The organism is Parageobacillus sp. NEAU-HV-2, assembly GCF_059115485.1.
In genome coordinates this window covers 56,439-113,218 of the sequence record NZ_JBXUJJ010000008.1, presented here as the reverse complement: position 1 = coordinate 113,218, position 56,780 = coordinate 56,439, and the positions used below count along the sequence as shown (strand labels likewise).

At 45.9% G+C, this 56,780-nt stretch carries 64 protein-coding genes and 1 riboswitch (1 of these 65 only partly in view); of the genes, 8 read left to right on the top strand and 56 right to left on the bottom strand.

The genetic code is table 11. The features are described from left to right. Window positions 1–81: 81 nt before the first annotated feature. The 7 genes from AC1WMD_RS13685 to prsW all read right to left on the bottom strand — a co-directional run bounded on the left by AC1WMD_RS13685 (window position 82) and on the right by prsW (window position 5,356). Window positions 82–669 (bottom strand): lysophospholipid acyltransferase family protein, encoded by a 588-nt coding sequence (locus AC1WMD_RS13685; RefSeq protein WP_043905284.1) that lies wholly within the window; start codon window positions 667–669, stop codon window positions 82–84. Further along, the gene (gene cmk, locus AC1WMD_RS13680; RefSeq protein WP_043905285.1) at window positions 666–1,340 is read right to left on the bottom strand and encodes a (d)CMP kinase; all 675 of its coding nucleotides are present in this window, start codon (window positions 1,338–1,340) and stop codon (window positions 666–668) included. The genes AC1WMD_RS13685 and cmk overlap by 4 nt, the downstream gene beginning before the upstream one ends. 86 nt (window positions 1,341–1,426) lie before the next feature. Further along, a complete protein-coding gene (locus AC1WMD_RS13675) occupies window positions 1,427–1,606 on the bottom strand; it encodes a YpfB family protein (RefSeq protein ID WP_043906601.1) in 180 nt (59 codons plus the stop codon). Window positions 1,607–1,643: 37 nt separating this feature from the next. Next, entirely contained in the window at window positions 1,644–2,330 is a 687-nt protein-coding gene (locus tag AC1WMD_RS13670; protein WP_043905286.1) for a flagellar brake protein, read from the bottom strand. 83 nt (window positions 2,331–2,413) lie between these two features. Then, on the bottom strand, window positions 2,414–3,757 hold the full coding sequence (ypeB, locus tag AC1WMD_RS13665; RefSeq protein ID WP_043905287.1) for a germination protein YpeB: 1,344 nt from the start codon (window positions 3,755–3,757) through the stop codon (window positions 2,414–2,416). Window positions 3,758–3,774: 17 nt separating this feature from the next. Next, window positions 3,775–4,590 carry a spore cortex-lytic enzyme gene (sleB, locus tag AC1WMD_RS13660; protein WP_043905288.1) on the bottom strand — a complete coding sequence of 272 codons (816 nt, stop codon included), beginning with the start codon at window positions 4,588–4,590 and terminating at the stop codon, window positions 3,775–3,777. A gap of 91 nt (window positions 4,591–4,681) precedes the next feature. Further along, window positions 4,682–5,356, bottom strand: coding sequence for a glutamic-type intramembrane protease PrsW (gene prsW / locus AC1WMD_RS13655; RefSeq protein ID WP_043905289.1), 675 nt, complete (start codon window positions 5,354–5,356; stop codon window positions 4,682–4,684). Window positions 5,357–5,465: 109 nt separating this feature from the next. Between prsW and AC1WMD_RS13650 the strand changes: the two genes are divergently transcribed. After that, entirely contained in the window at window positions 5,466–6,437 is a 972-nt protein-coding gene (locus AC1WMD_RS13650; protein ID WP_043905290.1) for an asparaginase, read from the top strand. Between the two features lie 33 nt (window positions 6,438–6,470). Here AC1WMD_RS13650 and AC1WMD_RS13645 read toward each other — a convergent pair whose 3' ends face one another. The 5 genes from AC1WMD_RS13645 to AC1WMD_RS13625 form a co-directional block, all read right to left on the bottom strand. Next, the gene (locus tag AC1WMD_RS13645; RefSeq protein WP_043905291.1) at window positions 6,471–7,454 is read right to left on the bottom strand and encodes a YpdA family putative bacillithiol disulfide reductase; all 984 of its coding nucleotides are present in this window, start codon (window positions 7,452–7,454) and stop codon (window positions 6,471–6,473) included. Between the two features lie 80 nt (window positions 7,455–7,534). Then, window positions 7,535–8,812, bottom strand: coding sequence for a Glu/Leu/Phe/Val family dehydrogenase (locus tag AC1WMD_RS13640; protein ID WP_043905292.1), 1,278 nt, complete (start codon window positions 8,810–8,812; stop codon window positions 7,535–7,537). Between the two features lie 243 nt (window positions 8,813–9,055). Next, window positions 9,056–9,646 carry a genetic competence negative regulator gene (locus AC1WMD_RS13635; RefSeq protein WP_043905294.1) on the bottom strand — a complete coding sequence of 197 codons (591 nt, stop codon included), beginning with the start codon at window positions 9,644–9,646 and terminating at the stop codon, window positions 9,056–9,058. Window positions 9,647–9,751: 105 nt separating this feature from the next. After that, a complete protein-coding gene (locus tag AC1WMD_RS13630) occupies window positions 9,752–10,534 on the bottom strand; it encodes a metallophosphoesterase (RefSeq protein WP_186003866.1) in 783 nt (260 codons plus the stop codon). A gap of 13 nt (window positions 10,535–10,547) precedes the next feature. Next, complete coding sequence (locus AC1WMD_RS13625) at window positions 10,548–10,943, bottom strand: hypothetical protein (RefSeq protein ID WP_043905295.1); 396 nt, start codon at window positions 10,941–10,943, stop codon at window positions 10,548–10,550. Between the two features lie 107 nt (window positions 10,944–11,050). On the opposite strand from AC1WMD_RS13625, the gene AC1WMD_RS13620 reads away from it, so the two are divergent. The 3 genes from AC1WMD_RS13620 to AC1WMD_RS13610 are packed head-to-tail and all read left to right on the top strand — an operon-like array spanning window position 11,051 to window position 12,141. Then, window positions 11,051–11,281, top strand: a complete 231-nt coding sequence (locus tag AC1WMD_RS13620) for a spore coat associated protein CotJA (protein WP_043905296.1) — start codon at window positions 11,051–11,053, stop codon at window positions 11,279–11,281. Next, window positions 11,278–11,538, top strand: coding sequence for a spore coat protein CotJB (locus AC1WMD_RS13615; protein ID WP_043905297.1), 261 nt, complete (start codon window positions 11,278–11,280; stop codon window positions 11,536–11,538). Before AC1WMD_RS13620 ends, AC1WMD_RS13615 begins: the two co-directional genes overlap by 4 nt. A gap of 33 nt (window positions 11,539–11,571) precedes the next feature. After that, window positions 11,572–12,141 (top strand): manganese catalase family protein, encoded by a 570-nt coding sequence (locus AC1WMD_RS13610; protein WP_043905298.1) that lies wholly within the window; start codon window positions 11,572–11,574, stop codon window positions 12,139–12,141. A gap of 28 nt (window positions 12,142–12,169) precedes the next feature. On the opposite strand, the gene AC1WMD_RS13605 is transcribed toward AC1WMD_RS13610, so the two are convergent. The 5 genes from AC1WMD_RS13605 to AC1WMD_RS13585 form a co-directional block, all read right to left on the bottom strand. Next, entirely contained in the window at window positions 12,170–12,619 is a 450-nt protein-coding gene (locus tag AC1WMD_RS13605) for a YpbF family protein (protein WP_043905299.1), read from the bottom strand. Between the two features lie 86 nt (window positions 12,620–12,705). Next, window positions 12,706–13,284 carry a LysM peptidoglycan-binding domain-containing protein gene (locus tag AC1WMD_RS13600; protein ID WP_088124184.1) on the bottom strand — a complete coding sequence of 193 codons (579 nt, stop codon included), beginning with the start codon at window positions 13,282–13,284 and terminating at the stop codon, window positions 12,706–12,708. After that, window positions 13,281–13,883, bottom strand: a complete 603-nt coding sequence (locus tag AC1WMD_RS13595; protein WP_494257609.1) for a CPBP family intramembrane glutamic endopeptidase — start codon at window positions 13,881–13,883, stop codon at window positions 13,281–13,283. The genes AC1WMD_RS13600 and AC1WMD_RS13595 overlap by 4 nt, the downstream gene beginning before the upstream one ends. A 15-nt stretch (window positions 13,884–13,898) precedes the next feature. Beyond that, a complete protein-coding gene (locus tag AC1WMD_RS13590; RefSeq protein ID WP_494257608.1) occupies window positions 13,899–15,395 on the bottom strand; it encodes a RecQ family ATP-dependent DNA helicase in 1,497 nt (498 codons plus the stop codon). Beyond that, on the bottom strand, window positions 15,389–16,441 hold the full coding sequence (locus AC1WMD_RS13585) for a YpbB family protein (protein ID WP_494257607.1): 1,053 nt from the start codon (window positions 16,439–16,441) through the stop codon (window positions 15,389–15,391). Before AC1WMD_RS13585 ends, AC1WMD_RS13590 begins: the two co-directional genes overlap by 7 nt. Before the next feature lie 251 nt (window positions 16,442–16,692). Between AC1WMD_RS13585 and AC1WMD_RS13580 the strand changes: the two genes are divergently transcribed. The 3 genes from AC1WMD_RS13580 (at window position 16,693) to serA (ending at window position 19,393) form a co-directional block, all read left to right on the top strand. Next, the gene (locus tag AC1WMD_RS13580; protein WP_011231729.1) at window positions 16,693–16,941 is read left to right on the top strand and encodes a ferredoxin; all 249 of its coding nucleotides are present in this window, start codon (window positions 16,693–16,695) and stop codon (window positions 16,939–16,941) included. Window positions 16,942–17,132: 191 nt separating this feature from the next. After that, the gene (locus AC1WMD_RS13575) at window positions 17,133–17,636 is read left to right on the top strand and encodes an inorganic diphosphatase (RefSeq protein ID WP_043905303.1); all 504 of its coding nucleotides are present in this window, start codon (window positions 17,133–17,135) and stop codon (window positions 17,634–17,636) included. 179 nt (window positions 17,637–17,815) lie between these two features. Then, window positions 17,816–19,393: a phosphoglycerate dehydrogenase gene (gene serA / locus AC1WMD_RS13570; RefSeq protein ID WP_043905304.1), complete on the top strand. Its 1,578-nt coding sequence runs from the start codon at window positions 17,816–17,818 to the stop codon at window positions 19,391–19,393. Window positions 19,394–19,442: 49 nt separating this feature from the next. Here serA and AC1WMD_RS13565 read toward each other — a convergent pair whose 3' ends face one another. The 36 genes from AC1WMD_RS13565 to AC1WMD_RS13390 all read right to left on the bottom strand — a co-directional run bounded on the left by AC1WMD_RS13565 (window position 19,443) and on the right by AC1WMD_RS13390 (window position 54,586). After that, window positions 19,443–20,255: a histidinol-phosphatase gene (locus AC1WMD_RS13565; protein WP_043905305.1), complete on the bottom strand. Its 813-nt coding sequence runs from the start codon at window positions 20,253–20,255 to the stop codon at window positions 19,443–19,445. Between the two features lie 272 nt (window positions 20,256–20,527). Further along, window positions 20,528–21,676, bottom strand: a complete 1,149-nt coding sequence (locus AC1WMD_RS13560; RefSeq protein ID WP_043905306.1) for a GerMN domain-containing protein — start codon at window positions 21,674–21,676, stop codon at window positions 20,528–20,530. Further along, window positions 21,654–22,202: an RNA polymerase sigma factor SigX gene (gene sigX, locus AC1WMD_RS13555; RefSeq protein WP_043905307.1), complete on the bottom strand. Its 549-nt coding sequence runs from the start codon at window positions 22,200–22,202 to the stop codon at window positions 21,654–21,656. The genes AC1WMD_RS13560 and sigX overlap by 23 nt, the downstream gene beginning before the upstream one ends. A 111-nt stretch (window positions 22,203–22,313) precedes the next feature. Continuing rightward, window positions 22,314–23,030, bottom strand: coding sequence for an AIR synthase related protein (locus AC1WMD_RS13550; protein WP_494257606.1), 717 nt, complete (start codon window positions 23,028–23,030; stop codon window positions 22,314–22,316). Then, window positions 23,023–23,520, bottom strand: coding sequence for an ECF transporter S component (locus tag AC1WMD_RS13545; protein ID WP_494257605.1), 498 nt, complete (start codon window positions 23,518–23,520; stop codon window positions 23,023–23,025). The genes AC1WMD_RS13550 and AC1WMD_RS13545 overlap by 8 nt, the downstream gene beginning before the upstream one ends. Next, entirely contained in the window at window positions 23,517–24,095 is a 579-nt protein-coding gene (locus AC1WMD_RS13540; RefSeq protein ID WP_043905310.1) for a cob(I)yrinic acid a,c-diamide adenosyltransferase, read from the bottom strand. The genes AC1WMD_RS13545 and AC1WMD_RS13540 overlap by 4 nt, the downstream gene beginning before the upstream one ends. A 15-nt stretch (window positions 24,096–24,110) precedes the next feature. Further along, window positions 24,111–24,527 carry a bifunctional adenosylcobinamide kinase/adenosylcobinamide-phosphate guanylyltransferase gene (locus AC1WMD_RS13535; RefSeq protein WP_043905311.1) on the bottom strand — a complete coding sequence of 139 codons (417 nt, stop codon included), beginning with the start codon at window positions 24,525–24,527 and terminating at the stop codon, window positions 24,111–24,113. Continuing rightward, entirely contained in the window at window positions 24,461–25,114 is a 654-nt protein-coding gene (locus AC1WMD_RS13530) for a histidine phosphatase family protein (protein ID WP_494257686.1), read from the bottom strand. The genes AC1WMD_RS13535 and AC1WMD_RS13530 overlap by 67 nt, the downstream gene beginning before the upstream one ends. Continuing rightward, on the bottom strand, window positions 25,072–25,860 hold the full coding sequence (cobS, locus tag AC1WMD_RS13525) for an adenosylcobinamide-GDP ribazoletransferase (protein WP_494257603.1): 789 nt from the start codon (window positions 25,858–25,860) through the stop codon (window positions 25,072–25,074). The genes AC1WMD_RS13530 and cobS overlap by 43 nt, the downstream gene beginning before the upstream one ends. Beyond that, complete coding sequence (locus tag AC1WMD_RS13520) at window positions 25,857–26,417, bottom strand: bifunctional adenosylcobinamide kinase/adenosylcobinamide-phosphate guanylyltransferase (protein ID WP_494257602.1); 561 nt, start codon at window positions 26,415–26,417, stop codon at window positions 25,857–25,859. The genes cobS and AC1WMD_RS13520 overlap by 4 nt, the downstream gene beginning before the upstream one ends. Beyond that, window positions 26,414–27,484, bottom strand: coding sequence for a threonine-phosphate decarboxylase CobD (gene cobD / locus AC1WMD_RS13515; RefSeq protein WP_494257600.1), 1,071 nt, complete (start codon window positions 27,482–27,484; stop codon window positions 26,414–26,416). Before cobD ends, AC1WMD_RS13520 begins: the two co-directional genes overlap by 4 nt. After that, the gene (cbiB, locus tag AC1WMD_RS13510; RefSeq protein ID WP_043905316.1) at window positions 27,441–28,412 is read right to left on the bottom strand and encodes an adenosylcobinamide-phosphate synthase CbiB; all 972 of its coding nucleotides are present in this window, start codon (window positions 28,410–28,412) and stop codon (window positions 27,441–27,443) included. The genes cobD and cbiB overlap by 44 nt, the downstream gene beginning before the upstream one ends. Further along, on the bottom strand, window positions 28,409–29,893 hold the full coding sequence (locus AC1WMD_RS13505; protein ID WP_494257684.1) for an adenosylcobinamide amidohydrolase: 1,485 nt from the start codon (window positions 29,891–29,893) through the stop codon (window positions 28,409–28,411). Before AC1WMD_RS13505 ends, cbiB begins: the two co-directional genes overlap by 4 nt. Then, a complete protein-coding gene (locus tag AC1WMD_RS13500) occupies window positions 29,893–30,945 on the bottom strand; it encodes a FecCD family ABC transporter permease (RefSeq protein WP_043905317.1) in 1,053 nt (350 codons plus the stop codon). Before AC1WMD_RS13500 ends, AC1WMD_RS13505 begins: the two co-directional genes overlap by 1 nt. Then, window positions 30,911–31,867, bottom strand: a complete 957-nt coding sequence (locus AC1WMD_RS13495) for an ABC transporter substrate-binding protein (RefSeq protein ID WP_043905318.1) — start codon at window positions 31,865–31,867, stop codon at window positions 30,911–30,913. Before AC1WMD_RS13495 ends, AC1WMD_RS13500 begins: the two co-directional genes overlap by 35 nt. Window positions 31,868–31,997: 130 nt before the next feature. Continuing rightward, window positions 31,998–32,212: riboswitch (cobalamin riboswitch) on the bottom strand. A gap of 324 nt (window positions 32,213–32,536) precedes the next feature. Beyond that, a complete protein-coding gene (locus AC1WMD_RS13490) occupies window positions 32,537–33,151 on the bottom strand; it encodes a PH domain-containing protein (RefSeq protein ID WP_043906605.1) in 615 nt (204 codons plus the stop codon). 123 nt (window positions 33,152–33,274) lie between these two features. Beyond that, complete coding sequence (locus AC1WMD_RS13485) at window positions 33,275–34,654, bottom strand: APC family permease (protein ID WP_043905319.1); 1,380 nt, start codon at window positions 34,652–34,654, stop codon at window positions 33,275–33,277. Window positions 34,655–34,668: 14 nt separating this feature from the next. Then, window positions 34,669–35,574, bottom strand: a complete 906-nt coding sequence (locus AC1WMD_RS13480) for an acetamidase/formamidase family protein (protein ID WP_043905320.1) — start codon at window positions 35,572–35,574, stop codon at window positions 34,669–34,671. Window positions 35,575–35,654: 80 nt separating this feature from the next. After that, window positions 35,655–36,998 carry a hypothetical protein gene (locus tag AC1WMD_RS13475; RefSeq protein WP_483644603.1) on the bottom strand — a complete coding sequence of 448 codons (1,344 nt, stop codon included), beginning with the start codon at window positions 36,996–36,998 and terminating at the stop codon, window positions 35,655–35,657. After that, the gene (locus tag AC1WMD_RS13470; protein ID WP_494257598.1) at window positions 36,995–37,696 is read right to left on the bottom strand and encodes a response regulator transcription factor; all 702 of its coding nucleotides are present in this window, start codon (window positions 37,694–37,696) and stop codon (window positions 36,995–36,997) included. The genes AC1WMD_RS13475 and AC1WMD_RS13470 overlap by 4 nt, the downstream gene beginning before the upstream one ends. Further along, window positions 37,693–38,442: a sensor histidine kinase gene (locus AC1WMD_RS13465; protein WP_043905323.1), complete on the bottom strand. Its 750-nt coding sequence runs from the start codon at window positions 38,440–38,442 to the stop codon at window positions 37,693–37,695. Before AC1WMD_RS13465 ends, AC1WMD_RS13470 begins: the two co-directional genes overlap by 4 nt. 609 nt (window positions 38,443–39,051) lie before the next feature. Beyond that, the gene (locus AC1WMD_RS13460; protein ID WP_494257597.1) at window positions 39,052–39,969 is read right to left on the bottom strand and encodes a DUF7916 family protein; all 918 of its coding nucleotides are present in this window, start codon (window positions 39,967–39,969) and stop codon (window positions 39,052–39,054) included. A 90-nt stretch (window positions 39,970–40,059) separates the two neighbouring features. Beyond that, window positions 40,060–41,427 carry an N-acetylglucosamine-specific PTS transporter subunit IIBC gene (nagE, locus tag AC1WMD_RS13455; protein WP_043905325.1) on the bottom strand — a complete coding sequence of 456 codons (1,368 nt, stop codon included), beginning with the start codon at window positions 41,425–41,427 and terminating at the stop codon, window positions 40,060–40,062. Window positions 41,428–41,449: 22 nt separating this feature from the next. After that, window positions 41,450–42,178 carry a GntR family transcriptional regulator gene (locus AC1WMD_RS13450; RefSeq protein WP_043905326.1) on the bottom strand — a complete coding sequence of 243 codons (729 nt, stop codon included), beginning with the start codon at window positions 42,176–42,178 and terminating at the stop codon, window positions 41,450–41,452. Further along, on the bottom strand, window positions 42,175–42,930 hold the full coding sequence (gene nagB / locus AC1WMD_RS13445) for a glucosamine-6-phosphate deaminase (RefSeq protein ID WP_043905327.1): 756 nt from the start codon (window positions 42,928–42,930) through the stop codon (window positions 42,175–42,177). The genes AC1WMD_RS13450 and nagB overlap by 4 nt, the downstream gene beginning before the upstream one ends. After that, window positions 42,902–44,116, bottom strand: a complete 1,215-nt coding sequence (gene nagA / locus AC1WMD_RS13440; protein WP_043905328.1) for an N-acetylglucosamine-6-phosphate deacetylase — start codon at window positions 44,114–44,116, stop codon at window positions 42,902–42,904. Before nagA ends, nagB begins: the two co-directional genes overlap by 29 nt. Before the next feature lie 124 nt (window positions 44,117–44,240). Beyond that, on the bottom strand, window positions 44,241–46,031 hold the full coding sequence (locus AC1WMD_RS13435) for an ATP-binding protein (RefSeq protein ID WP_043905329.1): 1,791 nt from the start codon (window positions 46,029–46,031) through the stop codon (window positions 44,241–44,243). After that, entirely contained in the window at window positions 46,031–46,747 is a 717-nt protein-coding gene (locus AC1WMD_RS13430) for a response regulator (protein WP_043905330.1), read from the bottom strand. Before AC1WMD_RS13430 ends, AC1WMD_RS13435 begins: the two co-directional genes overlap by 1 nt. 118 nt (window positions 46,748–46,865) lie before the next feature. Beyond that, window positions 46,866–48,053: a c-type cytochrome biogenesis protein CcsB gene (gene ccsB / locus AC1WMD_RS13425; protein ID WP_494257595.1), complete on the bottom strand. Its 1,188-nt coding sequence runs from the start codon at window positions 48,051–48,053 to the stop codon at window positions 46,866–46,868. Beyond that, the gene (resB, locus tag AC1WMD_RS13420) at window positions 48,037–49,698 is read right to left on the bottom strand and encodes a cytochrome c biogenesis protein ResB (protein WP_494257593.1); all 1,662 of its coding nucleotides are present in this window, start codon (window positions 49,696–49,698) and stop codon (window positions 48,037–48,039) included. Before resB ends, ccsB begins: the two co-directional genes overlap by 17 nt. Before the next feature lie 13 nt (window positions 49,699–49,711). Continuing rightward, the gene (gene resA / locus AC1WMD_RS13415; protein ID WP_494257592.1) at window positions 49,712–50,236 is read right to left on the bottom strand and encodes a thiol-disulfide oxidoreductase ResA; all 525 of its coding nucleotides are present in this window, start codon (window positions 50,234–50,236) and stop codon (window positions 49,712–49,714) included. 103 nt (window positions 50,237–50,339) lie between these two features. Next, the gene (gene rluB / locus AC1WMD_RS13410; protein ID WP_043905334.1) at window positions 50,340–51,071 is read right to left on the bottom strand and encodes a 23S rRNA pseudouridine(2605) synthase RluB; all 732 of its coding nucleotides are present in this window, start codon (window positions 51,069–51,071) and stop codon (window positions 50,340–50,342) included. A gap of 148 nt (window positions 51,072–51,219) precedes the next feature. Further along, entirely contained in the window at window positions 51,220–51,753 is a 534-nt protein-coding gene (locus tag AC1WMD_RS13405) for a spore maturation protein (protein ID WP_043905335.1), read from the bottom strand. Next, complete coding sequence (locus tag AC1WMD_RS13400) at window positions 51,753–52,349, bottom strand: nucleoside recognition domain-containing protein (RefSeq protein ID WP_494257589.1); 597 nt, start codon at window positions 52,347–52,349, stop codon at window positions 51,753–51,755. Before AC1WMD_RS13400 ends, AC1WMD_RS13405 begins: the two co-directional genes overlap by 1 nt. Next, a complete protein-coding gene (locus AC1WMD_RS13395) occupies window positions 52,342–53,505 on the bottom strand; it encodes a D-alanyl-D-alanine carboxypeptidase family protein (RefSeq protein WP_043905337.1) in 1,164 nt (387 codons plus the stop codon). The genes AC1WMD_RS13400 and AC1WMD_RS13395 overlap by 8 nt, the downstream gene beginning before the upstream one ends. Window positions 53,506–53,632: 127 nt before the next feature. Further along, window positions 53,633–54,586 carry a superoxide dismutase gene (locus AC1WMD_RS13390; RefSeq protein WP_494257587.1) on the bottom strand — a complete coding sequence of 318 codons (954 nt, stop codon included), beginning with the start codon at window positions 54,584–54,586 and terminating at the stop codon, window positions 53,633–53,635. A gap of 118 nt (window positions 54,587–54,704) precedes the next feature. On the opposite strand from AC1WMD_RS13390, the gene AC1WMD_RS13385 reads away from it, so the two are divergent. After that, a complete protein-coding gene (locus AC1WMD_RS13385) occupies window positions 54,705–55,511 on the top strand; it encodes a DUF2935 domain-containing protein (protein ID WP_494257586.1) in 807 nt (268 codons plus the stop codon). A gap of 40 nt (window positions 55,512–55,551) precedes the next feature. Here the strand turns inward: AC1WMD_RS13385 and AC1WMD_RS13380 are convergent, their stop codons facing one another. The 3 genes in view from AC1WMD_RS13380 to scpB are tightly spaced (at most 60 nt apart) and all read right to left on the bottom strand, a layout consistent with a single transcriptional unit that may run on beyond the window. Beyond that, window positions 55,552–56,043 (bottom strand): YpuI family protein, encoded by a 492-nt coding sequence (locus tag AC1WMD_RS13380; protein WP_494257585.1) that lies wholly within the window; start codon window positions 56,041–56,043, stop codon window positions 55,552–55,554. A gap of 24 nt (window positions 56,044–56,067) precedes the next feature. Then, on the bottom strand, window positions 56,068–56,487 hold the full coding sequence (locus AC1WMD_RS13375) for a hypothetical protein (protein ID WP_043905340.1): 420 nt from the start codon (window positions 56,485–56,487) through the stop codon (window positions 56,068–56,070). Window positions 56,488–56,547: 60 nt separating this feature from the next. Next, window positions 56,548–56,780, bottom strand: partial view of an SMC-Scp complex subunit ScpB gene (gene scpB, locus AC1WMD_RS13370; RefSeq protein WP_043905341.1) — the 3' end only. 358 nt of this gene lie beyond the right edge of the window; 233 of the gene's 591 nt are visible here — the last part of the coding sequence; its start codon lies beyond the right edge, outside the window; it ends in the stop codon at window positions 56,548–56,550.

Genomic DNA, 56,780 nt, shown 5'->3' with positions numbered 1-56,780 from the left:
AACTAACGTTGGATAACGGACAATAGGAACGCTTTTCTATTTAGTATACCATATTTTCTCAATATACATGTAATCGAATGCTTAACGATATTGATCTAGCAGTGCCTGAATATGCTGCATAATATAATCGGTCGCTTCTTCCGGAGATGCTTTTCGTTCGCGCAGCGGTTCCATATCAATCGGCGGCCCGTAAATCACCTTCAGCGGCACAAATGCTCGATACGGGCCAATAATCGCGCAAGGAACAACGACGGCGCTTGTCCGGAGCGCAAAAAAACCGACACCAGGCAACCCTTTCTTTAACTTTCCATCTTTGCTTCTCGTTCCCTCAGGAAAAATGCCTAACACATGCCCTTGTTTTAACACTTCCAATCCGGTCCGCAACGCTTGGCGGTCGCTCATTCCGCGTTTAACTGGAAACGCGTGCAAATGGTTAACCAAGTTTTTTAAAATTGGTACGCGAAACAATTCTTCTTTTGCCATAAAATGAATTGGTCTTGGCGCGGTAATGCCAAGGATCGGCGGGTCGAGATTGCTAATGTGGTTTGCGCAAAGAAGTACTCCCCCTTCTTGCGGGAACTGCTCTACCCCTATTACTTTAATGCGATACAGAGGCGTTAAAATGCTTTTGACAACTCCCTTGGCAAACGAATAAAAATCCAACGTCACCCAATCCTTTCGTTTACGATTTCCATAATGCGTCCAACAACTTCTTCGATGGATAATGATGTAGTATCGATTTCGATCGCATCTTCCGCCTTCTTAAGCGGTGCTACTTCACGTTCGGAATCGAGTTGGTCGCGGCGCGCGATTTCTTTTTTCAATGTTTCTAAATCGGATGGAAACCCCCGCGCAATATTCTCTTTATGTCGGCGTCTTGCTCTCTCTTCTACGGAGGCTTTTAAAAACACTTTTACTTCCGCATTCGGAAGGACGTGTGTGCCAATATCACGTCCATCCATGACGACGCCGCCATTTTGGGCTAGCGCACGTTGACGCGCTACCATTTCTTCCCGAACTAGCCGATGTTTGGCGACTAATGAAACCGCATTGGTTACTTCTTTGCTGCGAATCACGTTTGTAACGTCCTCTCCATTGACCAGCACAAGCTGTCCTTCGTGTGACGGCCTTAATTCAATATATGTATCTTTTAATAACGAAATTAACGCTTGTTCGTCGCCAAGATCGATTCCTTGCTGCAGCGCTCGATATGTGAGCGCCCGGTACATCGCACCCGTGTCAATATAAATATAAGAGAGCCGCTTGGCGATCATTTTCGCCACCGTGCTTTTCCCTGCTGCCGCCGGTCCATCAATGGCAATATTAATTCTTTTTCTCATAACTCCTCCTGCTCACTTAATATTTTTATCAAAGAAAAAAGCAGGAAATCCCTGCATGCTTCGATGTCATTTTATCATATAGACCGTCAGCGGTCGACGGTAGTTTCGATCGTTTTTGTTTTTTCTTGCTTGCTGACTCCTTCATATTCATAAATTTTTCCTAAATAAGGGGGAAGAGGAGTGTATAAAATAAGCCATTGTGCCATGATTAAAAAAATAAACTGAATAATGACAAGCTTCCATAAAAAGGATTCAAACCGTTTCATTGGCGATATCGGCCTGCCTTTCATTTTTTATACGCCATTATTCCACGCTTTCCCCCCATTTATTCACTCTGTTTTCCGCCTTTTTTGCTTCTAATTGCCGTTCAAAACTATAGCGAATTAATCGCACGCGATCCTGGGGAGCTACGTCTAAAAATTGCAGCGATGCCTTATAGACGCCATTTTCGCTTTGAAACGTCCGAACAATTTTCGCCTTTACTTTTAAATAGTGATATTCACCTGACCTCATTGCGAGCACTAGCCATGTTTCGACGACCATTCCAGGCAGCAGCTGGCGATGATATTGCGGCGGCAATACGACCGCCGCTCCGCCAGCACTAATATCGGTCGTCATCGTCGTAAATGGTGCAAATTCCTGATGAAGCGGGTGAATCGCCACATCGGCATTGACTTTTATTCTCACATAGCGGCGGCGCTGAATGCGCACGAGCTTATCAGCATCCGGATAAGCGAGGACGATCATCGGCACCGGTTGCCGCACCTTTCCGGTCACTTCCGTTTCAAATAAATAAAGGCAATCATCTTGTCCGACAAAGCTTGCCTTAAATTGCATTCCGTTTAGTAAAAATACCGTTTTCCCTGTCTTTTCATCAACTGGATAACCTATATGAATATAGTGATCCCCTATTTCCAATACTTTGCCTTTATATCTTTCTTCCCCGCCATCCAACGGCTCTAACGTTAACATATCCCCTATTTTCAACATCGTCTCTCCCTCACGTTTTTCTCTCCTTATTTATTAAAACAAAAAGGAAAAGCCCTCATCAAGCTTTTCCCTAAACAACTACCTTAACTATAGCTTGGCTCTGTGCTTTGCAGCCTTTCCACTTGTTCCTCCATTCCACTGTTTGCGTTAATAAAAATTTGATAGGTGTCTTCTCCAAGTGTCCCTAAAAATTCATAACAGAGCACTGGCTCGTTCATGTCGTTTATAATGACGGCCTGGCGCTGTTCCATAATCTTTAAATTCGGATTGATTTTTTTCTTTGCTTGTTCCATCGTCAATTTCGGTTTCGCAAGTGGGCGCTTGATGGAAGAAGACAAATAATCGCGCGCAGAAAAGCCGACAATCGTTCCGTTGTCGAGAGCTACTTTCATTTTAATTGCTTCTGGATAGATGCGAATTCCGTTTTCATTTGTCACAAATGTTAATACAGCGACGTTATCATATTGGGAGCTATCATAAAGCTCTAAGTTTTTAAACTGATGTCGCTGCAAAAACTTCATCCCTCTATTTGCCGCTTCATGTAAACTAATCGCTTGTTTGCCAATTGGACGGCTATTGATCACCCAAATTGGGTAACCGCCTTTTGCAGTAATATCCATATAAATATCGCCTTTTGTTTTCGGATCATGAATCGTCAGACTGTAAAAGCGTTCATCCGCTCCTTTTCCGCTTGCCGTTACTTTGATGGTTTCCGTGCCCTTTAATCCAAGAAAAGAACGGGCAATGCGTTTCGCTTCATTTTTCGAAATCGTTTTTCCTTTTGCGCGGACAAAACCTTTTTCCGTATTTTCGAAGCCAATAAAAGCCGGGCCAAATTCAGACGACTTCGTAAAAGTATCTACATTTTTTTCCACTGCTTTAAACCCGTCGATAATGATATTATCGCTGGAACGATCGTTCGTGGCGAGTGCCAATTCGACATCCATCCAGCGCAGGTTGTTCTTTAATACTAAATGCTGGACGTTGCGCAGTTCTTGCTGAATGGTTGCCGCATTTTTATAGAACGCCTGCAGCGTACGATATTCTTCTTTCGTAAGCGGCTCTTTTTCCAAATCGCGAATCGCTGTCCGGTAGCTGAATTCTCCTATTTTTGCAAGAAACTCTTGCGTTTTGTTAAACGGAAGCAAGGAGAGCGGCAATTGCCCGACATCAGAGTGAGCTTCGGCAGCGATTTTCCATACTTCCGCTAAAGCCGGGGACAAGGAAGCATGAGAATTCATGGCAAGCGTTGTTCCGATTTTATCATGCAGCAAATCAATTTGGTACGCTAAGTCATGGAAAGCACGCTGATAGTTATTTTCCGCATGAATTAAGATTGCATTTTTCTCCTTATGCTCCCGGTATCCCCAATACGCTGTTCCTACCACAGCAAGTGACAGTACGCCGATTAATAAATTCCGTATCATTTCACTCACCTCCTGCATTATTTACAAAAGATATGTTTACCAATCCGTTTAATTTGCGGCCGATTCCAAACCCATGCATTCGTTGCGGTGGCCGGATTGAAATAATAAATGGCTCCACCGGTAGGATCCCAGCCGTTAATTGCATCGAGCACCGCCTTTTTCGCTGTTTCATTCGGAGTCAACCAAATTTGTCCATCGGCTACCGCCGTAAATGCTCCTGGCTGGAAAATAACGCCCGCCACTGTATCCGGGAACGAAGGATGCTCAAGACGATTTAAAATGACCGCCGCCACTGCGACTTGGCCGATATAAGGTTCCCCGCGCGCCTCCCCATATACCGCGTTTGCCATCAGTTGAATATCGTTTTGCGAAAAACCTTTTGGCACATTGGATGCTGTCGCTCTTACCGATCTGTTTCCGTTGCCGCCCCTATTATTTTTCTTGACTTGCTGGCTTAACGGCTTGCCTCCGTAATGGGTAAACTCATTTCCTTTACGAATTTGTTCCTTCACAAATCCCTCATGATATTTCGATACCTTTACTAGTTTTACTTTTGTGCTCTCGCCGACAAGGCCATCGACCGGAAGCCCATATTCATATTGAAAATTGCGCACTGCCCAGTACGTTTTCCAGCCGAAAACACCGTCAATTTTTCCGTTGTAAAATCCGATATATTGCAGCCGCGCCTGCAATTCGATGACGTCATCCCCAACAGCCCCGCGCTGAATCACTTGATTCGAAAATGCTTTTGCCTCTTCAGCCGGTTTTATACAAAAAAACAGGCAAGCAATAAGAATACCAAGCCATAAATACCTCTGCATCTTCCTAACCATACGCAAACCCTCCCGTATTGCAACTGTTGTTTTATCCCTATTTTCTTTCGAATTTGCCTTTTTATGCAAAAAAAGCAAAAAGCCAAGCTTATTATGCTTGACTTTTTACAGAAAGAATTTTTTCGTAACCGTGTAATGCTTTTGCCTGTTTTACCTTGCGAAGCGCAACCCACCATAATAACAATATGAATGGAACCATGTAATAACTCCATTTCTCCTGCGTTAACAAAATGAAATCATACATTCCGTGCAGCAGAAAAGACAGAAAAAACGCAAGAAATAAGTAACGCCGTTTCTTTCTCGTAAATTTTGCCTTGCCAAAATAAAAACCCATGATGACTGCGAATAAAGCGTGGCTGGAAACCGGCAAAAGCGCCCTCGTTACAGCAACCTCCACACCGTTCGCCAATAAATACAAAATATTTTCCATCGTCGCAAACCCGAGCGACACACTGGCGCTATAAACAATGCCGTCGTATGGCTCATCAAACTCACGATGATCATAAACAAAGAAATAAACGATAAACCATTTCACAAACTCTTCCAACAATCCGGACAAAAAAAAGGCGCGAACGACCGTAGAAACTGCAATCCCCTCGACACGAAACACATATTGAATAAACATAATCGGAAACACCAGCAGCGCTCCGATGATAAATATTCGCAATACAAAGGATAACGGTTCTGTTTCGTATTCATCTTTCAAATAAAAATAGCTAAGCAGCGCAATTCCTGGAGCAATGCCAGAGGAAATTAATGCGAACATACAAATCCCCGTTTCCATTCTTTTTCTTTATGGTAACATGAGACTAGAACATTTGAAAATGACCTTCTTTTATTATTGCATGATAGAACTTTCAAATGGGGGGAAAATAATGAAAAAAATCCTAATTATTCATACAGGCGGCACCATTTCCATGAAAGAAGACGAGGAAACAGGAGCCGTACGCCCTGATGAAACACATCCGCTTCATGATGCGACTCCGCCATTGGCAAGTCTTGCTGATATTTATGTAGAAGAGCTGTTCCATTTGCCATCGCCGCATATGACGCCGCAGGAAATGCTGCAATTGCGCAATCGCATCGAGGAAAAAATCGCCGACGAACAAATGGAAGGCATTGTTGTTACACATGGAACAGACACCCTTGAAGAGACGGCGTATTTTTTAGATTTAACCGTGCGGACCGATGTGCCGATTGTCGTTACCGGCGCGATGCGCTCTAGCAACGAAATCGGCGCGGATGGGCTGTACAACTTAATTTCGTCAGTAAAAGTGGCGATAAGTGATGAAGCGCGCGGAAAAGGGGTATTGGTCGTGCTCAATGATGAAATCCACACAGCTAAAAACGTGACAAAAACACATACATCCAACATTGCGACATTCCAAAGCCCGCAGTACGGGCCGATTGGCATCGTCACAAAGCGGGGGGTGTTTTTTCACCACGCGCCGACAAAACGCACGACATATCCGGTTCACACGATATCGAAAAACGTGATTTTATTAAAAGCGTATGCAGGTATGGATGAAGCAATTTTTCATGCCATTCAAACGCTTCCGCTTGACGGAGTTGTCATTGAAGCGTTAGGGCAGGGAAATCTGCCTCCGCGCGCCGCTCAAGGGGTGCGTTCTTTGCTTGACGCCGGCATTCCAGTCGTTCTTGTATCCCGTTGCTTTAACGGAATTGTCCAAGACATCTATGGATATGAAGGAGGCGGTAAGCAACTGAAAGAAATGGGCGTCATTTTTTCCAATGGGCTAAACGGGCAAAAAGCGCGCATCAAACTGCTTGTCGCCCTGGAAATAACAAACAACCCGCAAAAACTGCAAGAAATGTTTATGGAATAATCAAGGAGGCTGGTTTGTTCCAGCCTCTTCCTGTCATTGCTGTTTCTCTTGTTCCCGTCTGACAATGCAAGCAGCAATTTGCCCGCCGTGAAAGCGGCCGTTTTCAATAAAAATTTCATTAGCATCATTTCCCGCTGCAATGACACCGGCGATAAAAATGCCAGGGACGTTCGTTTCCATCGTTTCCGGATTGTAAAACGGCCGCCCCGTTTCCGGATCGACTTTTACTCCCATTTTCTTCAAAAAATTATGGTCGGGATGATATCCCGTCATCGCAAAAACAAAATCGTTTTTGATTTTTTTCGTTTCTCCTTCTACTTCGTAAATGACAGCATCTTCGGTAATTTCCTTTACGTGAGCGTTAAACTCCATTTTAATAATTCCTTTGCGCACGAGAGAATCAAATTCCGGCAAAATCCAAGGTTTAATGCTTGGCGAATAGCCGCTTCCCCGGTATAATACCGTAACGCGCGCCCCCGCTTTGACAAGTTCAAGCGCTGCATCAACACTCGAGTTTTTTCCGCCGATAACGACGCAGTCGGTATTGAAATATGGATGCGCTTCTTTAAAATAATGGGTCACTTTCGGCAACTCTTCCCCCGGCACGTTCATATAGTTTGGGTTGTCGTAATATCCTGTCGCAACAATGACATATTCGGCGCGGTATTGTCCTTTTGTCGTGCTGACAAGGAACGTTCCATCATTTTGTTTCTCTACTTGCTTCACTTCCTCAAACGTTTGCACGCGCACTTGCTTTCGCGCGACGACTTCGCGGTAATAGGCAAGCGCTTGATTGCGCTTTGGCTTTCGATTTTCTGTTATAAACGGAACCCCGCCAATTTCAAGACGCTCACTCGTACTAAAAAACGTTTGATGAATCGGAAAGTGATAAATGGAATTAACGATATTTCCTTTCTCTATTACTAATGGGCGATAACCCACATCTTGTAAAGCAATCGCCGCAGCGAGTCCGCAAGGCCCCCCGCCGACAATAATGATTTTTTCTTCTTTTACCATGCCCTTCACTCCTTATAGCATCAAAAAATCCCCTACCATATGATAGGGGATTTTTTGGCATGTTGCAAATAAAATTCTTTTTATACCCAACCGCGGAACCGGCATGCTTCCGCCATTTTGCGGACGCCGACCATATAAGCGGCCAAGCGCATATCGACACGGCGTGTTTGCGCCATTTCATATACGTTATTGAACGCTTTCACCATGACTTTTTCTAGTCGCTCTTCCACTTCTTCTTCCGTCCAATAGAATCCTTGGTTGTTTTGTACCCATTCGAAATACGAAACCGTTACGCCGCCCGCGCTTGCTAATACGTCCGGGACAAGCAAAATGCCGCGTTTTGTTAAAATTTCCGTCGCCTCTAGCGTCGTCGGGCCGTTTGCCGCCTCCACGACAATGCTTGCTTTAATATTTGGTGCATTCTCTTCCGTAATTTGGTTTTCAATCGCTGCCGGCACTAAAATATCGCAGTCGAGTTCCAACAATTCTTTATTCGTAATTGTATTTTTAAATAATTTCGTTACTGTGCCAAAGCTGTCGCGGCGCTCCAGCAAATAATCGATATCCAAACCGTTCGGGTCATACAGTGCCCCGTACACATCGGAAATGCCGATGACTTTCGCGCCGGCATCATGCATAAATTTCGCTAAAAAGCTGCCCGCATTCCCGAAGCCTTGGATGACAACGCGAGCTCCTTTTAAATCAATGCCGCGTTTTTTCGCTGCTTCGCGAATACAGATCGTTACTCCTTTTGCCGTGGCAGTTTCGCGCCCATGCGAGCCGCCTAGCACTAACGGTTTTCCTGTAATAAATCCAGGCGAGTTAAATTCGTCAATCCGGCTATATTCGTCCATCATCCATGCCATAATTTGTGAGTTCGTAAAGACATCTGGCGCCGGAATGTCTTTTGTCGGACCAACGATCTGGCTGATCGCGCGCACATAGCCGCGGCTTAACCGCTCTAATTCACGGAAAGACATTGTGCGCGGATCACAAACGATTCCACCTTTTCCGCCGCCATATGGCAAATCGACAATGCCGCATTTTAGACTCATCCAAATAGATAGCGCTTTCACTTCGCGCTCTGTGACGTTTGGATGGAAACGAACGCCTCCTTTAGTTGGACCAACCGCATCATTATGCTGGGCGCGGTAGCCGGTAAAAATTTTCACCGTACCGTCATCCATGCGCACCGGAATTCTCACTGTCAGCATGCGAATCGGCTCTTTTAGCAACTCGTATACTTCTTCCGGATATCCCAGCTTTTCCAGAGCTCTATGTATAACGATTTGCGTTGCTGTTAATACGTCATATTCTTTTTGTTCTTTTTCTTCGCTGGTATGCTTATCGGCTACCATACGTAAACCTCCTATAAGCTCACTATGATATTTGATATTGTCGCCTTCCATGTCATAGTATACACCTTCTTACTATTTATGCAAAGGAAAAAAAATAAAATGGTAAGCGATTTACGACTATTTATAACCATTTCCATCTTTTTTATGTTTATATGCGTTTTTTTCCTTATTATATATTGGTTTTTCTTGCCCTTAAACAACAAAATCAGACTCCTTGTCCACATGAAGGAGTCTGATTATGCGCTAATCTGCTGGAAAATAATGAACGAGTTGTTCAATCGCTCGACGCTCGATTAGCTTTTTACCATATTCTTGCACACGATGTATCGTTATCGTCGAAGGGCTGCCAAACTCCGCCAACAAAGCGACAAAATTATCGACCGGAATCGGAGGTTCTTCCGCGACATGCAAGTAAAATCGGTTTTGGTAAGAATAAAGCGTTCCGTCTAAGCAACCGATCGCGTACAGACGATGAGCAAGCTGAATGACATCTTCAAACGTCTGAAATTCGTAAAATATGTCATCGCTCTCATCGAGCGTTACTTGCATTTCAATATAATCGTCGGCAAACTCCTCCTCCATTTCATCGTACTCGCCCTCGCTTGTTACGATAACAACCATTCCCTGTGCCGGTAAAGAGTATACTTCCACCGCGATCGACCCGTTTACTTCAAAGCCGAGTTCCTCGCTTGCCTCCTCAATCATATCGCGAAACAATTGATGAACTTTAAACGTATCTTTCCATAAATCCTCTTTCGTTAAACCGCGATCCATCAAATCGTCAAACGTAAGGAAAATTTTAATTTTATTGTGGGTTAAGCGTTCAAGACGCATCAACACCCCTCCTTACCTACACAGCCATCTCTTATGTTTATTGTATGAAATAATTCATAAATGGTTCGTTTGTTATTATAATGAGTTTACATCGTTTGCAGTCATTTAGACAAGCATTTTTTCTTTATCTTCTTTCAACGAACGAATGGTAATCAAATTCGTTTCCGCAGGGGCTCCAAAGCGAAGCGGAATGGCTGTCGTCCCGTATCCGTTGCTGACATAAACAGCTGTTCCGTTCACGCTTTTTAAACCGCCTTTTTCATAGAGCCCAAACGAAAAGAAACGAATTTGCCCTCCATGCGTATGGCCGCTGATCACAAGCGAAATGCGATGTTCAGGGCGAAGACGCCCGACAATTTTCGGGTTATGTGAAGCAAGGATGCGGAATGCATTCTCATCCAACCCTTGAAGCGCTTTATCTAATTTTGCGCGCCGTTTACTCATATCCTCCACGCCAATGAGAGCCAGCTTCTCGCCATTCGGGGATTGCAATATAACAGCACTATTTTCCAATATATGCACTCCTTCCTCGAGCAAAAGCGAGTGCAAATCATATTCCGCTTCGTAATCATTATTCCCCCAAATAAAATAAACTGGTCCAATCATTTTTAAACGGCGAATATTTTCCTTGACACGCGCGGCGGGCACCCCTTTTTCCGTAAGGTCCCCGCCAACTAAAACAATATCCGCCTTTCCTTTTATTTCCTCCACAATTTTTTTCGCCAATATCCGTCGATGAAGGTCGGAAATAAAAAAAATGGAAAACGCCCGAAAACTACTTGGAAACTGAGGAAAGGCCAGCTCAATGTGAACAACGCGGTTTCGATGCGCTTCCCACCACATATAAGCCAATATACAGAGAAAAGCAAAAAAGACGATCCAAACCAATCTATAATGCCCCCTATAAATTCCGATTATACTGCCGAGAACGATCCAAATCCACCGATATCATACCATAAAAAAAGGAGAAAATAAAAAATAAAGCAGCTAACCTCACTTCCCATTGAAATAGCCAATAAAAGCTTCCCATCCCCCCGCAGCAAACAAGCCATTCCATCCAGCGCACCCGCTTTCCCTGCAGACATAACACAATTCCTTCAATGACGGTGCGAATCACTACCGCATTTGCCAAAAAACCAACAAAAAAGCAAACCAGCGCTAAAAACGTCCGCAAAGGATTAAAAATAAGCTCGGTGATAAAACGGGTGAAATCAAACGGAGTCAATGGCGGCAGCCAATGAATCATTAAATATCCACATAAAAATCCGACAGCAATGCAAAACAGATGAAACCACATTCTGCTTCCTCCCTTTTTTCTTACATGTATTCACTGAAAAAGGGAGTCATGAATAAAACGCAATGGTCATAAATATAGACTGAAGTTCTGCCAAAAGGAGGTTCTTTATGTTCACCACACGAAAGCATTATGAACCATATGTAAGCCCATTTGACCCCTGTCCGCCAATTCGTGTCAAAACATTTGTCACCGCGCCGAACCAATATGTCGGATTTCAGCCGCCAAACTTGCCGCAATTCCCCTTGCATGAAGCGTTACAAAAAGGAACTCTTTGGAAAATTTTTTATGATCCATATTATGGCCCTTACGAAATGAAAACTAAAGGTGATGGACAATGAAACAGATGCCACCAGAATACTATGAACTTTTAGAAGAGCTTCAAGCAGTCGATTTTGCCCTCGTCGACTTAACGTTATACCTCGACACCCATCCTACCGACTACCAAGCCATCCAACAATTTAACCAGCTTGCGCAAAAACGGAAACAACTGAAGAAACAGTTTGAGTCCTGTTATGGTCCATTGCAACAATATGGAAACAGCTATTCCAACTATCCGTGGAACTGGAATGATTCTCCTTGGCCTTGGCAAGTATAGCAAAGCAGCACGCTGTAAAGGGAGGAAATTAGGATGTGGATTTATGAAAAAAAATTGCAATACCCTGTCCGTGTCAGCACATGCAACCCCAAACTGGCGAAATATTTAATTGAACAGTATGGAGGGGCGGATGGAGAACTCGCTGCCGCGCTTCGTTATTTAAATCAACGCTACACCATTCCTGATAAAGTAATGGGTTTACTCACAGATATTGGGACAGAAGAATTGGCTCACTTGGAAATGATTGCAACAATGGTATACAAATTAACAAAAGATGCCACCCTAGAACAGCTGAAAGAAGCAGGTCTTGATGCACACTATGTCGATCATGATCGCGCTTTATTTTATCATAATGCCGCCGGCGTTCCGTTTACGGCGACATACATTCAAGCGAAGGGGGATCCGATTGCCGATTTGTATGAAGATATTGCGGCGGAAGAAAAAGCGAGGGCTACTTATCAATGGATCATTAATATGAGTGATGATCCAGATTTAAACGATGGGCTTCGTTTTTTACGTGAACGTGAAATCATCCACGCCCAGCGTTTTCGTGAAGCAGTTGAAATTTTAAAAGAAGAGCGTGACCGGAAGAAATTTTTCTAATCGGAAAATAGCTGAATGGGAGCACCATTCAGCTATTTTCATAATACAAATTAATATCGTACTCCCTTTTCATCATTTCAAACAGTTTATGCCGCTCTTTCCATTGCTGTTCTTCTTTCCATAAATCGATGCTTTTTTGAATGATTTCGCAACGAAGGGAATGAAATTCCTCTTCCGCTTTATCACATTTTCCTTTGTAATATAAAATGGCCCAATACGAGGTAAACAGCAGTAATAATATATATAAATGCACCGGTTTCCCCAAAAACCCGTTGATCAGCGCCTTCCATGTGTCACTTGGAAAAATTAGAAAAAATAAAATATAGATGAAAAACAACGCGAATCCGCCGAAAGTAACGAGCTGCAAAGAAAAAACTTTTTTCTTCAGCCGCTCCCATTTTTGTTTTTTTTCAATCACTCCAAGCAGCATTTGCCTTGTGACTTCATCCATCGGCACACGCTCAAGAAAATTTCCCATCATTCCATCCCCTCGTTTTTCCTCCACCCTTTCTTATTATAAACGTATGTACGAGCCTGCTTCGTTAGAACGAAAAAACGATCGTTTTATTTTTTCACATCCGTCACCGGAATTTGCAACACTTGTCCTTGATGGAGCTTTGTATTTTGCAAATGATTCCATTTTTTTATGATTTCCATTCCGCGATCACTCTGATAATATTTCATCGCAATGCTGTATAGTGTTTCATTTTCCTGCACGACATGTGTGATTACTTTTTGCCCTGTTTCTTTTTTGTTTGTCTTTTTTGTCTTTAATCCAGGCCGATTTTGTGCCGCTGTTGTTGAGCCACTTGATTCGGTTGTTCCCTTCTCACCGGAGGCAATATCAACTAATTCATAACTGCCTGTTTCGCTGCGGGTGACAACCGTCACTATTTTCGAGTCTTGATTGGTATAATAAATGCTTAACATCGAAATCGGCAGCAAAATGAAAAACAGTACTAACAAACGCACGAGCGGATACTTCAGCTTCCACTTCTTTTTCTTTTCCCGCTTTTTTGGCTTCTTCCGATGCACCTCGCTGCGCGGCGGAAGCGATAGGCCGCCTTCCTTTATCGACTGATTTTTTTGTTGCACCAATTCCCGCAATCCTTCTGCTTGATCCTCGATACGCTGCTCACTCACTCATGATTACCCCCATTTTGTTTCCTTTCGCGCACATAATGGAGACGAATATCTACCGCTAGAATAAAATCGATCAGAAAATGGGCAAAAATCGTTACCCATAGGCTTTTGGTCCATTCATAAATAGAACCAAGAAAAAAGCTTAACAGCACTACCATCACAAACAAAAACCATTTTTCTAAATAGCGGATGTGTAACAAGGCGAACACTGTGCTGGCGACAAACAAGCCGAAATGCGTCTGGATGACGCCGCGAAACAGCCATTCTTCACTGAAAGCGATCAATAAACATAAAAAAAAGATATGCGGAATCGGACGGCTGCGGAAAATTTTCTCATTAATCCCCCCGTCATCATGCCATTGTTTTGGCAAATAGCGCATCGCTAAAAAATCAAGCGCTAATACGATGGCGGCGCTTCCCCCGCCATAGACAACCACCTTAGCCAAATCAAACTGCCAAATGCGCCGCAATGTCGAAACATCAAAAAGAAAAAATGCGATAACGACGGACACGATAATTAGCAATAATTGTGTCAAATATAAATGGAGAAGCACTTCGCGATCGCTCATCATTTGGATTTGTTCACTTTGCCGCTTCATTCACTACGCCTCGCTTTAAAAGAAAATACGCTGTAACTCGGCCCGCCAGCCAAGGAAATGGGTAGGGTGTTTTTCCTTGTTCGTACGGAAGTAGTCGTCTAATGGCAACCCACAACAATCACAGCACCGCTCCGGCTTGTCCGTCAGGGTCTGCCCGAAGGCTTGGACAATCGCCTCCCGACGGCAGGAGCGGTGAAAAACCCATTTTTCCATTTCCTTTAGCTTTTTCCGCTTCCATTGCCGGCGCAATTCGACGTTCTTTGTCACTTTTCCATAAAGGCGGGCAATTTCTTGCTTGGCAAGCGTCCGATTGGAAGAAAAGACCCCTTCTTTTTCCAAAAAGTACATAAAAATCCGCTTCTGGACGTCCGTAAACAGACACATATCCATGTATTGCTCTACATCGTCTCGTGAAGCGCCATATAATAAATTTTCACACAGCTGTTTCACCTGTGCTTCGTCTGGCAGTTCCGCTTCCATTAGCGATTGTACCATGCCCTCGTCCCCATTGGTATATAGTAAAATCGCAATGCTTTTTTCTCCGTCGCGCCCCGCCCTGCCGATTTCTTGAAGATACGCTTCCATTTGACCGGGCATATGAAAATGGAGAACAAAGCGGATATTTTCTTTATTGACTCCCATGCCAAACGCAGCCGTAGAGCATACGATGTCTAATTGTCCGCGTAAAAATTGCTGCTGCACCAGCATCCGCTGTTCGGCATCCATGCCTGCATGGTAATACGCCACCCGCTCGATTCCTTCCTGCTGCAGCTTATGCGCCATCGTTTCCGCCCATTGTCGGCTCGAAAAATAAATGATTCCAGGACCTTGAAGACGCTTGGCATAGTCGAGCAAGCGATCCACTTTCTCGAAAAGCGAGCCTAGCTTTTCTACCTTGAGCGCAATATTCGGACGGTCAACGGAATGAATATGGCGGCGCAGCGGAGAAAGACGCAAAATATCGATAATATCATTCATCACTTCCGGAGGCGCCGTAGCTGTCAATGCTAGGCACGGCGGCGACCCGAGCTGGCGCCGGATTTCCCCTAGCTTTAAAAAATCAGGACGAAAATCGTATCCCCACTGAGAAATGCAGTGAGCTTCATCGACGACAAATAAGGAAATAGGGGTATGTGTTAGGGCGACAAGCAGGCGCTCCGATTGCAGCATCTCCGGCGAGACATAAATAAAACGAAATTGATGAAGCTGCTCAAGCGCCCGCCACTTCTCCTTTGCTTCTAAAAAACTATTGAAAGCAATGGCCCGCTTTTCACCGCGCTGCCGAAGCTGCTGCACTTGGTCTTCCATGAGCGCAACAAGCGGGGAAATGATTAATACACTGCCCGGCAATAAATAGGCTGGTAACTGATAACAAAGCGATTTTCCCCCTCCCGTCGGCAGCATCGCCAACACATCATATCCGCGCAAAAGGTCTTCGATAATCTCCTGCTGCCCTTTGCGGAATGAAGAATATCCAAACTTTTCTTGAAGCAGTTGCGTTAACGTCACCACATCTCCCCTTCCTTTGCCAATACGAGGCGGATTTCAAAATAGCTGACGTCGTCACCAATCGCATCGCGAATCAACTTTAATTTGCGGGTCCGTAATTTTCGGGCCGTTTCCGCAATCTTTGCCGCCTTTTTTTCATGTACAAACGGTGTGATCGAAAACTGCGGAATATTAGCGGCAATTTCTACAACATGATCTTCAATTGTGCTTCGTTTTAAACGGCGCAGCCGCGCAATTTCGCCAAGCGATTTCCCGCGCAATAGCCATTCATACGTTTTTTGCGCAGAAAGCGTCAATGGCACCGGCAATGACAATCCATCCATCAATTCATATAAAATGGAGGGACGGTTCGCTTCCGCTGTTGCCATCATATAATGGAGCACGTTTTGGAATTGAAACTGAACGTATACGCGATCTTTTTGTAAATACGATGCAATTTGCTCGTTCGTCCAGCCGATCCGCGCAAAACTCGTCAGGCGCAAGGTAAACACCGTCGCCTCTTCCTCGGAAACGTCATCGAGAAGGCCCTCCAGCTCCCTATAAAGCGATTCTGCTAATGTCCGCACTGTTCTTCGCTGTGATAATAAATAGCGCTTCACCCACATCAATGTTTTTTCATGGCGGTGGATCGGCTCAAAACGGGTATGATGAAGAAGGTTCGATAATGTTTGCACAAGCAAAGACAAACGATACCAAAACCATTTTTCCAAGTCGTGGTAGCGCCATCCATTGAGATGCATCGGAAAAAATGTCCGCTGCAGCTGTTCATCCAGCCATCTTTTTCCTTTTTCTGTTAATATATAAGCGCGATGTTGCACAGGGGCAATCAAGCCGCTTTCTAACAACGATTGTGCTGCTGCCTCGATCTCGCTGAACGTAATATCTTTCCATACGCCAAAAAACGGTTCAAGCTGGAACCATTTACTGTCCTGCAGCGTTTGCGCCGATTTTTTTCCGGAAAATAAGTGATAGACCGCCGCCAACGACCTTTCGCCGTTGAAGCGGTCTAGACAAAACAACAGTAAAAACGCAGCATATCCATCTCTCATGCCAGCTGCTCCTTTATGCAAACAGCTTAGTCTACATTTATTTTAACAGAAATACCCGTCTTGTTTCGCGCATAAAGTTTTTCCGTTTAGAAAAAAGTAAACACCGCTCGCATGTGTAAAAATACAGATGTGACATTTTTATGTTGAAAAGTTGCCGAAACAGCCTTATTATAAAAGTGAAAGCTCATTTCCGAGTACGCAACACGGAGATGGCTCATCCGTTTTGAATAGAATTTGGGGAGGTTTTTATCATGCCAAAATATACGATTGTGGATAAAGAAACATGTATCGCCTGTGGAGCGTGCGGAGCGGCAGCTCCAGACATTTACGACTACGATGAAGACGGCATCGCCTACGTCACTTTAGACGATAACCAAGGTATCGTAGAAGTTCCGGAAATTTTGATCGACGACATGATGGACGCCTTCGAAGGCTGCCCAACCGAGTCGATTAAAGTCGCGGACGAGCCATTTGACGGAGACCCAAATAAATTTGATTGATGAACATCCCCCCTCTTGCTTTTTTGCAAGAGGGGTTTATTTATGTTTCGCTAAGAGTGTTGATTCAATAAAATCGAGCTAAATGGATCCCACATTCATGATGTTTGCGAACGGCTCATCTCTGCAGTTGCTACCCTTTACCATCTATTTTATAATAGAAACGCATACATAATTTAAAGGAGGAACGTGTTGTGGCATTCGAAAATAAAGTGGTTGAAGCATTTATCGAAATTCCGACAGGAAGCCAAAACAAGTACGAATTTGACAAAGAACGGGGTATTTTCAAACTGGACCGCGTCCTGTACTCGCCAATGTTTTATCCGGCAGAATACGGATATTTGCAAAACACGCTCGCTTTAGACGGCGATCCGCTCGATATTTTAGTCATCACCACCAACCCAACGTTCCCTGGCTGCGTGATTGACACGCGTGTCATCGGTTATTTAAACATGGTTGACAGCGGCGAAGAGGATGCAAAGCTCATCGGTGTTCCGGTTGAAGATCCGCGTTTCGACGAAATCCGAAGCATTGAAGATCTTCCGCAGCACAAATTAAAAGAAATCGCCCATTTCTTTGAGCGCTATAAAGATTTGCAAGGAAAACGGACGGAAATCGGCACATGGGAAGGCCCGGAAGCTGCTGCCAAATTAATTGAAGAATGCATCGCCCGCTACAACGAACAAAAAAATAAATAAGCAAAAAGCGCCCAAGTCTCCATGACGACTTGGGCGCTTTTATTAAGCAAAATCCGAACATTCGACAATAAAAACGTTTACATTGGTATGACTTCTTGTCATCTCATTGACAGAAAGCGCTTTAGTATGATAAATTATCAGAAATTTAAAATTCTTGAATAAGAAAGGAGCACATCGACGTGTTTCGCATTTTAGTTTCTGACGCTATCAGCGAAGAAGGATTAGCCCCGCTACAAAAATCCGAACAAATTGAAATCGTGCAAAAAAAGGTCAGTGAAGTAGAAAAAGAGCTGCATGAATTTGACGCCTTGCTCGTCCGCAGCGCGACAAAAGTAACAGAAGAACTGCTTTCGAAAATGCCAAATTTAAAAATTATCGGCCGCGCCGGCGTCGGGGTTGACAATATTGATGTTGAAGCGGCGACGAAGCGCGGGATTGTCGTCATTAACGCGCCAAATGGAAATACGATTTCCGCCGCCGAACACACTTTTGCAATGATGGCCGCGCTCGTGCGCCGCATTCCGCAGGCGCATATTTCGGTCAAATCACGAGAATGGAATCGCTCCGCGTTTGTTGGCGTGGAACTGCAAGGAAAACATTTAGGCATCATCGGGTTCGGCCGCATCGGCTCTGAAGTAGCGAAACGCGCGCGCGCCTTTGGCATGGCCGTGCACGTATACGACCCGTTTTTAACGAAAGAACGCGCCGAAAAACTCGGTGTATCGATTCATACGCTTGATGAGGTGCTCGCTTGCGCCGACATTATTACCGTGCACACTCCGCTGACAAAAGAAACAAAGGGACTTCTTGGCGAGAAAAATTTGGCAAAAACGAAAAAAGGAGTGTATCTCATCAACTGTGCCCGCGGCGGCATTATTGATGAACAGGCGCTCATTCCGTTTTTGCAAAATGGCCATGTGGCAGGGGTCGCCCTCGATGTCTTTGAACAAGAACCGCCGGGAGACCATCCATTATTGTCGTTTGATAATGTGATCGTCACTCCTCATCTTGGCGCTTCCACGGTAGAAGCGCAGTTAAATGTCGCTACTCAAGTCGCTGAGGAAATATTGCAGTTTTTGGAAGGCAAACCGGTTACATCTTCTATTAATCTGCCAGCCTTGTCCAAAGACGTATACGAAAAAATTCAAGCATTCTACCATTTAGCGAAGAAAATGGGCATGATCGCCTCACAATATATGAACATTCCGGTTCAAGAACTGTCCGTTACGTATGCAGGAACCGTCGCCGATTTAGAAACGACTTATATCACGCGCAGCCTGCTCGCCGGATTTTTACGGCCGCGTGTCGCTTCGACAGTCAACGAAGTAAATGCGGCCATGATCGCAAAAGAACGGGGCATTACGTACGGCGAAAAGTTTTCTGATGAAACACATGGCTATGCCAACTGCATTTCCCTTACCGTTCATGGCGAAAATAGAACATTTACGATCAAAGGCACACACATTCCAAACTATGGCGACCGCATCGTCCACTTTGACGGATTTACGATTGACTTTGCACCGGAAGGCCATCTTCTTTACATTCAACACCAAGATCGCCCGGGGATGATCGGAAAAGTCGGAAACGTGCTTGGTGAACATCAAGTAAACATCGCCACGATGCAAGTCGGACGGCAAGAAGCAGGCGGCAAGGCAATCATGCTGCTTTCGTTAGACAAGCCAATCGATGATGCTTTGCTGCAAAAATTAGCGGAAATCCAAGACATTGACATTGTCAAAAGATTAGAAGTTTCCTAAACAAAAAAGGAATGGGAAGCCCCATTCCTTTTTTGCATCATCACCGCTTTTATCCAAGCGGCACCGCTTTCCGTTCTCCCTTATGAAACGTCATCAGTTCCGTATAGCCGACGCTTTTGGCAAGCGCAATCGCCTTGTCGTAATCTGCCCCTACATGTTCAGGAACGTGCGCATCTGAGGAAAGTACAATCGGGATGCCTTTATCGTAGCACATTTGCAATAGCCGTTGATCCGGGTATAGCTCGCCGACCGGCTTCCGCAGTCCTGCTGTGCTGATTTCGACGCATGTTTTCGAGTTTGCCAGCGCGGTTGTCGCACGATCGTATTGTTCGAGCAAAAATTCTTCATCTTCCGGAACGTATTTAAATATTTTGACCAAATCAAGATGGCCGATAATATCGAATAAGTTGGACTCGGCCAAGGTGACAACTTGGTCAAAATATTTGCGGTATGTATCGTATAGATCCCTGCGTTCCCATTCATGACGATACTCTGCCAAATCAATGCCAAAATCATCAACCCAATGAATCGAACCGATCACATAATCAAACTCATAAGATTGGATAAATTGCGCCATTTCTTCATGTTTTCCCGGCGTATAATCCATTTCAATGGACATTTTTACGTCAATTCCGGCATCCCACGCTTCATGGAACAGCCGGACATAGTCAGCCATATCGTAGTAGCGGCGCGCGTCAACCCATGGATTGGATAAAATATTTTTTGTTTGGTAAAAATGGTAGGCATGTTCAGATATACCAAAATGCTGAATTCCCTTTCTTGCCGCTTCATCGGTAAATTGTCGCAAATAATCGAGGGTCAACGTTCCCCGCTCGAGATGATTGTGGTAATCGGTTAACATGTTTCTCTCTCCTCCCACTATGTTTCTATCATTATATCGCATAGAGATGGGGAGGACAATGGTTTTGCGAATTTTCACACATCACCCTGCCAGCCCAACCATAAATAGCAAGCGAATGCAAACAGCCATGCCCGCCACGACAAGCAAACGTCTCATCACATCCCCCATCATCCGCTCCTCCTTTTCGTTATCATTCCACCATATATGTATTATGTGAAAAAAGCGGCAAATAGAACATTACCATTGCTACATTAACAAAACTGTAATAAATTTTATTGTGCGGATGCATAAGACATAATCGGATTTGGGCCAACAGGTACGGCGATTTTTTCCCCAAACATATACGGACCAATTTGTTTGACGCCTCCGCCTTTAAAGGTGACGGCGCGAAAGCCGAACTCTTTCGCCGTAAGCAAAATTGCCTCGACCATCCATTGAACCGCTGGCAGTCCATTTAACTTGGAATCTTCCGTAAACTCGATCACGACAAGATCATTCTGCACGCTCACCTTCTTAATGCCAACTCCTTTTGGAACAACGGAGCGCAGCGGCCCATCTCCATCTTTTTTCATTTGTTTTAATGCTTCTAAAAACGTTGGAACATGCTGCGGCGACGGAACAAGAAATACAGGATGCGTCGAGCCGGACCAGTATAAATAATACGCCCGCTTCTTATTCGGAATTTCCAGTTCTTTGACATATCCTCTATAATGAAGCGCCATTCCTTCCTTTTTTTCGGTAAAAAAGCGGACTATCTTTCCTCCCATCCAGCGAATCGTTTCCTCAATGCTGGCAAGAAACAAAGACTCCCCCATCGGTCCTTCGGAAAAAACCGGATGTTGTTTTGGCACGCGAACGAACCAGACTTGATTGCTTTCACGAGAAGGAGCAATCGTGACACCATCAAGTAGCCGCTTTGATATCCCCCATTTTTGTTCATCAATTTTGGATGTGGCCATTGCGAGCTGCTCAGCCGCTGGTTCATATTTTTTTACTGGAACGCTAATAGGAATGATGATTTGCGACTGTTGGTCAGGGATCCCTACTACAACAATATCTTGATCATTCAATGCTTCTTTTGTCGCAATACGCGATAAAAACGAATCGTGCTCCCCCTCAGATAAAAGCGTTTGGCTCTCCTTCGCCGGCTGCTTTGCCTGTAGCGTTATCAGATGCTGATCTAACTTCTCGGTTCCTTTTTCCGGGCGTTGTGTGAATGGAAGGCTAGGAGCATAGATCGCCATTACAAACACCGCCACCACAATGGGGATTAGCACTGGAAGAAACCAGGCTTTCTGACGTACCGTTTTTCTTGCTTTGATTTGTTGATATATTTCTTCCTTCGAACGATGATCTTTAATCATCGGCATCTGCTGTAGCGCATGCTCAAGGCATTCGTCATTCCACCGAAACTTTTTCACGCTGTCCTCTTCCTTTCTCCATTTCTTCTTCCATATGCTTTTTCAACACTTTCAACGCCCGGTGCTGCGTCGTTTTGACTTTGCTTTCCGTCCATCCTAACGCCTCCGCTGTCTCCGTAATGGACAGCGATTGGATAAAACGAAGCACGATGACAAGCTGCTGATCGATCGTACAACGTTCTAAACAACGGTACAACAGCTGAATCTCCTCTTTTTGAATCGCGATTTCCTCCGGCAACAGCTGTCCATCGCCAAGCTGTTCTTCACTCCAATCTAATTTCCCTAATATTTTGCGCCGTCGGCTTTTTTGTTTGCGGAAAAAATCGATCGCCACATGGCGCGCAATCGACAGCAACCATGTTTTTTCACTGCTTTCCCCTTTAAACCGCTTATACGAACGCAATACTTTTATGTATACTTCTTGAACGAGATCTTCTGCTTGCTCGCGATTTCGCACCATATAAAATAGGAAATTAAAAATGTCATGATGATACTTCTCATACAACTCCTCAAAGACGGAGTCCATCCTTTCTCCTCCCATTCTACTACATTTGTCGCCGCACCAAATCGTTCCGTTACAATCATCATAAAGTTTCTGCATGAAAAAAGGAAGAATATTTGCAGAATATTCTTCCTTTTATTTATCGAATTGAAGTGGAAAAAATAAATCTTTGGCAATCTTTTTGACTTCCTCTTCCGCACAAGAATGGTAACTAATTAATATAGCGGTAGACGGACCAGCTGAAGCAAAAAGCGGCAGCGCGCAGGAACATGATGAGAAAGCCAGTCCGTTTGCCTGCAGCAATTGCTGCAGTTCGTAATAAATCCCTTTCGAGCCGATTGGTACAATCTCATAAATATGCGGTTGCTTTAATAATTGCAAAAATAACGAGAGAGGGACGATCCGCTCTTTCCGCTTCAACACTTCGTCCCCAACAAGTGGCTCCCCGATGACGGCAAATTTCGCGCCTTTTGGTGTGACGGCGATCCGTTTTTTGCTTCTTGCGATGGTGCCAATCGCCGTAACGCCAACGGCAGATTGGATGGTAGAAAAATTCGACTCGCTGCTTCCCGTTATCGGGATGTCTGAATGCAGCTCCTCACACGTTTGACGAATGCCGCGGCAGAGAGATTCCCATGCTTGATCAGCGGCGAAATTTTGCAAAACGACGGCGTAAGGTTCCGCGCCCACACTCAATAGCTCCATTAAAGCGACGCGCGCCGCAAAATAAGCAACAATATCATATGGAACGTTTACAAGATCTTTCTCCTTTTCCCCAATGGCCGCCGAGCCGTCGGCGGCCATTGCAAGCTCCATCCCCTCTGTAAGCGGCACAAACAATACATCACGCATACGGCACCTTCTCCGCTTCTTTCGTCATCCTTTTCACCAGCACGGGAGTGACGACGGCCGCAATGGCAAGATTAGCAGCAGTAGCGACCGCTAAAGCAGGAATAATCGCAATCACAAACGCTTTTCCCATCCATAATGCAAACGGAAGCGGCGACAAAAAGGCATTTCCGACAAAAAAGGCAAAAAAGGCCGTCTTTTTCCATTTACGGCGATATAAGAGGGCAAATCCGAAGACGAGTGCGGCCATTTCGCCGGCGACGAGCAGATGAAACGCTCCGAGCGGGAATCCGGCAAAAAACGCGGAAATCATGTGTCCAAACGCGGCGACAAGCGCCCCTGGGCCGGCGCCAAGCAGCGCCGCTGCAACGAGCGCTGGGGCGCTATCCAACGCAATGCTGCCGACAGATGTCGGCAGCTTTAATAGCGAGCCGATGACCGATAAACTAATGAAAACAATTATGGTCGCAAATCGTTTCCTGTTTTCTATCATTGTTGTTTTTCCTCCCGATCTCGAAACACAATAGCGCTCCGTTCATATTCGACGTCTTTTACTCCTAAACGCGCGTTAATGACGCGAGCAACGGCGAAAAAGTAATCAGATAAGCGGTTCACATATTGCAACACAATTTCATTGATCGGTTCCGCTTTTTGCAGCGAAACGATGCACCGTTCCGCTCTTCTTGTCACCGTGCGCGCTACATGAAGTGCCGCTGCTGCCGGAGAACCGCCAGGCAAAATGAACTTTTCAAGCGGCGGCGCTTCTTTCACATATTCATCAATACGCTGTTCCAAAAAAGTGACCATATCCGCCGTTACTTTATATGGAAGCTTTCCGTTCACAATAGCTAGATCGCCGCCGCAATCAAATAATTCATGTTGAATTTTTTGCAGTTCTGTATATATATCTTGAAACTTCTCATCATGCAATAGCGTCATCGCCTGTCCGACAAACGAGTTGACTTCATCGAGGGTGCCATACGCTTCGACGCGCAAATGATCTTTGTCCACCCGTCCGCCAATTAAGCTTGTTTTTCCTTTATCCCCAGCTCTTGTATATAGTTTCATATCGTTTTTCCCCCTTTATTTGATTCGTTCTGCCAATCCGCACCAAATGCGATCCACACGGCTGCAAAGCTGCACCAGCTGCTGGTAACACCACCCCGTTACATCACGCCATAATCGTTCTTCTTGCTCCATCGGCACGATTCCCTGGGTAATATCGGTGCCAATCCATACTACCGTGCGCCCCGGGCATTGCCGCTCCCATTCCTGCCACCGCGAAAAAAATTGCCCCCAATAACGGAGGTCAGGAAGGCGGCGAATCGCCGCTTCCAGCCCTTCAAGTACTACGATTCGTTCTAATATATTTTCATCCGGTCCGCCATATGTCCCTTTATATCCGTTATACCAAAGGATTTGCTTTCGTTCTTCTATTCCGTAATGTTTGCACACCCATTTTCGTTTTCCTTGAAAAGCACCTCCAACAATGAAATGCATCGCTTTTTCTCCTTCCACCTCTCTAGCGTCGATTGCAACGTATACCCGCCGCCAAACGGCACCACCCATTCCCAAAACGGCCTCTCGATCGGCGCGTATCTTTCTAATACATAACGAATCGGTCCGCCATGCGTGACGACGGCGACATGCTTCGCGTTTGTTTGTTTGGCAAGCAGGATGGTTTGTTCAAGCGCTTCTTCCACCCGCTGGCAAAAAGCTTGATAGCTTTCCCCATTTGACGGTACTACGGAAAGCGGAGAATGCAGCCATTGCTGATATTCTTTTATTTCTTTCAACTCTGGAAAAGTTTTTCCTTCCCAATCGCCAAAATTTATTTCCCGCCATTGCTCCATTTCGTATTTTGGGACATCATCATTTCTAAACAACAGCTTGCGCGTTTGCCGACAGCGCAGCAAATCGCTTGACACAAGCAAACCAACAGGCTCGAAAAGCTGCAAGCTTGCTTTAAGAAGCCGCGTTTTTTCCTGCTCTGCAAGCGGCACGTCCGTATGCCCGATATATCGCCGCGCCGCATTTTCCGACGTCAGCCCGTGCCGGATGAACGTAATAGCCAGATGAGACACCATAGCCACGTTTCCACTCCTTCCACAAACGCTCCGAGCGTATCGCCGGTAATCCCGCCAAATTGCTTTTCAAACGAAGTTCGCGCCAGCCAAACCGCCGCAATCGTTCCGCCTACCAATAAGCCAACGTTTTCGATCACGGAAGCATCAATGATGCAAATACACGCAAGCAGCACGATGCTAACCGCCATCGCCACATAACCATCCATGCGGGTAGTATGTTCACGAAAAGCAGCCGCCATTCCGGTTGGCTTTGCTGGTTTTCCGCAAATAAGAAGCCAAGCCGCTCCCGTTCGTGACAGCAGTGGAACGGCAATAAGAAAAAGTGCGTTCAGCCCAGCGCGTATCGTTTCCAACAAAAACAAAAGGCGGAACGAAAGTAAACAGAAAATCGATAAAACGGCAAACGCTCCGACGCGGGAATCACTCATAATTTCCTGGCGGCGCTTGATGTCACGGTATGAAAAAAAGGCATCGCTGACATCCATCCAGCCATCCGCATGCAAGCCGCCGGCAAGCCAAACCAATAGCCACATAAGAAACAGCGCCAAAAACAGCGGAGAAAAGGAAGAAAATGCAGAAAACAGGCAGTACATCACAGCCGCGACAACGCCGATAATGGCGCCGATCAGCGGGAAGAGACGGACGGACCAGCGCGCTACGTCACTGTTCCAATCAATTTGCTTCCGCACCGGAATCACCGTTAAAAATTGCAACGATAATAACAACCCGCTCCAAGCCGCTTTCATCGGAACAACTCTCCTTTTTTGACCGTTGCCAACCCGTGCTGGACTAAAACAGCAACCTCCGCTTCCTCGACAATTTGCTGATGAAGCCAGCCGAGCATTTTCATATAGTGATATGTCCCGATATCATCGGGCACTCCCCCGCAAAACAATTCATTGGAAACAATAATCAACGCTTTGCACACTCCCGCCAGCCGCTGTAGCGTTTCCCACATGTACGCCGCTTTACGGAAACATAATGTTTCCTCTTTCCAGCTGTCATCACGAAACAGCTCATTGGCGAGCCAATTTGTCAAACAGTCGAGCAGCACGACATCCCTTTTCGTAAATGATCCGACCAGCTGGTCAAGGCAAACAGGCTGTTCCCATGTGGTCCATGGCATCGCTTGTTTCTCCCGCCGCTTTTGGTGATGAATGATGCGTTGCTTCATTTCGTTGTCATTGGCGTTTGCCGTTGCAATATAGTGCAAGGAGAATTCCGGGGCCGCTAGCTTTTCCACGCACCTTTCGGCCACTTTGCTTTTTCCGCTGCGGACACCGCCGCTAATAAACACCATCATGTTCCCCACCGCTTTAACACATGCAATAATTCGTCATTTTCTTCTTTCGTTTTCACGGCAAAGCGCAAATAACGACCGTCAAGACCAGGGAAATTTACGGTATGGCGCGGTACAATCCCTTCCTTTAATAAAGAAAAAAATAGTTCTTCTGTTGAACACCCCGGCCGCCGCAATAAATAAAAGTTAGCGACAGACGGAGAAACAGAGTAGCCATATGCGCGCAATATGTCTGTGATTCTTTCCCTCTCTCTTGCAATCATCTGTTTCGTTTGCGCAACAAACTCCTCAAGCGGCAAAAAACGAATCGCCAGCTGCTGGGCAATCCGGCTTACGCTCCATGGCGGCTGCAACGCCTTTATTTTTTCCATGACCGTTTCATTTGCGGCCATATAGCCAATTCGCGCTCCTGCTAAATGATGGATTTTCGTCAAAGAGCGCAACACGATTATGCGGGAAAAGTCATTCATCCACTGCATTACCGTAAAGCCGCCAAGCCAAAAAGGGTAAAACGCCTCGTCAATCACCATAAACGTCCCTGCTTCCTCCGCCGCGGCAAGCAACGCATACAGCTCATCTTCTTCCATCACCGTTCCCGTTGGATTGTTGGGATGGCATAAAAAGAGAACATCGACCTCTTCTATTAATTTCATTAACTTCTGTTGCTCATATTTCCAATTTTGCTCTTCCGTTGCAGCAAGCGAGACAATGTCGCAGCCATGCGCCCGACAGGCGCGGCGATACTCGGAAAACGTCGGTTCGAGAATACCGACCCGTTTATTGGCAAACCATTTTGCGAGCAAATAAATGCACTCGGAAGCGCCGTTGGCGATAAGCAATTGCTCTGGCGATACCCCTTCTCTCTCAGCAAGCAGCTCGGCCAACTGCCGCGCCTCAGGATCGGGATACTCCATCGCCCATTGGCAAAACTCCGTCTGCGAAGGCCAAAGCGATGGCGGAAGCATATACGGGTTCGTATTGACGCTAAAATCGATGTACCTTTCCGGAAGCGGAATATTGCAGGATTCATATAACTTGCGAGGATTCGCTCCATGCGCCGGTAAACGCAACGATCATCCCTCCTATCAGCAATAACAGCGCAAACGATAAAACGGTCACGGCCATAATTCGGAGCGCCTGGCGAATATGTTTTGTTTGCAAAGGAACGAGCGGGTCACCGATCTTCGGCCGACTGGAAACGATGCCGTGATACGTATTCGTTCCGCCAAGCTGCACCCCTAAAAGCGCCGCCATTGCCGCTTCCGGCCAGCCGCTGTTTGGGCTTGGATGCTTGCGGGCATCGCGAAACAGCACGCGCCAGCAGCAGCGAAATCGCTTGCCGCCATGAACGAACACCATGACGACCGCTGTCAGACGCGCCGGTATATAATTCATGACATCATCCAGTCTTGCCGACGCCCAGCCGAACGCGCGGTACGTATCATTTTTATAGCCGAGCATCGAATCGCACGTATTGACAGCGCGATAAAAAAGCGCGAATGGTGCGCCGCCGATCCACGCGTAAAACAACGGCGCGGTAATGCCGTCGCTCGTATTTTCCGCCACCGTTTCCACGCAGGCACGGACAATTTCCGATTCATCCAAGTTTTCCGTATCACGGCCGACAATCATGCTTAACTCGCGGCGCGCTTGTTCCATCTCCCCCCGCTCGAGCGGCAACAGCACATTCCAGGCAGCTTCTTGCAGGCTTTTCGTGGCAATCGTGGTAAAAATCAGGATCGCTTCGACGACGACCCCAAAGAGCCAAGAGAGCGAATAACTAATTTTAACGACAATCAATGAAAGGATATACACCGTTCCCGTGACCGCCACCACCGTTACAATCCCTTTTACGCGCCGATATGCTCCTTTGTTTAGCCGCTGGTCCAAAAAAGTGATAAGCGCTCCCATGCCCCGCACCGGATGCGGCATCCAGCGCGGATCGCCAAGGCAAAAATCGAGCACAAGCGCCAGTGCAAGCGCCAGCAAATGGTTCATGAGAAACTCCTCCGCTTTCGGTATCGGCGCAGCGCTTCTTTTGTTGCTTCATAAACGACGCGGCCGATCGCTTTGCCAAGCGGCGTAATCGTGCCGGCATAGGCGAAGGTGTTCCCAGTTTGCGTCGCAGCAATGGCGATGCAATCGGTCGAAGTGCCGGTCGCGTGCGTGTTCGTCTCAGGGTCTAGGACGTTTTCTTCATACAATGCCTTCACCTTTGCTTCCGTCGCCGTCATCACCGCTTGCACATAGGCGGCATCGGTTAACGTCCCATCGATAAAAATCATCATATTAATGGTGCCGATTTTTTGCTCGAATTGCACCCGCTTCCATGAACGCGCGGCATCAACGGCATTTCCTACCCCGGCCGTCACCACCGCCCAGAGCGAAAACGCGTCTTGTTTTTCATACATGCAAACGACATCATGGATGTCGACTGCTGTCATCATTCCAATCGTACTGGAGACGGGTAGCCCTCTCTTCTGTAAATATTGCTTCATCTCTAATTCCGCATCTTCGCAGTTATAGTCTTTGGAAACTTGCCGGTTGACAAAATGGGTCGCCCATTGAAACCCCGAGCCAACAAGCGCGGAAGACAACACCTTGAGCGGCTCCGCAGCAGTGATGGCGATGCAGTCGTTCATCGTTGTCCATGTAAGGCGTTCAGACAGTTCCTGCTCTTCGACGATTGGCAATCCCTTTTCTGGCAAAAAGGCCAGCAGCGGCTTGGAAACGGTTGGATGCGCCTGTCTGTTTACCGGAGCTTGAAACACCGAATGGAGAAGCGCCGGCTCCATCAGCTCTTCCGGCGTGCCAAGCGCAACCACTTTCCCCTCTTTTAGCATTAAAAGCCTGTCACAATATAAACTGGCGATATTCATATCATGAAAAATGGCAAGCACGGTCAGTTTTTTCTCTTTCGCCGAACGAACAAGCTGATTTAACAGATGGAGCTGCTGGGTAATATCCATATGATTCGTCGGCTCATCGAGCAGCAGCAGCTCGGGATTTTGCGCCAGCGCCCGCGCCAAATAGGCACGCTGGCGCTCTCCTCCGCTTAAGCGCTCAATGCTTTCGCCCGCTTTTTCAGCGAGGCCAACTTCACGAATTGCCGCATCGACCGCCTGCTCATCTTCCTCCGTCCACACCGGAAATAACCGGCGCTGGTAGGCGTAGCGCCCAAGCTCCACCGTTTCTTTGACCGTATAGCCGAACGCCACATCGATCGTTTGCGGGAGCACCGCGGCAAAACGCGCCCACTCTTTATGCGAAAAAGAAGGAAGCGGCCGTCCATTCACGGTGATGCTGCCGCTTTGCACGGATAACTCTTTGCTTAACAGCTTCAACAAGGTCGTTTTCCCGCTGCCATTCGGTCCTAAAATGCCAAATATTTCCCCTTTTTCTACCGTAAAGGTAATATCATGAAGCACTTGTTTGCGCTGATAGCGGTAAGACACGTTGTTTACTTCCAGCACATCGATCACAACTTTCTTTTCATTCTTCGGAAAAATAATAACGCAAACAGCGGCGCGCCAATCAAAGAAGTAATGACGCCAATCGGCAATTCGCGCGGCGAAATGATCGTGCGCGCCAGCAAATCGGCAAGCACGAGAAAGGCCCCGCCGTATAGCAAAGACAGCGGCAGCAACAAACGGTGGTTCGGGCCGCAGACAAGGCGGACCATGTGAGGAACGACAAGCCCGACAAATCCGATCGTTCCCGACACCGATACGGCCGCCCCTGTCAATAACGAGGCTCCCGTTAAAATCATGATTTTGCGGCGCATCACGTTCACCCCGACATGGAGCGCCGCCGCTTCGCCAAAGGCGAACGCATTAAGCTCGCGCGCATTCAGAAGAAGCAAAACGACGCCGAGCAGAAAAAACGGAAGGAGAAGCACCGTATATTTCCAGCCCCGCATCGCGACGCTTCCCATCAGCCAGGCAATAATTTGTCTCAATTCCTCCCCAGTCAGCGCAATCATCAAAGAAATAAGGGCGCTGAAAAACGCTCCAAATATAATCCCGGCCAAAATGATCGTCTCCACCGACATTTGCCGTTCCACTGCCCTTGTAAATAAAAGCACAAGTGCGAGCGTCCCCAGACCAAATAAAATGCTGACGATCGGCAAAGTGAACGTGCCAAAGAGCGGCAGTTGAATACCGAAAAAAATGACGAGCACCGCACCGACAGAGGCTCCCGATGACACGCCAAGCGTATACGGATCGGCAAGCGCATTTTTTAACATCCCTTGAAACGCCGCTCCCGCAACTGCCAGCGACGCGCCGACAAGAAACGCGAGCACCACGCGCGGAAGGCGGATCGCCATCACGATTTGCACGAGATCATCGGGAACATCGCCGGGCAGCGGCAACCCAAGCCAGGTCGAAAAAAGAATCTTGATAATAGTAGAAAAGGGAATCGATAGCGAACCTATCGATATCCCTAATAAAAGCGAGACGGCCGCAACCGTTACGGCAATGATATACATCGATGCATTACTTAAAGATTTCCGGGTAAATGACTTTTGCAAGTTCCTCTACTCCTTCAACAAGACGCGGGCCCGGACGGCTGACTAAATCGGTATTGACATCATATACGCGCTTGTTTTTCACCGCCGGTACGTCTTTCCACGCCGCGCGTTCTAACACCTGTTTCGCTCCGCCGTAGGTAGTAATAATCACATCCGGCTTGTATGCCACCGCTTTTTCTTCCGTCACCATCGGCCAGCCTTCCAAGCCACCGGCAACGTTTTTCGCGGAAATGGCCTGAAGCATCTCGTCAATAAATGTCCCTTTTCCAGCCGTATAAATTTCTGGAGCTGGTGATACTTCGACCCATACTTTTACTTGATCTTCCGGTTTAATTTGTTTTGCCTTTTCTTTTATTTCTTCCAGTTTCGTTTTCATGTTGTTGATGATTTCTTGCGCTTTGCCATCAGTTCCAGTTGCCTTGCCAACTAATTCGATCGCATGATATACATCAGCAAACGATTTCGCATCATTGACTACTAGCACCGTAATGCCTGCATCTTTCAGCTGCTTGAGCCCGTCTTTCGAGTTGTGCGCGCCTGATGCATGAGCAAGCACTAAATCCGGTTTCAGCGAAATAATTTTTTCAACGTTGAAATCCATGCCGCCGATTTTTTCTTTCGTTTTCACATCTTCCGGATAGTTGTCAAAATCGCTGACGCCAACGATTTTGTCGCCTAATCCTAACGCATAGGCAATCTCCGTGTTGCTTGGAATCAAGGAAACGATTTTTTGCGGTTCCGACTTAATCGTCACTTCTTCCCCTAATCCATCTTTCACTGTTACCGGAAACGCAGTTTGTTCCGTTTTTGTTGCTTCTTTTTTCGCAGGCGATTTGCTTTCGTTCGCTCCATTGCATCCGAACAATAGGCCGAATGTAAGTACAAATACAAGCAGCATCACATACTGTTTCCATTTTTTCATTTTTCGTTCCCCCTTCTTAAGTAAAATAAAAAAGCCCATTCCTAACTCGGAATGAGCAAGAAACGGCAATATGTATGCACAAAGGCAGCCACCGTTGCCGCTTCCTACTCTCACCCCCCGAAGATTAGGAAACGTACAAGCAGGCAAGGCAGGTCTACTGACTCATGCTTCATCCTACTCTGAACCTTCCCATACGGCAAACGGCGCATGCCATCGTACCGTACAGTGGCGATTTCATTTCGTCCGCATTTACAGTTGCGGGGACAGTTCTGGACTTTCACCAGATTCCCTATTAAGCCATTAAGAGCGAATCGCTCCATTTGGCACCTTGCTGCGAATGTATGAAATTGTCGAACAATTGACAGTTATAATATTAAAGGATAAGAAAAACTTTGGCAATAAAAAAATGAAAGGTTCATTGATTTCAAGATATATAAAAATCCCCCGATGGCGGGGGACAAAGGAACAGCTCAATTATTAATATACCGGTGAACCTCCCCGACTAAATCAAAGATTCTAATCGGGGCATCCATTGTCTTAAATACAGCTGTACTCATCCTAAATGCTTCGCATTATAGAAGGGGAATGCGTCGAGGGTTTCGGTTCAATTCAACAAACTTCGCTTCTTTTATTTCTTCGGGCTGACGCGAATCTCACTAGATTAGCTTGTTAATTGTTAATATAGCGTTCAAAGACAAAGCCGAAGTCTTTCACCGTATATTTTGTTTTCGCGTCAACGAGCCACTGAAACGCGAGTTCATTCACCGCTTTGAAATCGGCAAAGAAATTATTTGTGTCACTTTTCACGCGCCCGAATACGTTCGCAGTCAATTCCAAACTTTTGTGCGCGTACTCCAGCTTCGTTTCGTTTTCATGGCAAAGCTCGGCGATGGCGAGCAGCGACTTATATAAATCTTTTAGTTCTTCTAAATACTTTTTATGAACGTCAATCGAATAGACATGGGCACCGATTTTAAATTTAATCTCCACGTCTAGATCAACGGTTCCCGCCGTTTCGAGCGACACGTCGGAAATCGGATGTTTGTAATAATCATAGCGGCGCAATACGCGTTTTTTGCTGGTTGCGCTCGTGCCATCCAAATGAATCAGCGCTTTATTCGTAAAACAATACTCATCTGATTTCGATTTAATTAAGAAATAAATCTTCTCCCCATCTTCATGCATTACGTAATCATCGGCGTCGACTTTATCGTAGTTTTCCGGCTTAATGACCGAGCCGATATCACTTAATCCAAGCACATCAGCGGCGACTTTTCCAAACATCATACAGCCCCTCTCTTTAAAGGTACCTATTTATGTTTATTATATCATATGGGTTTCCATTCCCGAATCTTTAGGCAAAAATAAAATCCAACGCGCTCGGAAAACGCGTTGGATTTTATCACGTTATTGCAGTTCATCTCCGAAACTAGAGTCTTTGTTTGTTAATTTTAAGAAAAGCAAATATACAAGGCCAATAGCGAGCCAAATCAATCCAAGTTTTTTGCTTAACGGATCAAGGCTATACCATACATAGCCGATAATCACTAGACCGATAAGCGGAAAAAGAAGGTGGTTCAAATAATCTTTGCTTCCTTGTTTGCGCAGAAAATAGTTGATCACGGAAACGTGCAAGAACAGAAATGCTGTTAATGCCCCAAAGTTTACAAGCGAAGCAAGCTTATCAATTTGCGAGGCAAAAACGGTAGTGACAATCAGGGAAATGACAGCGACAATAATGGTACTGACATATGGCGTTTGAAATTCTGGGTGTACTTTTGACAATATTTTTGGCAGTTTTCTGTCCCTTCCCATGCTATACAGGATGCGCGAAATAGCCGCTTGTGCTACGAGCGCGTTGGCAATCCCCCATGAAAACGCCGTTGCCAAAATCGTTGTCCACTTCAGCCATGAACCGCCGGCGATTTCAGCGATTTGATAAAAAGCAACATCCGCGTTTTTAAACGTTGTATAGTCGGGCCAAATGAGAGCTGCTACCCACGTTTGAATGATGAAAAGCACCCCTACTGTTAATAAAGAAAATACAATAGCCTTGCCAATCGATTTTTTTCCGCCTTTCGTTTCTTCGGCCAGCGTCGAAATGGCGTCAAAGCCAAGAAAACTTAACACGGCGATCGAAACGGCCCCCATTACCATTCTCATGCTAAAATGATGCGGGTCGTATAACGGCTTAAAGCTGAACTGCGCTCCGTTTACCCCTTTCGCGACGGCAATAATGCCGGTTACCACAAAAATCGCCAAAACGATTAACTCTAAAATGACGATGATCTTATTCGCTCTCGCCGTTATTTCAATGCCAAGAATATTGATCACCGTATTAATCCCAATGAACAGCACTAACCATACATAGATTGGAATTTGCGGAACAATATCAGCCAAAGCCGCCGCACTGACGAGATATAGCAAGGCTGGAACAAAAATGTAGTCTAATAATATCACCCAGCCAGCAATAAAACCTACATGCTCGTTAATCCCCCGCTGTGCATAGGAGTAGACGGACCCGGCAATGGGGAACGCTTCGGACATGCGCGCATAACTAAGTGCTGTAAAAATCATTCCTATCATTCCGATAAGGTAGGCAAGGGCAACCATGCCTTTGGAGCCTTCCGCTACATATCCATAAATGCCAAAAGGAGCAATTGGCACCATAAATACAAGTCCATAAATAAGCAAATCCAAAAAGCTTAATGAACGCTTTAATTCCTGTTTATATCCAAGCTGTTCAATAGTTATCTGCCCCGTCTGCTTTGCTTCCATCTGTGCCATTGCCCTTCACCCCTTTACGATTGGAATAATTCAATTTGATATGCCTCGAGCACCCAGCGCGGCACGAAGAATCGGGCTGTAACCAGCGGATCTACCACCTGGCTGATTTGCGTCTGTCCAACCGCACTCATCAGCATCGTTAAATGATTTAATGTTAAATCGGTATGAGGAAGAAGCAAATCCACCATCTCTTCCACCGACTGTTTCACCGCTTCATCTAATGTTTTGGCAGATACGATCGTCGCGATGCCTTCCTCGTTTTGCAAAAGAGGATGTTTTAAGGAATGGCCTTTAATAACGTGAAACGTAACTGTCACTTCCCCTGGAATTTCGATGCCGGACACACCGATTTCTCCGTCCCCCATCGCTGCATGCAAATCCCCTAACGCAAAAAGGGCACCTTCGACAAAAACAGGAAAATATACAGTAGCTCCTGTTGTAATGAGCTTTGTATCCATATTGCCGCCATGCGGTCCTGGTGTTCCGCAGGAAACGTCCTCACCGCTAGGAGCAACTCCAATGACGCCGATCATCGGATTTAATGGAATGGCAATTTTTTCGTTAAAAATCGCTTTATTCCCTTGAATTGGGATGATTTTTGCTTCAAACTGCGGAATCCGTTCGCCCAATACTCCGAGTCCTGGCCCAACAGCCATTACTCCTTGCCCTTTTAAACGAATTGTTTCAATCTTGACAGATAAAATATCTCCCGGCTCCGCTCCTTCAATATAAATTGGCCCTGTCGCCGGATTAATATGATTCCAGTCAATGGAGTCAAACGGCGTATGGTTGGAAGCAATTTGATTTTGAAAGCAATCATACGTTTCAATCACCACTGTCTCTCCGGATTTCACCTTTTTGACAGGCTGGTGATGTTTACTAAACGCATAAATCGATGTTTCGCATGGAATGAGCGTCATATCTCCTTCCCCCTTTTCAATTTGTATTTTTTATTATAATGGGGTTGATCCGCGTCTTTTTGCATTTTCTTCGCTAGTTTTTATAATTTCTTTATGTTTTGAATTATGCGATAAATAAACAGACTGAGAAAACATTCCATTCCGTTGGCCGCAACAACCATCACTTCCCCGCGCGACATCATCCATTGCCAATTGATAAAAAAGAAAACGACAATTGGGATCAACATTGCCAGTCTTACCTGTCTTTGTAAATAAAACAAAGCAAGCAATCCATAAAAAGAAGAGGCAAGCATAACAAAAAAGAGCATCATCTGCTTTATAGAAAAACAATGATGCATCCAAAAAACAATGATAACGATACAAAAACCGATATAATATTTGCTTTGATTTAAGACTTTCCTATTACACCGTGAAACAGCCTGCATCTCCATTAGCCGAAGAAGAGACTGCAGGGATATGGCAATACTGGAGGAGAAAGAGGCGAGAAAAGCAACTGTCAGGCAAAATACAAAAAAAGCGGAAGGGGCTTTAAACAGATTATGAAGCATTCCCGCTATACTACTTCCTCCGCCTAGCTGGACTGCAAAAGGAACAAACAACGCGGTGACCGCAAGCGGAACTGCCATCCAACAAAAGGCGGCTACATGAAAGATCATATTCATCCGTTCCTTTTTCATAGCTAAACCAATGCGCCACATATATTCATCTACAATAAGCTGACCCATCATCACTTCTAGTACGGCGAAAAACAGTGAAACCAGCTGAGTTGATTGGACCTGCAGGAAAGAAGGAAACTTGTCTGCAAGAACAGAGTAATTTTTTATAATTCCGCTCGTTAAATAATACGACAGTGGAACGATGCAAACGGCTATATAAATCAAATATAATTGAATGGTGCCGATCTTCTGGATTCCCCGTGTGCCGGCAAGAACAGTGAAAACATAAACATATAATAGCAAAAGGAACAACGCGTAATTAGGTAGATGGAATACATGCCTAAAGAGAAATGAAGATAGCGCCGCAGCTAGTACGAGCCGGCTCACATAAAAAAGGACAATCCATATATACATAAACGAAAACGCACGAGAAGTCATCAGACCGGCAAATATGTGCATCATTGACGCTCGTGGATTTTTCCGGATGATAATATACATCATTATCTTTTTCAGCCAATAGATCGAGAAAACACCGGCAGCTCCGATAACAAATCCTGAAGCTGCCCCATACTGTACAGAAGCGTAACACGAAAACAACAACACCTCTCCTGTAACAAAACGAATCAGCAGAAAATCCGTCCCTTTGCTTAGTCCTATCTTTTCTTGATGAAAATGTAAAACAGATTCAGACAAATGTTCGCCGACATAATGGATCACGGTAAGCAATAAACAAAAGGCGAGAAATAAAAGAGAGTACCAATCTATCATACATACTTCTCCTTGTATTGGGTTGGTGTCATACCGACGTATTTTCGAAAGGAGTTGCTAAAATGATGCTGGCTGGCAAACCCGGTTTCTTCCGCTATCCGTGCCACCGGCCAATCCGGCCTTTTGATAAGTAGCTCTTTCGCCTTTTCAATCCGATAATGGATAACATAGTCTTTGAAATGCATTCCTGTTTCTTCCGTAAACCGTTTGCTTAAATAGGCCGGATTGACATGAATTGCTTCTGCTATATCGTGTAAACTAATTTTTTGTCCATAATTTGCATGAATATACTCGATCGCTTCCTGGATGATCGAAGATTTTACTAACGCCTCCGGGTGTTTTTGAATAAATTTTTGCAGGGCGCTATCTAGTTCGCTCTCAATAAGCGGCTTGACTAAATAATCCAACACTTCTAACTGAATGGCCCGCTTTGCGTATTCGAAATCTTGATAAGCAGTAATAATAATAAACGTCATCATTGGATGGAGCTGTTTTAACGTATGGACCAAATCTAGCCCCGATTGTCCTGGAAGGTGAATATCAATGAATGCCAGTTTAAATAGATGTACCGCGGCTAATTTTTTTGCCTGCGCTGCATCTTCAGCGGCATACACTTCCCAATATGGATACTTCCGTTTCACCAAATACGTTAACTGTTCCAACTCCAAATATTCATCATCCACGACCAGCACTTTCATTTTTCTTCACCTGGCACGTAAGGCCAAACGATAAGCGCCTCTGTCAAACCGCGCGTATTTTTTTGCAATGATATTCTTGTTGGCATATCAAATAGAAGATTAAACCGTTTCCTTAGATTGTCCAACCCTATCCCACCTTTCTCTACAGATACAGCTTGTCCCTCGTTTCCATTGTCGCAAACCCGCAAATAGAGCCAATTTCCCTCGCGTGATAATGTAATTTCTATATATTTTTCTCCTATTTTCTTCTCTAGTCCATGTTTAAACGCATTTTCTACCAACGTTTGCAATGTGTATGGAGGAATTAGTGCTCTTTCCGCCTCTTTATCGACACGCACCAATGCTGTTAATTTCCGGCCAAACCGTAGTTTCTGTATGGCTAAATAGTTTTTCGTATGGGCTAATTCTTCTTTTATGGGGATAAGCGCTTCTTTCGATTGATAGCTATATCGCAAAAAGAGTGACAAATGTTCCATCCCTTTGATCATTTCTTCATTTTTTCCCAATCTAGCCAATGAAATAAACGCATTTAGCGTGTTAAATAAAAAATGCGGCTGAATTTGCTGATGCAGTTGCATGTACTTACTTTGCTGCAGCTCTTTCTCAAGGCGTACACGCGCATTTTCCAACTGCAAATAGTCGATTTCTTTTTCTCCCACACTCAACAATAAGAGCACGATAAGTGAGGTAAGTGGCAATAGTACACTAACAAAAATTAAAATACGAAACCATTCTTCGGTAATCATCCCCTTCCTCCTTTCCTCCCTTTTCGCTGCACAATGGTTTGATAACAACGTACACCATTTTATATACAATATCAAATAGTTTGATATATTCAATAAAAAAGTAATTTATGACTATTTTGAAAATATTAACAAGAATGTTGTTTGCCGCTACTCCAACTTGTTCCGTTTGTGGCTAAGCGATTGCAAAATAATGAACCGATTTATGTCTATATGGGTTATCCTGAGTAGAGAGGATGGCAGAAAATGAATCTCTCCCACCACCTTCATTTCATTTAGAGGCGGGAGTTTCTTGCCATCTCCCTCGAAGAAGCTTCTGCATCGAAGAAGGGGGCCTCCTTCCGTTCGATGGCTTTATCGGAAGTCTTCCCGTGGGATTCCGTAAGCAATATCGGTCCTGTTCCAACCCTTCTAACTACTTCCCGCTTACGATGTTCGCTTTTAGGAATCAAAAATCTCCCGTCTCATCTTCCTCCTTCCCTCGTGTAGGGGAGGGAGACTTCTCAGAAAAAATGTTAAAGCGTTTTTCCAGCAAGAAGGAACATCTATTTAGACAAAACGAAGAAGGAATGACGCTCCTTCTTCGTTTACACAGTGAGGGCGCTTATCTTTTTACCGCAACGGCGACCTCGCCATGCGAATATATGTATGGCGCTTGCCACGGATGGCAATCGAATACGTCATGATGTTTTCCGGAATCGCAATGCCGTGGTAGCCCGCATCGCCGATATGGTACAGATCGGCGCCGGCCATTTTGCTTGCGAGCGCGATTTGGCGGATCGTATCCTCGTCGGCCCCTTCCTGGCTCGTGCCGATCGTCAGCATCGCCAGCGCCCCATGTTCATGGGCAGCGCGGACGAGCTGTGCTGTTTTTTCGAGCGTTACACCAGGCACAGTGCCTGGCGCCGGCATGAGGACGATATCGGCCCCCGCTTGAACGAAGCGCAGCACCACGTCTTCCGATATAATGCCGCTTCCCGTTTCCCCAGCCACGCCAGCTGCGTGCATTTTCCCGGCGATAATGAGTCCCTCTTCGCCAAAAACGGCACGGGCTGTTTCGATCGCGCGGATAATTTTCTCATTGGTTACGCCTGTTTTCGGATTTCCGGTTAGGCAGACAAAATCAACCCCCAGACGTTTTGCTTCTAGCAGTGATTCCTCCGTCGCCATCCTTCCTTTTGGAAGAGAAGCAAGGCTTTCTAGCTGCTTTGCGTTAGGGTCAACGGGCTCTAAATTAACCCCTATCGGGCGCCCCGTTAATTGTTTTAGACGTTTTACGGCTTGATCCGGTTCATGCACATCTAATCCGTTCACAAGCGGGTAGAATACATCGAACATATTCAACAATAACAAATCCGCGCCAAACGCCGCGGCCAATTCCGCATTCGTCACCGCCGGATAAAGCGGGGCAACGGAGCCGATCACTTCCGCGACGATCGTTCTTCCTTCCGCTGCCTGAATCGATCGTTTCAACTCTTTTCCGTTCATACGCTGGAAATCCGAGGCACTGCAGTCTAGCAACCGCTTCATCAAAACCACTTCCCTTTCTTGCTCTCTTATAGAAAAATAGACATTCCAGCTCTTCTCATAGTGGAGAGAGCTGGAATGCTTCCGCTTGCATTATAGCTTTTTCAGCTCGTTGGCGACAAACTCGACATCCGTGCCGACAACGACTTGCACATCCGTTTGATTGAGGCGGATGACACCTTTTGCTCCTAAACGTTTCAGTTCAGTCTCATTGACTTTCGACATGTCTTTTACTTTTAAGCGCAAGCGGGTCACACAGTTGTCGATCTGGATGAGGTTATCTTTACCGCCCAGCGCTTCCATATACTTCACCGCGACATCTTTATAGCCGCCGCCCGATGGCGCTGCGCCGCTTTCCGTAAATTCGCCTTCGATTTCTTCTTCACGGCCAGGCGTTTTTAAGTCCAATTTGACAATCAAGAAATAGAACACAACGAAATAAACGACGGCATAGATAATTCCTTGCACGATTAATAGATACGGTTTTCGCGCAATTCCATAGTTTAAGAAAAAGTCAATCGCACCGGCCGAGAAAGTAAACCCGTGATGAATATCGAGCATCGTCGCAATCGCCAGCGAAAGCCCCGTTAATACGGCGTGCACGACATAAAGCAACGGCGATAAAAACATAAACAAAAACTCAATCGGTTCGGTAATTCCCGTTAAAAAGGCAGTGAACGCCACGCTGATGAGCGCACCGGATACGGCTTTGCGCCGCTCTTTTTTCGCTGCGGCAATCATGGCGAGCGCTGCGGCTGGAAGACCAAACATCATAATTGGGAAAAATCCTGCCATGAAAATGCCGGCATCTGGATCCTTCGCGAAGAATCGCCATAAATCCCCTGTTTTTCCGTTATACTCGCCAAACACAAACCATACGAAACTATTTAAGACGTGATGCAAGCCAACCGGTATGAGCAATCGGTTTAGGAAGCCGAAAACGCCCACCCCAAGCGCGCCAGCGCCGACGATCCATTTGCCGATGGCGTTAATGCCGTCTTGAATCGGCGGCCAAACATATCCGAAGACAAGTGCCAATATAAGCATGACAAACGAGGTCACAATTGGAACAAACCGCTTGCCCCCAAAAAATCCAAGCCAATCCGGTAATTTAATATTATGGTAGCGGTTATACAGCAATCCGGCAATCACACCGGAAATGATTCCGCCTAACACGGACATATTGATATCTTTGTCAATGGCAGCAGCCCCTTTTGTTAACACAAAGTAGCCGATCGCCCCGGCCAACGCCGCTGCGCCGTTTCCGTCTTTGGCAAAGCCAACGGCAACCCCGATCGCAAAAATGAGAGGCAGGTTCGCAAAAACAGCATCTCCTGTCGCGGCGATAAACGGAATATCCAATAAATCCGGCTGTCCTAAACGGAGCAATAACCCCGCTGCCGGCAGGACGGCAACCGGCAGCATAAACGCTTTTCCAAGCCTTTGTAAAAATCCTAACATAGAAAGAAGTTCCCCCTCTTTTTTATTTTGAACGTTCCATCTCAATCGTAAATTTGTAACGGTCACCACGATAAACCGATTTGACGACTTCTAACGGCCTGCCGTTATTTAAATAGCTTCTGCGCTGCATCAGAAGCACCGGTGCGCCTTCTTTCACTTGCAGCAGCTCCGCCTCCATCTTGCGGGCGACGGAAGCTTCAATGACTTGCACGCCCGATTGAATGGTTAACCCTAATTCTTTTTCAATAAAATCATAAACGGAACCGCTTACAATTTCGTAGGTTAAATGAGGAACGAGCGCACATGGAATATATAATGTTTCTAGCGCCATCGGCAGCCCATCGGCAAGGCGGACGCGGCGAATTTCATAAAGATCCGCTCCTTCGCGAACATCCAATAGCTGAGCCAACGACGTGCTGGCAGGAACAATGTTGAAAGCCAACACCATTGTTCCCGGTTTCATGCCGCGCGCGCGCATATCTTCGGAAAAGCTCGTCAACCCTTTCAGCGGTTGTTCGATTTTTGTCGCGGCGACAAATGTGCCTTTGCCCCGCTTTCTGACCAAGTATCCGTCATTGACTAAATTATTGATCGCCTGGCGGACGGTCATGCGGCTGATGTGATGCGTTTCCGCCAGCTCGCGCTCGGACGGAATCATTTCTCCCGGCTTGAGCTGTCCTTTTTCGATCATTTCTTTAATTCCTTGCTCCAGCTGGTAATAGATCGGAAGCGGCGAGTTTTTGTTAATCATCGCGCATACACCTTTCGTTTTTCATCTGGCACAAGCGACAATGCTTCTTGATCGGCAATCACCGTGACGTTCGGATGGGTATGAAGCACCGATGCCGGTACATCTGCAGTCACAATTCCTTCAAACAACTTTGCCATAATTGGTGCCTTCGCCGCTCCCGACGCTAATAGCAATATATGCCGGCTTTGTAAAATCGTCGCGATCCCCATCGTAATTGCCTGGTGCGGTACATCTTCTAAAGATGGGAAAAAACGGGCGTTCGCTTGCCTTGTTGACGGTGCCAGCACGACGACATGCGTCGGTGCCGAAAACGAGGTACCTGGTTCATTAAAACCGATGTGCCCATTGCGCCCGATTCCTAATACCTGCAAGTCAATTCCGCCCAAACGCTCAATGACTTGTTCATAACGCCGGCATTCCGCTTCGGCGTCATCAGCGAGACCGTTTGGAATATACGTTTGTGTAGAAGGAATATCGAGATGAGAAAATAAGTGCTTATTCATGTAATAGTGATAGCTGTTAGGATGATCAGGCGCTAAACCAAGATATTCATCTAAGTTCACTGTACGTACATGGCGATAAGACGTTCCGTTTTGGTTATGGTCTTTCACTAGCTGCTGATACGTGCCAAGCACGGTCGCCCCTGTCGCTAGCCCTAACACCGCATCCGGCTTTTTCTTGACTAGATCAATGATGATGTCGGCCGCTTTTTGGCTCATCTCTTCATAATTTTTGGCTTCGATCAGTTTCATCGTCGAATCCCTCCCATTTCGAATAGGCCATTTCTCCGCGGCATATCGTCATCACGACATCATGCTGCTCATTTAATACGACAATATCTGCATCTTTGCCGGCGCGGATGCTTCCTTTTCTGTCTAAGACGCCGAGTTGCTTTGCCGGATTCCAGCTCGCCATGCGGATGATATCTTCCAACGTGCAGCCGGTATACGCCATCGCATTTTTCACCGCATCGCCTAATTTTAAAATGCTTCCCGCCAACGTGCCATCACGCAACGTTGCTTTTTCCCCTTGCACCGTCACTTCCTGGCCGCCGAGCTCATATATTCCCGCTCCGAGACATTTGGCGCGCATCGCGTCTGTAATTAATATGAGCCCCGCGCTTCCTTTATTCCGGTAAGCAAAGCGAACCATTTCCGGCGCCACATGAATGCCATCGGCGATCAGTTCACATATTACTTCCTCGTGCATCAGCACTGCACCGGCGACTCCCGGCTCGCGGTGGTGGATGCCGCGCATGCCGTTAAATAGGTGGGTTGCATGCGTCACACCTGCGTCTATCGCCGCTTTTACTTGTTTGTATACCGCATCGGAATGGCCGATCGAGGCCACAACTCCAGTTTCTTTTAAATGCGCCGTAAGCGCTAATCCATTCTTTTCTTCCGGCGCCAGCGTGACAAGACGAATATGTCCATTCGCAATGTTCTGCCACTTTTGGAACAATTCGATATTCGGTTCGATGATATTTTTTGGATGTTGCGCGCCGGCACGTTTCGGTGAAATAAACGGACCTTCCAAATGAATGCCCAGTATTTCCGCCTTTCCGGGCTGGTTGGCGCTTTGCATGTATTGCGCCACGCTGCGAAGCGCCTGCTCAATCTGTTCGCTTGGCGCGGTCATCGTCGTCGCCAGAAAACTCGTCGTCCCTTCCTTTGGCAGCACCTTGGCCATCGTACGTAGCGCATCGCTTGTCGCATCCATTACATCAGCTCCCGCCGCGCCATGAATATGGACGTCAATAAAGCCTGGTATGACGGAAAAACTCGGACTAAGCTCTACCACCTCCGCTTCACTAGAAGCCGGGCATGATGACATCGGACCTGCTTCCAAAATTTTGTCCCCTTCTGTCAGCACATACCCTTGCTCGATTTTGCCGTTTTCCTCGTATATAACCGCGTTTTTCAGCAACCATCGTTTCATGATGATTACACCTTCTTTCCACTTTTATCTTAACATTATATTATCTAGTTGTCTATACCACTATATTTTTTTCTCTCCTTTCATCGTATAAAAAAGCGCCCCAGCTTGGGAAAAGCTAGGGCATTTATGATTCGCGCATGGCATTAGGTAAATAAAACGTAAACGTCGTGCCTTCATGCAGTTTGCTGTGTACGGTAATCATTCCTTTATGCGCCTCGACGATGTTTTTCGCAATCGCCAAGCCTAACCCCGTTCCCGAACGGCCGCGGGTACGCGCCTTATCCGCTTTGTAAAAGCGTTCAAACACAAACGGCAAATCCTCTTCCGGAATGCCGGAGCCCGAATCTTGCACATGAATCATGACGCCGTCACCGCTTCGTTCGACGATGATTTTAACCATTCCATTTTGATTAGTATGACGAATGGCGTTATCAATTAAATTTGTCAGCACCTGCTCGATCCGGTCTGGGTCAATCGTAATTTTGATATCTTCATTTTTAAACTCTGCCGACAAATCAATTTGCTTTTCTTTCGCCAAACCTTGAAATTTGCGGATAATCCGCCCGATATACGGCGCGAGCTGAACAGTTTCGTAGTTTAGTGTAATATGGCCCGCTTCCATGCGCGCCAAATCCAATAAGTCATTGACAAGCCGGCCCATGCGCAGCGACTCGTCGTAAATCACTTTCGCCATTTCTTTCTTTTCTTCGTCAGTGGCGGCAATATCGTCGATAATCGCTTCGCTGTAGCCTTGAAGCATGGCAATCGGCGTGCGCAGCTCATGGGAAACGTTGGCGATAAAATCTTTGCGCAGCTTGTCTAAACGGCGCTCTTCCGTCATATCGCGCAGCACCGCTACCGCGCCGCGCACGGTCGTTTTGCTGTAAAGCGGGGTCATTAAAATGACCCACGTCCGCCCTTGGAGCGTCAATTCGATCGACTGCTCTTTTTCCTCGCGGACGACGCGGACAAACAGTTCTTTTACTTGCGGCGGCAGCGGCGCGATTGTTTCGGAGTCGTTTCCTTGCTCGAAATACCAAGCTTGCAAAAACCGTTCTGCCGGCGGGTTCGTAATTAATATTTCGCCGTCGCGGTTAAAGGTGATGACCCCGTCAGCCATGCTGCTTAAAATGCTTGCCAGCTGCTCTTTTTCCTGGTTTAAGGCGTTGATATTAAACTGCAGGCGTCTTCCCATCTGATTAAACGCCATCGCCAGTCCGCCGATTTCATCATTCGTCAAAATCGGCACTTTTGTATCAAACTTGCCGCGCGCCACTTCAAACGCCGCCTCCCGCATTTTTCGCAGCGGGGCGGTAACACGGGTTGATAAGAAAAAGGCAAAAAAGGTTGTTAATACAATCGCGATAAATGCCGCAAGAACAATCAACTTTTTCGTTTGCCTTGTTGTATCTTCAATTGCCCGCAATGATTGATAAATAAATACCGCGCCCCGTTTTCCATCGGCCATCTCAAGCGGCACGCCGACAATAATGACATCACTATACTGGTTCTTACCTGTTCGCATATTTGGTAAATAAGTCTTTTTCTTGACGGTTTTTCCTTCCGCCAATACTTTGTGCAAATCTCGATCCTGCTCAATTAACGATAACGGTAAATCGCGCAACCCTTCGTTTGCTGGCGAATACCAATAGTGGGACGAATCGACGATAATCACGGCTTTCGACATATTGCCGACAAGCGTCCAGGCGATGGAGCGCGCCAGCTTTTCGTTCTTATAATCATGCATGATTTCCGATACTTTCGTCGCCAGCTGTGTCAGCTCTTTTTCCGCTTCTTGTACATAGTAGTCTTCGAAAAATTTTAAAAGGAGAATCGTCAGGATAAGTAACACACAGGAAACGAGCAGTAGGATGGTAAACCAAAGCTTTCCAACAACGCTGCGAAACAGCCACATCAGTCGTTCACTACCTCAAATTTATAACCGACTCCCCATACGGTGACAATCATCTTCGCCGCGGTCGGGGACACTTTATTTAACTTTTCCCGCAATCGTTTAATATGGGTATCAACGGTACGCAAATCCCCGAAAAATTCATAATGCCATACTTCTTTTAACAGCTGCTCGCGGTCAAATACTTTATCCGGCGATTTTGCTAAAAACAAAAGCAGCTCATATTCTTTCGGTGTTAAGTTCACTTCTTTGCCATCGGCGGTGACGCGGTGGGCGTCATTATCGATCATTAAATGCGGGAACACAAGCACATCTTTTGCCGTCGTATCTGTGAGAACATACGCGGTATTAGCCGCACGCCGCAGCAGCGCCTTCACGCGCAATACGACCTCGCGCGGACTAAACGGCTTTACAATGTAATCGTCCGTTCCCGCTTCGAATCCTTGAACGCGATTCGATTCTTCCCCTTTTGCCGTTAGCATAATAATTGGGGTTGCTTTCTTTTCGCGGATTTCTTTGCAAACCTCGATGCCGTCCCTCCCCGGCAGCATCAAGTCAAGCAAAATGACGTCGTAGTCATTTTCAAGCGCTTTCATTAGCGCATCGTCCCCGTTCTCCGCCTCATCGATGACATAATTTTCCCGTTCTAAATACATTTTCAACAAGCGGCGAATTCGTTCTTCATCGTCTACCACCAAAATCTTTACTTGTTTATCCATAGAACATCCTCCCTAGTTCACTATTGTACAAAAAATCCCCCATATATTATTTTACTGTAAAAAAGGATGCCCATGCCAATATTGGGGCATCCTTTCATGAAGCAAAGCGCCTTTCCCATTATGATCCAGCATAAGAATGCAGCCCCGCGATCACCAAATTTACCGCTACGAGATTAAACATAATGATCGCAAAACCGATCACGGCGAGCCATGCCGATTTTTCGCCGTGCCACCCTTTTGATAAACGAAGATGCAAAAACGCGGCATAAAACAGCCATGTAATAAGCGCCCATACTTCTTTCGGGTCCCAGCCCCAAAAGCGCGTCCACGCGATTTGCGCCCAAATCATCGCGAAAATAAGCGCTCCGAGTGTGAACACTGGAAAGCCAATCGCCACCGAGCGATAACTGATTTCATCCGCTAAATCTAAATTGACGTTTTTCACGAGCGGCTGCAGTGCCGCGGCAATGCGCTTCCGCAACACAAGACGGAAGAGTGCGTATAACACGGTTCCCCCAATTAACGACCAAATGACCGTATTTAATTTTTTCGCATTGATAATGGCCGGCATGTAAACAAGCGGCTCGAAACGGTCGGCACTTTCTTTTGTCAATTTTCCTTCGTGCGGGCCGACTAATGCGGGCATATTGTAAACGACTTCCGCCTGTTGCTTATTTTTATCAACCCACGTAAATTTTGCTTCATAATCCGCTAGACTAAATGACGTGGATACAAGCACAAAGCCAAGCGTCGTGATTAAACAGAACATCACCACTTCGAGCCAGAACGTACGCTTGCTTGGCTTTGACTGGTCAACGACACGGATTAAATAAATGAGGCCGGCAACAAAGCTAACGGCCAAAATTGCTTCTCCCGCCGCCGCCGTCGTGACATGGATATGCAGCCAGTCGCTTTGCAATGCAGGAATCAGCGGTGTAATCTCGCGTGGGAACATGCTGGCGTAAGCGATCACCAATAAGGCGACTGGCAGTGCGAATAAGCCGAGAATACTTATTTTATAAATAAAATAAATAATGATAAAAGCAGCGACAAGCATCATTCCGAAAAAGGTGGTAAACTCAAACAAATTGCTGACCGGGGCATGTCCCGCCACAATCCACCGTGTAATAAAGTAGCCTAATTGAGAAAGAAAACCGATAATCGTCGTGATAATTCCAAGTTGTGACCAGCGATTTTCTCCCGTTCGTTCTTTTCTTTTATCGCGAATCGCGCCGCCGAAAAAAAACGTTCCGATTAAGTAAAGAATAAAAGCAATATATAGTAGCGTGCTACTGAGCTGCGCCATGCATTTGCCCTCCTTGTCCCGCTTTTCTCTCCTCGTCCGCTTGGTCGGCCGGCATCGCTAATCCAGTTCCGTCAAGGATGCGGCGAATTTCATTTTTTAAACCAAACCAGTTTTTATTCGTATGCGCGGCGAGCCATACTTCGTCATTGACGCGCTGCACCCATATACGGCGGTGGTTCCAGTACATGCCTTGGATGAGGCCAATCATGAAAACCATGCCGCCCAATCCTAAAATCCAAAGCGTAAAATCACGGCGCACTGTAAGACCGGATACGTTCCGCGTTTCCAATCCAGAAAATGCCATTTTGTATTTATTATTGCCAAACGGTTCAATTGTTTGCTGAATCGCTACAAAACTGACTTCCCCTTTTGGTTTGTCCGGCGTAAACATTTTAAACACAAACGCCGGGTTGTTCGGGATTTTTGATTTTGTCGCCGGATTTCCGTCTTCATCGAAATAAAAATCTGGAAAATAGCTTAATAGTTCGACGCGATAACCGTGCCCAAGGTTATAGGAAGCTTCCGGATTGTGCAAATCAATAACGACGGTGCCAAACGTTTTCCCCGACGTTTTATCCGTTAATTGAAACGCCATTTTATAAGGCTCGTTTTGTTTAAAATCGACTTGATATAACGCGTAATGGTCATATTTTAACGGCTCATTGACACGAATCTTATACTCTTTGATTTTTTGCAGCTTCGGCTCTTCGCCGGCAATTGCCGGACCGACACGTTTGTAGAGCACGACGTTCGTTTGGTAGTTTTTCGCCACCATGCCGTTGCCAACCCGGTCGATGGCCTCGTTGAACGCTTCATTATCTTTTCCTTTTTGATATGTTTCAAAAATAAATTTTTCGCTCTTTAAAAAATATTTCCCATGGGTTCCCGGGATTTCTTTCGTTTCCCCCTCGCGGACCCACATCACTTCATCGACATACATTCCAGGAACAAAGCGAAGCATCGCGCCGATTAAAAAAATAATTAAGCCGATATGGTTGACATATGGACCCCAACGGGAAAAACGGCCTTTTTCCGCTAAAATATTGCCGTTTTCTTCACGGATATGATAACGGCGCTCCGCCAATTTCTCTTTTACTTGCTTCAGCACACCGTCCATATCGGCAACTTGCGAAACGCTAAACAACCGCTGCCGCCGCAAAAAGTTCGGATGCCGAGTAACCCCTTGCTGTTTTAAAGCGCGGTAAAGCGGAATAACGCGGTCTAAACTGCAAATGACGAGCGATACGCCGATCGACGCGATTAAAAGCATATACCACCATGAACCATACAAATCATTAAATCCAAGCTGATAATATAACTTTCCTAGCCAGCCGTACTGATCCTTGTAATATTCAGCAGGACTAACATTTGGCGGCAGATACATTTCCTGCGGAAAAATCGTTCCGATTGCCGAAGCGATGAGCGTAATAACAATAAGTGCCACTCCGACTTTTACCGAAGAGAAAAACGCCCAAATTTTATCAATAATCGTCTTATTGTACGTTTGGGAACGGCGCGCGCTTCCTTCATAGCGCATATCTAAAAGCTGTTTTTCCATATGTTCTTCAAGCGGTTTTCCGCATGATTCGCAAAAGGCGGTGCCATGTGGATTGACATGGCCGCACTCGCATTTTACATGTTCCATTTGGCAAAACTCCTTACGGTTTGATGCTTTCCATATACTGCTTTACCATCTCTTCTGTCATCGTTCCAGTAATGATTTTTTTCACTTTGCCGTTTTTATCGATCAAAAACGTGGCCGGCAGCTGGCCGACATCATAAGCGTTCATCACTTGATCCTCACGGTCAATCATAATCGGAAACGTCAGGCCAAAACGATCGGCAAATTTTTGCACGCTCAGTTTCGTTTCGCCGACGTTGACCGCTAGCACCTCAACGCCTTGCTTTTTGTAAACATCATATTGTCGGTTGATGTACGGCATTTCTTTCTCGCACGGCTTGCACCACGTTCCCCAGAAGTTTAAAAATATGCCTTTGCCGCGATAATCAGAAAGACGGTGTTCTTTCCCTTGTAAATCTGTCAAAACAAAATCCGGCGCTACCGAACCAACTTTTACCCTTTCTTTTTCTGTAAAAAAGTTGGAATAAATCGTGTATCCTACCGCCGCCAATAACAGTAATAAAATAACCGTTCGCATAATAAGCCGCTGTTGTTTTTTCATCTTTCAAACCCCTCGAAATCGTAATATCTCATTTTCCATTATAGCAACGTTTTTCATCATCCCAACCTGCATTATATGAACGTTATGTGACAACGCAGCCGCTTTACTTGCTGCCGCCTGATAGCGCGAGCGCGCGCAGCTGTTTTACTTCATGCGGCGTCAGTTCGCGGTAATCCCCGGGATTGAGCCCTTTTAAATCCAAAAACGCGTAACGTTCCCGCTTCAATTTCATCACATTGCAGCCGATCGCTTCAAACATGCGGCGCACTTGACGGTTGCGCCCTTCATGAATACGGATTTCAACAATCGCTGTCTGCTTTTGTTTATTGATAGAAAGCATTTTTACTTTTGCCGGCGCCGTCATGCCATCTTCCAACATAATCCCTTTTTCAAGCTGTTTTAATTGCTCCCGCGTCGGAATGCCTTTTACTTTCGCAATATACACTTTTTCGATTTCATAGCGCGGGTGCATTAATAAATTGGCAAAATCTCCGTCGTTGGTAAGCAGAAGAATTCCGGACGTATCGTAATCGAGACGGCCAATCGGATAAATGCGTTTATCAAGGTCTTTGAAAAAATCGGTCACCACTTTGCGGCCTTTGTCGTCTTTCACGCTCGAAATCACTCCGCGCGGTTTATAAAGAAGATAATATACCGGCTCCTCCCGTTCCACCGGTATTCCGTCTACTTCGACTTTATCTTGCGGGCCTACTTTCACGCCAAGTTCGGTAACGACTTTTCCGTTTACTTTCACTTTCCCTTGCAAGATGAGTTGTTCCGCCTTCCGCCTTGACGCGATTCCTGCACGGGCAATCACTTTTTGCAAGCGTTCCATTCTCGTTTCACCTCTTTCATCATCTTACTCTTTCCGGCAAAAAGATACAAGCGCGCCCTCTCATTATTTTTATCATACTCGCTTTTTTTCGACAAATGCAAAATCTATGCTGACAAACAAAACGAAAAAGCCGCCTCCTAAAGGCGGCCTATTTGCCAAAGACAAGCAAAACAATAAAAAAGGAAACGATAAAACTGAGGATATCTGCTAAAATCCCTACTTTTAATGCGTCTCCCATCTTTTTAATCCCAACGGCTCCGAAATACACTGTTAGCACATACAGCGTTGTTTCCGTACTTCCTTGGATCGTAGAAGCCAATCGTCCGATAAACGAATCCGGGCCATAGGTAGCAATTAAATCGGTTGTCATTCCAAGCGCGGCGGTGCCGGAAATGGTGCGAATCATCGCCAACGGCACCACTTCAGCCGGAAGGCCGATCGCATCGGCAAGCGGCTTAATCCCGTTCATCATATAATCAAGCGCGCCGGACGCGCGGAAAATGGCAATCGATACAAGCATGCCGACTAAATACGGAATAAGTGAAAACGCAATCTGTATCCCTTCTTTTCCGCCTTCGACAAACGCTTCATAAGTCGGCACTTTTTTTATCGTTCCATATAAAAGGATAAACGCGATCGTTACCGGAATAAGCCAAGTAGAAATAATTTGAATAAACGCCATTACCGCTTCCCGCCCTTCCGCGTGCGTTTCCAGTAATAATAACGATCAATCAGCACAGCCCCGACGGTTGAAATCGTCGAAGCGACAAGCGTCGTACCGATAATTTCTCCCGGCGATGCCGAGCCGTATGTCATGCGGATCGAAATGACTGTCGCTGGAATTAAGGTGATACTTGAAGTATTAATGGCTAAAAACGTCACCATCGAACGGCTTGCTACATCTTTATGGCCGTTGAGCTTTTTTAACTCTTCCATCGCCTTAATTCCCATTGGGGTGGCGGCGTTGCCGAGGCCAAACATATTGGCAATCATATTGGAAACGATATAGCCGAGCGCGGGATGGTTGGGCGGCACTTCCGGAAAAAGACGGCGGACGAGTGGCTTGCAAAAACGCGCCAGCCTTTCTAGCAGCCCTGCTTCTTCTGCGATTTTCATCAGGCCAAGCCAAAACACCAGGATGCTGATCATGCCGATGCTGATCGTAACGGCTTCCTTCGCGCTTTTAAAAATTGCTTCATTCACTTTATTCATCGTACCATGAAACATTGCAAACACAATTCCGACGAGCGCCATCAACACCCAAATTAGATTAACCATCGTTTCCCACACCTAAAAAATGAAATACATTCCAAACGGAATGGTCCGTTTCCTTGCTCATACTCTTTTTATACAAAAGCGGAACTTCATCGACTGCTTTATCTCCTAAGTAAAGTACTGCTTTCCCAACAATGATTGGGATGCTGCTTTCGTCTTTCTGCCATTCTTTTTTTGGACGCAGAAGATAAATTTTTACACGCAGTTCTTTGATTTCTTCTTCCGTCACAGGATATCGCAGGTCACGGCTTGCTTGTATATTTTTTCGATAAAAGGAATCACGAATCTTTTTCACTATTCGTTCCCGATCGACTTTGGCCATTTTATAATGATCAAACCCATATTCATACATAGCGATGTGATCGTTCCAATCATCCGGCGCGTCCAATGTTACCGCAATTAAATCCATTCCGCCTTTAGAAGCGGTAGTCACAAGCGTTCGCTTTGCCCGTTTGGTATAGCCGGTTTTTCCTCCCGTACAATACTCATACAATTTAGTAAGCAGCTTATTTTTATTCCGCCATACCCGATCCCAATCTTCTCCGGGAGCAGCAGGAGCCCGGTATACTTTTGTTCTAGAAATCTTGCGAAACTCCTTATTTTTCATCGCATATTGCATAAGAAGCGCCATGTCATAGGCAGTGGAATAATGATTTTCCGAATCATCCAATCCGTGCGGATTGGCAAAATGGGTATTGCGCATGCCGATTTCTGCTGCTTTTTGGTTCATTAAAAAAACAAAGCCTTCTAAGCTGCCGCCGACATGTTCGGCAATCGCCACCGCCGCGTCATTTCCCGAACGCAGCATCGTCCCATAGACAAGATCGCGAAGCTTTATTTTTTCCCCTTCTTTTAAATAAATCGATGACCCTTCTGTATGTACAGCACGCTCGCTCACCGTTACCGTGTCATCCATTTTGCCTGATTCGATTGCCAAAATCGCGGTCATAATTTTTGTAATGCTGGCAATGCGCCGCTTTGTATGTGCATCTTTTTCAAATAATATGCGCCCTGAATGCTGTTCCATTAAAATCGCGCTTTGTGCACTTATTCCGCCCATTCCCTTTTCTTCGCCCATTGCCTTTGCTTGATCCGGAATACATGAAAAAAGCATCGTCATCGCTGCGATGAACAGTACAATTTGTTTCCGTATCTTCATGTAATCCCCATCCTTTTGCTGTTTTGTACAAGTGTATGCGCAAAATGGACGGATATGATTAGAAAATGTACAAGTTCGCCTAGTTCATGGACAGGATAAAAGGCGAAGGAGAGAACCCCCGCCTTTATTAAAATGGCTTCCACTGCAGCTTGCGCGCCTGCTCGAACCGTTCTTCCACATCGCGCCAGTTGACGACGTTCCACCAGCTGTTAATATATGCAGCACGGTCGTTTTTATATTGTAAATAATAAGCATGTTCCCAAACGTCGAGCACCAACAGCGGGATCGTATCCCACTGGGTCATTAACTGATGCTTTTCCGTCTGTAAAATTTCTAAACGGCGGGACCGCGGCGACCAAATGAGCAGCGCCCAGCCGACTCCTTCGACGCTTTTTGCTGCCTCGGTAAAATGACGCTTAAATCTTTCAAAACTTCCAAAATCTCGTTTTATTTGTTCTAGTAGCGCACCGCGCGGTTGGCCGCCGCCTTCTGGGTGCATATTATTCCAAAAAATCGTATGCAAATAATGTCCGGAACCGTGGAACGCCGCTTCCCGCTCCCAGTGTTTCAACAGTTCATAGTCATTCGTTTCGCGCGCTTTTTTCATCATTTTTTCCGCTTTATTTAAGCCGTCCACATAGCTTTGATGATGCTTTGTATGATGCAGCCGCATAATTTCTCTGGAAATATGCGGCTCAAGCGCATCGTAGCTGTATGGAAGCGGCGGGAGGACGTGCTTGCCGGCTGCCACATATGTTTGTTGTCTTTCTTCTGCCTCGCTTTCTTCTTGTCCGATGGCCGTTTGTTGTCTTTCTTCTATTCCGCTTTCCTCCTGTCTGATGGCCGACTGTCCATTTTGCTGAAACACCAGCGCTTTTTCATATACTTCGTCCACCATGCGCTGAAGTTCATAAATGGCGTCCTCCGTCCATGCGTCGCCATGATTTTCGATGTAGGAAAGCAATGAATCAACGCGGCAATCGCCGCCGTCCTTGCCCCGCTGAAGCAAAATTTGTTCCACTTGTTTTCCCCATTCTTTTACTTCCGCCACATATTGTTGAAATCGTTCTCGTTCATTCACCTCGAAGAACCTCCTTTTTTTTATCACCATATCGTATGTCAGCTGCCTAAAAGTCGTTCTTGTCCGTATTCACCCATTTCCTTCACGTTCATACATATAAAATCGAGGTGAAGAACAAGTGAAAAAACCATTGGAACAAGAAGCATTATGGGAAATGCGCTTTTGGATACAAATTCTTGGCGACCATTGTCGATTTATTCTTGAATCTTTAGCAGAAAAAGAAAAGGTGGAAATTGATCAAGCAAAACGATTCATTCATGTATTTGATGAACTGTTAGAAGAAGCGCGCCGGCCGTCAGTAGAATCTTGGGCTGCGCTTGTTCAGCGCGGAAAAGAGGCAGGAGAACGGCTGCGGGCATTTAAACTTCATTTGTTGAAACGACTTTTGACAGAAAAAATCAGCTTTTCCCTTCCTCCTACTTTCGTCAACCATATGGTAAATGAATTAGAAGAATGGCTGCGGCTTGCGGGCTATTACGTTCAAGGAAGACGACCTCCTAGCGTCCATCCGCTTCATCATGATTTGTTATGGCTCCTAGACGCAGCCGGTCACGCCGGTGCAATCCACGACAGCCTTGATCATGTAGAAAAGGACTTGAAACAGCAAAGCCTCACTTTTACAAAAGAATGGGAAGATTTTTATTTAAAAGCGGTTGAAATGGCAGGATATTTACGGACAAACGTATACGATTTCCCTGCTTTACATCGCTTTCACCGCGACATTCAATTGGAAATGGTTATTTTCCAATGTTTTTTGCGCGAATTGGAAGAGTTGGAGCTGAACAAAGAAGTGCTTGGCGTCCTCACTCCACTGATGGCGGACCATATGGCAAGAGAAGAATGTTATTATTTACAAAAATTATCTGAAACGACGAATGAAGTAAAGCCGCCTGCCTGCGATCCGACAAAACCTCGGACTGAATAATGGGCATCAAAAAAGCTGCCCCAGATGTGGGACAGCTTGCCTATTTGGATTGAATCGACTTTGTGCGATAGTCTGTTTCATAAAATTCCAGCTCTTCGCGAATCGTCTGAAATTCGCTTTCCAGCGACAGCAGCAGCTTCTTGAACGAAGGCGGCGGAGTTTGGCGAAATTTCAGCGAGTTGCGGCCGGTATAAGCAGAACGGCTGTCTTCGTACCAAGCATCGCTTTTCGGCGCAAAATATTCGGTGATGCATAAATGGTAAACGCGGTACAGCGTCTTTTCCGCGGCCGTTTTGCGAAACGGCTCTTCGCTCAATACGATGCGGCACGCCTCGAGCCCTTCTTCGCAATAGACAACAAGGCGGCGCAAATTGGAAAGCAGCAATTGATAATATGCTTTATCTCCACCCTCCTGTTCTTCCAATAGTTTGGACAGCGTCGTCTCATTTAAATAATCGGACAGCGTCTGCACCGTTTTTTGCAAAAAAGCTTCGACTTGTTTCGTTTGCTGAAAAACGATTGCGTTTGCCATACAGAAAAACCCCCGTTACTTAGTTTAAGATGGCTGACGGACGAAACGAAGCGGCGACGATAACGAATATTGCCCTTTTGTCTCCAGCTCCATAAATAGTTCCGGCAGTTTCGTAAAGTCCATATGCGAAAAATAGCGGCGGAATTCTTCTTCCTCATTGATATATACGCGTTTGCGATGGCGGAAGCTCGGGTTTTGCAATAAGCAGACAAAGGCAACAATGTCGCGAAAATAAACGTCACGCCCCGGGACAGTAAAAATCGGATCGCCCTCATATGGCGTATACGCGGAAATGGATTGCTCAAAATAGCGCAAATATAAGACATGAAGCGTCTTTTCCACTCCGTCTTCACGAAACGTTACTTCCGAACGATTGAAATAATCCTCAGACGTATTCGATTGCGATTTTTCCAGCTCATACCCTTGCAAGCGGCAAATTTGCATAAAACGGCCCCCTTATTCACTTCCGAAACGATATACCCCTTTACTCCTATCTTATCATACTCACGTTGACTCGTTAAAATTTTCTTCAAATTTTTCAAAAAATAAATCCGCTTCCTTCTCCATTTCGCCGCCCTCTTGTAATTCTGGAAGCGGGGGCAGTTCCTCTAGTGTTTTGAGCCCAAAGTAGTCCAAAAATTCTTTTGTCGTGCCGTATAAAATCGGGCGTCCTGTTCCTTCCGCACGCCCGACTTCTTTGATCAGCGCTCTCGCCATTAACGTTTGGATCGGCTTGT

Coding starts and splice junctions, on each gene's coding strand:
- cmk (WP_043905285.1), bottom strand. CDS start 1,340: ATGAGAAAAAGAATTAATATTGCCATTGATGGACCGGCGGCAGCAGGG.
- AC1WMD_RS13675 (WP_043906601.1), bottom strand. CDS start 1,606: ATGAAACGGTTTGAATCCTTTTTATGGAAGCTTGTCATTATTCAGTTT.
- AC1WMD_RS13670 (WP_043905286.1), bottom strand. CDS start 2,330: ATGTTGAAAATAGGGGATATGTTAACGTTAGAGCCGTTGGATGGCGGG.
- ypeB (WP_043905287.1), bottom strand. CDS start 3,757: ATGATACGGAATTTATTAATCGGCGTACTGTCACTTGCTGTGGTAGGA.
- sleB (WP_043905288.1), bottom strand. CDS start 4,590: ATGGTTAGGAAGATGCAGAGGTATTTATGGCTTGGTATTCTTATTGCT.
- prsW (WP_043905289.1), bottom strand. CDS start 5,356: ATGTTCGCATTAATTTCCTCTGGCATTGCTCCAGGAATTGCGCTGCTT.
- AC1WMD_RS13650 (WP_043905290.1), top strand. CDS start 5,466: ATGAAAAAAATCCTAATTATTCATACAGGCGGCACCATTTCCATGAAA.
- AC1WMD_RS13645 (WP_043905291.1), bottom strand. CDS start 7,454: ATGGTAAAAGAAGAAAAAATCATTATTGTCGGCGGGGGGCCTTGCGGA.
- AC1WMD_RS13640 (WP_043905292.1), bottom strand. CDS start 8,812: ATGGTAGCCGATAAGCATACCAGCGAAGAAAAAGAACAAAAAGAATAT.
- AC1WMD_RS13635 (WP_043905294.1), bottom strand. CDS start 9,646: ATGCGTCTTGAACGCTTAACCCACAATAAAATTAAAATTTTCCTTACG.
- AC1WMD_RS13625 (WP_043905295.1), bottom strand. CDS start 10,943: ATGTGGTTTCATCTGTTTTGCATTGCTGTCGGATTTTTATGTGGATAT.
- AC1WMD_RS13620 (WP_043905296.1), top strand. CDS start 11,051: ATGTTCACCACACGAAAGCATTATGAACCATATGTAAGCCCATTTGAC.
- AC1WMD_RS13615 (WP_043905297.1), top strand. CDS start 11,278: ATGAAACAGATGCCACCAGAATACTATGAACTTTTAGAAGAGCTTCAA.
- AC1WMD_RS13610 (WP_043905298.1), top strand. CDS start 11,572: ATGTGGATTTATGAAAAAAAATTGCAATACCCTGTCCGTGTCAGCACA.
- AC1WMD_RS13605 (WP_043905299.1), bottom strand. CDS start 12,619: ATGGGAAATTTTCTTGAGCGTGTGCCGATGGATGAAGTCACAAGGCAA.
- AC1WMD_RS13595 (WP_494257609.1), bottom strand. CDS start 13,883: ATGAAGCGGCAAAGTGAACAAATCCAAATGATGAGCGATCGCGAAGTG.
- AC1WMD_RS13585 (WP_494257607.1), bottom strand. CDS start 16,441: ATGAGAGATGGATATGCTGCGTTTTTACTGTTGTTTTGTCTAGACCGC.
- AC1WMD_RS13580 (WP_011231729.1), top strand. CDS start 16,693: ATGCCAAAATATACGATTGTGGATAAAGAAACATGTATCGCCTGTGGA.
- AC1WMD_RS13565 (WP_043905305.1), bottom strand. CDS start 20,255: ATGTTAACCGATTACCACAATCATCTCGAGCGGGGAACGTTGACCCTC.
- sigX (WP_043905307.1), bottom strand. CDS start 22,202: ATGGACTCCGTCTTTGAGGAGTTGTATGAGAAGTATCATCATGACATT.
- AC1WMD_RS13550 (WP_494257606.1), bottom strand. CDS start 23,030: ATGCGTGATGTATTGTTTGTGCCGCTTACAGAGGGGATGGAGCTTGCA.
- AC1WMD_RS13545 (WP_494257605.1), bottom strand. CDS start 23,520: ATGATAGAAAACAGGAAACGATTTGCGACCATAATTGTTTTCATTAGT.
- AC1WMD_RS13540 (WP_043905310.1), bottom strand. CDS start 24,095: ATGAAACTATATACAAGAGCTGGGGATAAAGGAAAAACAAGCTTAATT.
- AC1WMD_RS13535 (WP_043905311.1), bottom strand. CDS start 24,527: ATGCATTTCATTGTTGGAGGTGCTTTTCAAGGAAAACGAAAATGGGTG.
- AC1WMD_RS13530 (WP_494257686.1), bottom strand. CDS start 25,114: ATGGTGTCTCATCTGGCTATTACGTTCATCCGGCACGGGCTGACGTCG.
- cobS (WP_494257603.1), bottom strand. CDS start 25,860: ATGAAAGCGGCTTGGAGCGGGTTGTTATTATCGTTGCAATTTTTAACG.
- AC1WMD_RS13520 (WP_494257602.1), bottom strand. CDS start 26,417: ATGATGGTGTTTATTAGCGGCGGTGTCCGCAGCGGAAAAAGCAAAGTG.
- cbiB (WP_043905316.1), bottom strand. CDS start 28,412: ATGAACCATTTGCTGGCGCTTGCACTGGCGCTTGTGCTCGATTTTTGC.
- AC1WMD_RS13495 (WP_043905318.1), bottom strand. CDS start 31,867: ATGAAAAAATGGAAACAGTATGTGATGCTGCTTGTATTTGTACTTACA.
- AC1WMD_RS13490 (WP_043906605.1), bottom strand. CDS start 33,151: ATGTTTGGAAAAGTCGCCGCTGATGTGCTTGGATTAAGTGATATCGGC.
- AC1WMD_RS13485 (WP_043905319.1), bottom strand. CDS start 34,654: ATGGCACAGATGGAAGCAAAGCAGACGGGGCAGATAACTATTGAACAG.
- AC1WMD_RS13480 (WP_043905320.1), bottom strand. CDS start 35,574: ATGACGCTCATTCCATGCGAAACATCGATTTATGCGTTTAGTAAACAT.
- AC1WMD_RS13475 (WP_483644603.1), bottom strand. CDS start 36,998: ATGATAGATTGGTACTCTCTTTTATTTCTCGCCTTTTGTTTATTGCTT.
- AC1WMD_RS13470 (WP_494257598.1), bottom strand. CDS start 37,696: ATGAAAGTGCTGGTCGTGGATGATGAATATTTGGAGTTGGAACAGTTA.
- AC1WMD_RS13465 (WP_043905323.1), bottom strand. CDS start 38,442: ATGATTACCGAAGAATGGTTTCGTATTTTAATTTTTGTTAGTGTACTA.
- AC1WMD_RS13460 (WP_494257597.1), bottom strand. CDS start 39,969: ATGAAGCGGTTGCTAGACTGCAGTGCCTCGGATTTCCAGCGTATGAAC.
- nagE (WP_043905325.1), bottom strand. CDS start 41,427: ATGTTAGGATTTTTACAAAGGCTTGGAAAAGCGTTTATGCTGCCGGTT.
- AC1WMD_RS13450 (WP_043905326.1), bottom strand. CDS start 42,178: ATGATTAACAAAAACTCGCCGCTTCCGATCTATTACCAGCTGGAGCAA.
- nagB (WP_043905327.1), bottom strand. CDS start 42,930: ATGAAACTGATCGAAGCCAAAAATTATGAAGAGATGAGCCAAAAAGCG.
- nagA (WP_043905328.1), bottom strand. CDS start 44,116: ATGAAACGATGGTTGCTGAAAAACGCGGTTATATACGAGGAAAACGGC.
- AC1WMD_RS13435 (WP_043905329.1), bottom strand. CDS start 46,031: ATGTGGCTGTTTCGCAGCGTTGTTGGAAAGCTTTGGTTTACCATCCTA.
- AC1WMD_RS13430 (WP_043905330.1), bottom strand. CDS start 46,747: ATGGATAAACAAGTAAAGATTTTGGTGGTAGACGATGAAGAACGAATT.
- ccsB (WP_494257595.1), bottom strand. CDS start 48,053: ATGGCGCAGCTCAGTAGCACGCTACTATATATTGCTTTTATTCTTTAC.
- resB (WP_494257593.1), bottom strand. CDS start 49,698: ATGGAACATGTAAAATGCGAGTGCGGCCATGTCAATCCACATGGCACC.
- resA (WP_494257592.1), bottom strand. CDS start 50,236: ATGAAAAAACAACAGCGGCTTATTATGCGAACGGTTATTTTATTACTG.
- rluB (WP_043905334.1), bottom strand. CDS start 51,071: ATGGAACGCTTGCAAAAAGTGATTGCCCGTGCAGGAATCGCGTCAAGG.
- AC1WMD_RS13405 (WP_043905335.1), bottom strand. CDS start 51,753: ATGGCGTTTATTCAAATTATTTCTACTTGGCTTATTCCGGTAACGATC.
- AC1WMD_RS13400 (WP_494257589.1), bottom strand. CDS start 52,349: ATGGTTAATCTAATTTGGGTGTTGATGGCGCTCGTCGGAATTGTGTTT.
- AC1WMD_RS13395 (WP_043905337.1), bottom strand. CDS start 53,505: ATGAAGATACGGAAACAAATTGTACTGTTCATCGCAGCGATGACGATG.
- AC1WMD_RS13380 (WP_494257585.1), bottom strand. CDS start 56,043: ATGGCAAACGCAATCGTTTTTCAGCAAACGAAACAAGTCGAAGCTTTT.
- AC1WMD_RS13375 (WP_043905340.1), bottom strand. CDS start 56,487: ATGCAAATTTGCCGCTTGCAAGGGTATGAGCTGGAAAAATCGCAATCG.